Raw genomic sequence first — 57,100 nt, 5'->3', positions numbered from 1 at the left:
CAGGTTCGTGGTGGTGGGACCGCCGCCGGTGGCCCGGGCCGAGATGGGCGTGCCGTTCGGGGCGGTCACGCAGGAACCCTGCGCGGTATCCGAACCCGACGAGCACGCCGTGGCCAATCCGAGCAGGAGCAGCAGGGCAGCGGCAGCGCCGCCCCAGGTCCGCGGTCGCGAGCGCCTCATGATCGGACTCTAGCCCCGTCGCGACGCGCGGGCGGGAGTTTGTCACCCCCGAGCGGGGTGATGTCCGGATTCCGCCGGTCCGGAACCGGTACCGATGTCCGGGCTTCGAGACAGCTATCTCGCACCATGGAATTTCAAGCGTGCTTGATGTGCTTCTTCGTCGCGAATGTGGTTCTTACGGAGCGCCGATGTGATCCACAGCAAACGGCAAGGTAGTGTCGAATCGCCTCAAAACACGATTGCGGAGGAATAACCGGCGTATGACCGAGACCCGGACAACTGCCACCAGCCTCAATGCCGAGGATGCTGGCTACCACAAGGCCCTCAAGCCGCGGCAGCTCCAGATGATCGCCATCGGCGGCGCCATCGGCACCGGCCTTTTCCTGGGCGCGGGCGGCCGCCTCGCCAGCGCCGGACCGGCGTTGTTCCTGGTCTACCTGATCTGCGGCATCTTCGTCTTCTTCATCCTGCGCGCGCTCGGCGAACTGGTGCTGCACCGCCCGTCCTCGGGCTCCTTCGTCTCCTACGCGCGCGAATTCTTCGGTGAGAAGGCCGCATTCGTGGCCGGCTGGATGTACTTCCTGAACTGGTCCATGACCGGCATCGTCGACACCACCGCCGTCGCCACCTATCTGCACTACTGGGGCCCGTTCCAGCCGGTGGCGCAATGGATCCTGGCGCTGGGCGCGCTGGTCATCGTGCTCGGCATCAACCTGGCCTCGGTGAAATGGTTCGGCGAGATGGAGTTCTGGGCCGCCATGATCAAGGTCCTCGCCTTGCTCACCTTCCTGGTGGTCGGCACCGTGTTCTTCGCGGGCCGCTTCACCGTGGACGGCCAGGAGACCGGCTTCCGCATGGTCAGCGATGCGGGCGGCTGGTTCCCGACCGGCGTCCTGCCGCTCATCACCGTCACCTCGGGCGTCGTGTTCGCCTATGCCGCAGTCGAAATGGTCGGCATCGCGGCCGGCGAGACCGAGAACCCGGCCAAGATCATGCCGCGCGCCATCAACTCGGTCATCGTGCGGATCGCGGTCTTCTACTGCGGTTCGGTGATCCTGCTGGCGCTGCTGCTGCCCTACACCGCCTACAAGGCCGGGGAGAGCCCGTTCGTCACCTTCTTCTCCAAACTCGGTGTGGCGCACATGGGTTCGATCATGAACTTCGTGGTGCTGACCGCCGCGCTGTCCAGCTTGAACGCCGGCCTGTACTCCACCGGCCGCATCCTGCGCTCGATGGCCATGAACGGCAGCGCCCCCAAATTCACCGCGCGCATGTCCAGGGCCGGTGTGCCCTACGGCGGCATCCTGCTCACCAGCGGTATCGCCCTGTTCGGCATCTGGCTCAACTACATCGTGCCGGAGCAGGCGTTCGAGATCGTGCTGAACGTGGCGTCGCTGGGCATCCTGGCGTCCTGGGCGACCATCGTGCTGTGCCAGCTCAAGCTCTGGTACTGGTGGAAGCAGGGGCAGGCGCAGCGTCCGGCGTTCCGCATGTGGGGCGCGCCCTACACCGGAATCGCCACCCTGGTCTTCCTTTTCGCGGTGCTGATCCTGATGGCGTTCGACAAGCCGGTCGGCACCTGGACCGTGGGCAGTCTGGTGATCATCGTGCCCGCCTTGGCGATCGGCTGGCTGGTGGCCCGCAAGCGGGTGCTGGCCATAGCCAAGATGCGTGAGGGCTACACCGGAGAGTTCCCGGTGATCCCGCCGATCCCCATGGACGACAAGTAGATTTCTGCGGTCGCAGAGTGAGGGGTTTCACTGTTTGCGGCCCCGGCTATGGACTGTGGTCATGGCCATAACTTGGCCGCGGAGATTGTTCGCGCTCCATTCATCTGGTTAGCGTCAGGGCGATGCGTTCGCAGGGGGCGCATCGCATTTGACGCTCGATGAGGAGTGCTGTGAGTTCGCACGCGGCTGTGGTCGACGAGATCGATATCTCGCCGGCCGATGCGGGAAACGGTGTTCCTGCTTCGATTTCCGAGCGAATTTCCGGCCTGGTCCGGATGCTTCGCCGTGATAGTGCCGAGATGGGGCTGCCCGCGCAGGTGCGGGAAACTCGGTACGCGGCTTTGGCCGCAATGGGATTCGCGATACTGCACGGCCTGCTGGCCGTGACCGACGGCCTGGGCGAAATGGCGGGGAGCCTGGGACATTTCGCGGCCGCGCTGGTGACCGGCGGGGTGGCACTGCTTTTCGGGGTGCGCTCGCGCTGGGTGTGGGTGGCGGCGCTGGGATTGGCCAGCCTGCAAGCGTTTCTGGGGGTGTTCACGCTGGTATCGGCCGAAATGCCCTCGGGGGTCGGACCTTTCACGGTGCTGATCGGCGTGATGGCCTCGGGCACCGTGCTGGCGTTGCTGCTGCGCAAGGACTGCTACCGCTGGTTCGTGGCGGCGTGACACGGTTGCCGCCCAGGCTCTGAAAAGCCTGGGCGGCAACCGTTTCCGTCACTTCAGGCTGCGGCCCAGCGCTTTACCGGCGGCGCGGCCGGAGAAGATGCAGCCGCCCAGGAAGGTGCCCTCCAGGGCGTTGTAGCCGTGTACGCCGCCACCGCCGAAACCGGCCACCTCGCCGGCGGCGTACAGGCCGGGGAACGGGGTGCCGTCGGGGCGCATGACCTGCGAATCCAGGTTGGTCTGCAAGCCGCCCAGGGTCTTGCGGGTCAGGATGTTCAACCGCACCGCGATCAGCGGGCCGTGCGCGGGATCGAGAATCCGGTGCGGGGTGGCGACCCGGCCCAGTTTGTCGCCCAGGTAGCGGCGCGCGTTGCCGATCGCCATCAGCTGCGCGTCCTTGCTGAACTTGTGCTCGGCATCGCGATCGCGCGCCACGATCTGGCGTTCGATCTCGGCCGGATCCAGATGCGGCCCGCGCGCGATCTTGTTCATGCCCGCTACCAGTTCGGCGAGATTGTCGGCGACCACGAAATCCACGCCGTGCTTCTTGAACGCCTCCACCGGGCCGGGCGCGCCCTTGGCCACGCGGCTGCGCAGGGTGAGTTTCAGGTCCTTGCCGGTGATATCGGGATTCTGCTCCGAACCCGAGAGCGCGAATTCCTTCTCGATGATCGACTGGGTGAGAATGAACCACGAGTAGTCGTAGCCGGTCGACAGGATCGCCTTCATGGTCGAATTGGTGTCGAAGCCGGGGAAATTCGGCGCTTGCAGCCGTTTGCCATTGGCGTCGAACCACAGCGACGACGGACCCGGAATGATGCGGATGGCATGGTCGGGCCAGACCGGATCCCAGTTGTGGATGCCTTCGGTGTAGTGCCACATGCGATCCCGGTTCACGATGCGCCCGCCGGCCGCCTCGGTGATGCCCAGCATGCGCCCGTCCACGTGCGCGGGCACGCCGGAGATCATGTGCTCGGGGCAGGGGCCGAGCCGGTCCACCGGCCAGTTGCGGCGAATCAGTTCGTGATTGTGGCCGATGCCGCCGGAGGTCACGATGACGGCCTGGGCGCCGAACTCGAACTCGCCCACCACTTCCCGTGACGAGGCCACCCCACGCTCGGCGTCGCTGGCTTCCAGGATGCTGCCGCGCACGCCGGTGACGGCGTCATCGGTGACGACCAGTTCGTCCACCCGATGCCGGAACGTGAATCCGACCTGACCGCGCCGCTCGGCCTCGAGCACCGGCTCCAGGAAGACTCGCACCACCTCCGGCCCGGTGCCCCAGGTCAGGTGGAAGCGCGGCACCGAATTGCCGTGCCCGTCCGCGCTCGCCCCGCCGCGTTCGGCCCAGCCCACCAGCGGCGTCACCCGCAGGCCGAGATCGTGGAGGTACTGCCGCTTCTCGGTGGCCGCGAATTCGACGTAGGCGCGCGCCCACTGCCGGGCCCAGTGGTCCTCGTCCTCGCGGTCGAAGCCGGCCGAGCCGTACCAATCCTGCAGAGCCAGCTCGAGGGAGTCCTTCACACCGAGCCGCCGCTGTTCCGGACTGTCCACGAAGAACAGCCCGCCCAGCGACCAGAACGCCTGGCCGCCCAGGTTCGCGCGGTTCTCCTGATCCAGCACCAGTACCCGGCGACCCGCCTTGACCAGCTCGTGAGTGGCGACGAGACCGGCCAGACCGGCGCCGACGACGATGACATCCGGATTCTCGATCATGCCCATTTCCTAGGTGTGTAGTGGTTCGATACACGACTGTATCGAACTTTTCTGTCGGTGGGACATGGCATGGTGCCAGTGTGTCGATTTCTCGCACCGCGACCATGACGGTCGCCGCGGCGCGCCGCACCGCGCTCGCCGCCCAGGGGTTCGCCGCCGCCCGCCCCAGCGCGCCGCCGAACCGGCGCACCGTGCTCAAGGTCCTCGACAGCACCCGGCTGCTCCAGCTGGATTCGGTGTCGGCGGTGGTGCGCGCGCACTACGCGCCGGTCTTCAGCCGCATCGGGGCCTACGATCGGGCGCTGCTGGACGAGGCGGCCTGGAGCGACAGCGCGCGCCGCCCGCGCAAGCTCATCGAGTACTGGGCGCACGAGGCCGCGCTGCTGCCGGTCGAGGACTGGCCGCTCATGCGCTGGCGGATGGCGGAGTACCGGCACGGGCGCTGGAACGGGATGCGGCAAGTGCTGGAACGCAATCCGAGCCTGAGCGACGAGGTGAAGGGCGTGCTGGCCGAGTTCGGGCCCAGCACCGCCGGCGAGGTGGAGAAACACCTGGAGCTGGATCGGCCGCGCGCCAAGGACCATTGGGGCTGGAACTACAGCGACACCAAGGTGGTGTGCGAGGCCCTGTTCGCCGCCGGTGAGGTGACCGTGCCCAAACGGGTTGGCTTCCAACGGCATTACGCCCTGACCGAGCATGTCATCCCCGCCGAGGTGCGCGCCCGCGAGCTGGACGAGGCGGACGCGATCCGCGAGCTGGTGCGCCGCGCCGCCGCCGCGCACGGCATCGGCACTGAAACCGACCTGCGCGACTACTACCGCCTCAAGGGCAAGCAGACCGAACCCGCCATCGCCGAGCTGCTGGATTCCGGTGAGCTGGAACAGGTCCGGGTGGACGGCTGGGACAAACCCGCCTACCTGCACGCCACCGCCCGCACCCCGCGCCGGGTGCGCGGCGCCGCCCTGCTGTGCCCCTTCGACCCGCTCATCTTCTTCCGCGCCCGCACCGAGCGGCTGTTCGACTTCCACTACCGCATCGAGATCTACACGCCGGAACACAAACGGGTACACGGCTATTACGTCTTCCCGTTCCTGCTGGACGGTGAACTCGTCGCCCGCGTGGACCTGCGGGCCGAGCGGGCGACCGGGCGGCTGCTGGTGCCGGGCGCGTTCGCCGAGCCCGGCCGCGACACCACCCGCGTCGCGGCCGAACTCGCCCGAGCCCTGCGCGAGATGGCCGACTGGCTGGAACTCGACACCGTCGAGGTGGGCGAGCGCGGCGATCTCGCGGCGGCGCTGGGGCGCGAGCTGGACTCGCGCCTGAGCGCCTGAAGCGACTAGAACGGCCCTTCGGTCCAGGAATTGAACACGACGCCCTGTTTGCCGTCGCCGGTGCATTCGATGGTCATCGGCATCATCGGCCGCGGTGAGTCGCCCACGATGTAGAACGGCGTCTGCTGTCCGTTGCCGACCTTGCGGGTGCCCAGGCACTGCACCACCGCCGCGTACCAGTGCCCGTCGTCCGGGCAGGTGTAGGTGACGGTGTCCAGGGTGCGGTCCATCCGGCAGGCCGCGCCCGCCGCGGCCTGCGCGGACGGCGCCGCGACGGCGACCAGCGCGGCCGCGCCGATACCGAAGGCGGATCCGAGCGCGACCGATCGGCGGCGCAAATGAAGAGGGGTTATCAATGGTGCTCCGTTCGTATGCGGACGGGTGGTCCAAAGACAGTTCGTCCATATAGTGACCGCGCCCGGCGCCGTGACGCGGTAATTACGCGCCGATCGGTCCCGTGGCGTGGCGTGTCGCGACCGGCCACGCGCCCAACGACTCCCGAGCCTGGCGCGTCGTGCATGCTTGCGTGCAATGCAATTCCGCGCAGCGTGCGGAAATCGGCGTGTGCGCGGTCCGTCATCGTGGGTCACGCCCCCTCGGCATTCCGGCGTGCCCGTCGGCATTCCGGCGTGCTTTTGGCCGGGATCTCACGTGCCGCAGTGAGATTCCTGCCAACAGCACGCCGGAATGACGGATTGGGCTGCGCCGGAACAGGCATGCCGGAGTCGGTAATGCCAGGGTCGGGGAGGCCTGTGGGATGGCCGGGTGCCGCGCCGCCCGCGGCCGGTACTAGGCGCTCGCGACTCGGCGGTCAGGCCAGGACGGGTGCGCTCACAGCTTCGCGCGCGTGGCCGGCGCACACCACCGTGGTCGCGTCATGCACGAGGTAATCGCCGTACACGAAGAAGGTCCCGTTCTCCGCGGCGGCGGACGCGGGCATGGTCACCCCCACGAGCGCGGCGGCGGCCATCATCAAGGCGGACCAGATCGCGAGCGACCGGCGGCGGCGACGAAGGCGGATCATGGGGCTCCCATCTCTGTTCACTGATCTTGTGGATACGTTCGTCGCCGCAGGCCCCGCGGATGCGAAGTGACGGCGTGGCGCGTGCGCCCGGACGTGTCGCACCGACCGGCCGGGGTGGTCCGGCGGCCGAGTGCGAACCGGCCCGACGGTCCTGTCGGACCGGGTCGTTAACCTGTTCGAGTGGCAGATCCCGCGACGTACCGGCCCGCGCCGGGCACCATTCCCGTCGAACCCGGTGTGTACAAGTTCCGGGACAAGCACGGCCGGGTCATCTACGTCGGTAAGGCGAAAAGCCTGCGGAGCCGGTTGAACTCGTACTTCGCGGATGTGGCGGGGCTGCATCCGCGGACGCGGCAGATGGTGACCACCGCCGCGAGCGTGGAGTGGACCGTGGTGTCCACGGAAGTCGAAGCGCTGCAGCTGGAATACAACTGGATCAAGGAATTCGATCCGCGCTTCAATGTGCGCTACCGCGACGACAAGTCGTATCCGGTGCTGGCGGTGAGCCTCGACGAGGAATACCCGCGCGTCTTCGTCTACCGGGGCGCGCGCAAGAAGGGCGTCCGGTACTTCGGCCCCTATGCGCACGCCTGGGCGATTCGCGAGACCTTGGATCTGCTGCTGCGCGTGTTCCCGGTGCGCACCTGTTCGGCGGGAGTCTTCAAGCGGCACAACCAGATCGGGCGGCCGTGCCTGCTCGGCTACATCGACAAGTGCTCCGCGCCGTGCGTGGGCCGGGTGAACGCGGCCGAGCACCGGCAGATCGTGGACGACTTCTGCGACTTCCTCGCCGGTAAGACCGACCGGCTGGTCAAGCAGCTCGAGAAGCGCATGCTCGACGCCTCCGACGAACTCGACTTCGAACTGGCCGCTCGCCTGCGCGACGATGTGCAGGCGCTCAAGCGGGCGCTGGAGAAGCAGGCCGTGGTGCTGGGCACCGGGACCGACGCCGACGTCATCGCCTTCGCCCTCGACGACCTCGAGGTGGCGGTGCAGGTGTTCCACGTGCGCGACGGCCGGGTGCGCGGGCAGCGCGGCTGGGTGGTCGACAAATCCGGCGACGCCATCGACACCCTGGAGTCCGGCGGCGAACTGCCCGCGCTGGTCGAGCAGTTCCTCACCCAGTTCTACGGCGAGCAGACCACGGTCGCCGCCCAGTCCGGCGACGAACAGCCCGGCGCCGTGGTGCCGCGCGAGGTGCTGGTCCCGGCCCTGCCCGCGGCCGCCGAACAGGTCCAGGACTGGCTGTCGAACCTGCGCGGCTCGGCGGTTCAGCTGCGGGTGCCGCAGCGCGGCGACAAGAAGGCCCTGGCCGAAACCGTGCAGCGCAATGCCCTCGAAGCGCTTCAGCAGCACAAGCTCAAGCGCGCCGGCGACCTGACCGCCCGCTCGGCCGCGCTGCAGGAACTCCAGGACGCTCTCGACCTCGACAGCGCCCCGCTGCGCATCGAGTGCGTGGACATCAGCCATGTGCAGGGCACCGATGTGGTGGCCTCGCTGGTGGTGTTCGAGGACGGCCTGGCCCGCAAGTCCGAATACCGGCACTACGCCATCAAGGAGGCCGCGGGCGAGGGCCGCTCCGACGACGTCGCCAGCATCGCCGAGGTCACCCGCCGCCGCTTCGCCAAGCTACGCCGCGACCTGGACGCCGCCGAGGCCGCCGACCTCGAATCCGATTCGGCGGCAACAGAATCCGGCCTCCCCGGTATCGACCCCAAGACCGGCAAGCCGCGCCGTTTCGCCTACCCGCCCAACCTGTACGTGGTCGACGGCGGCGCCCCGCAGGTCAATGCCGCCGCCGAGGTCCTGGACGAACTCGGCATCACCGACGTCGCCGTCATCGGCCTGGCCAAGCGCCTGGAAGAGGTCTGGGTCCCCAATGAAGCCGATCCGGTGATCATGCCGCGCACCAGCGAGGCGCTGTACCTGTTGCAGCGCGTGCGTGACGAGGCGCACCGCTTCGCCATCACCTTCCATCGCAGCAAGCGCTCGCGGCGTATGACCGAATCGGCCCTCGATGCCGTCCCCGGTCTGGGCCAGGCCCGGAAAACCGCTCTGGTCACGCATTTCGGGTCCGTGGCCAAGCTCAAGCAGGCTACGGTGGAGCAGATCACCGAGGTCCCCGGCATCGGCGTGGCGACGGCCAACGCGGTGCTCGCGGCACTACGCGGCGAGTAGCCGGCGCTTCGAAACCGAGCAGTTCCGTCCACGCCCGGTAGAGTGCGACACGCCGAGCAAACATTTCGCGACACGCCGTGTGTGCAGGTGAAGCGCAACAATCACATCTGTATCACTGATAACTCGTGAGCCTGCCGGGTAAACCGGCATCGGTGCAGGATGATCGAGGAAAGCCCCAGACACGAACCCCCGGTAGGACATGACGCGCGTCGAAGCCAGCAGCAGTGCGGTCGAGAACTCCAATGCGACCGATATCGGTGATCCCCAGCAGGTCGTCATCGTGACCGGATTGTCCGGCGCCGGTCGCGGCACCGCCGCCAAGGTGCTCGAGGACCTCGGGTACTACGTGGCCGACAATCTGCCCCCCGAACTCATCGGCCGCATGGTCGAGCTGGGGGAGAGCGCCGACCCGCCCATTCGCAAACTGGCCCTGGTGATGGATGTGCGCAGCCGCTTCTTCACCGGCAATCTCTCCGCGGTCACCGCACAACTGCGCAACTCGGGTGTGAGCACCCGGATCCTGTTCCTGGAAGCCAGCGATGACGTCCTGATCCGCCGCTTCGGTTTCGCGCGGCGACGGCATCCGCTGCAGAGCGAGAGCGCCGACGGCACCCTCACCGCGGGCATCGCCGCGGAACGCGAGCGGCTGTCCTCGGTGAAGACGGCCGCCGATCTCGTGATCGACACGACGGCGCTGTCCATTCATCAGTTACACCGCAAGTTGGAGGAGGCATACGGGGGCGCCGCGCCGACCGCGCTCCAATTAACGATCCAGTCGTTCGGTTTCAAGTACGGAGTACCACTCGACGCCGACATGGTGTTGGATTTGCGTTTTCTGCCCAATCCGCATTGGGTGCCCGAACTCCGCGAACAGACCGGACAGGATGCCCCGGTGAGCGAGTACGTGCTGTCGCGGCCGGGTGCACAGGATTACCTGGGCACCGCGCGGCACCTCGTCGATCTCACCACCGAGGGCTACCGCCAAGAGGGGAAGCGATACATGACCGTGGCAGTGGGTTGCACGGGTGGCAAACACCGCAGCGTGGCCATAGCGGAAGCATTGGGTGAGGAACTAGGCACCGGCGCGGACAACGGTTCGCGCGATGTGGTGCGCGTGGTACACCGGGATCTGGGGCGAGAATGAGTGGGCGCGAAACCAACCCGGCGATCGTCGCGCTGGGCGGCGGGCACGGCCTGTACGCCACGCTGACCGCCATCCGGCGGCTGACCCGCAAGATCACGGCGGTGGTGACGGTCGCCGACGACGGCGGCTCCTCCGGACGGCTACGCGCCGAACTGGGCATCCTGCCGCCCGGTGACCTACGGATGGCCCTGGCCGCGCTGGCCGAGGAATCCGACGGCATCTGGGCGCGCACGCTGCAGCACCGTTTCGGCGGCACCGGCGCGCTCGCGGGCCATTCCGTCGGCAATCTGATCCTGGCCGGACTGACCGAGGAACTCGGTGATCCGGTGGCCGCGCTCGACGAGGCCGGCAAGATCCTGCGCATCACCGGACGGGTGCTGCCGATGTCGCCCATCGCCCTCACCATCGAGGCGGATGTGGCTGGGCTGGAAGGGGATCCGCGCGTCAGCCGCTGCATCCGCGGTCAGGTCGCGGTCGCCACCACGCCCGGAAAAGTACGTCGCGTGCGATTGATTCCCTCGGACCCGCCCGCGAGCCCGGAGGCCACCTCGGCCATCGAGCACGCGGACGTGGTGGTGCTGGGTCCGGGGAGCTGGTTCACCAGCGTCATCCCGCACGTGCTCGTGCCCGAATTGCACGAAGCTCTGCTTCACACTCGGGCGCGGAAAGTGCTGGTGCTCAACCTCGCTGCGGAACCGGGCGAAACGGCCGGATTCTCCGCCGAACGGCACCTGCATGTATTGTCCCAGCACGCACCGGATTTCACGGTGGATCATGTTTTGGTCGATTCCGGTTCCGTACCCGAGGGTAGGGAACGCGAACATGTGGCAAGAGCTGCCGAACAGCTGCGAGCACGAGTAACCTTCGCTGATGTCGCCGAGGCGGGGACGGACCGGCACCACCCCGGAAAGCTTGCCGCCGCACTGGATCAGGTGATCCGGCAACCTCGGCCGGAATTGGCAGGGCTTCGAGTCGAAGGACGGCATATGGGCCAGAGTGTGCGGTCCGGGTTGGGTGGAAAGGAGCGCGTCTCGTGGCGATGACAGCGGAAGTGAAGGACGAGCTGAGCCGGCTCACCGTGTCTCAGGTGAGCTCGCGCAAGGCCGAATTGTCCGCGCTACTGCGGTTCGCCGGTGGATTGCACATCGTCGGCGGTCGCGTGATCGTCGAGGCCGAGGTGGACATGGGTTCCATCGCGCGCCGGCTGCGCCGCGAGATATTCGAGCTGTACGGCTACGGCTCGGACGTGCATGTACTAGGCGCGGGCGGACTCCGGAAAACCTCCCGGTACGTAGTAAGGGTTTCCAAGGAAGGCGAGGCGCTGGCGCGCCAGACCGGGTTGCTCGATGTGCGCGGTCGTCCCGTGCGCGGTCTACCCGCGCAGGTGGTCGGCGGCAGCATCGGGGATGCGGAAGCGGCTTGGCGCGGAGCGTTTCTCGCGCACGGCTCGCTCACCGAACCCGGCCGCTCGTCGGCGCTCGAGGTGAGCTGCCCCGGTCCCGAGGCGGCGCTCGCGCTCGTCGGCGCGGCCCGGCGCATGGGCATCTCGGCCAAAGCGCGCGAAGTACGCGGCACCGACCGCGTCGTGGTGCGCGACGGTGAGGCCATCGGCGCCCTGCTCACCCGCATGGGTGCGCAGGACACCCGCCTGACGTGGGAGGAACGGCGCATGCGCCGCGAAGTCCGCGCCACGGCGAACCGCCTGGCCAACTTCGACGACGCGAACCTGCGCCGATCCGCCCGGGCCGCGGTCGCCGCCGCCGCCCGCGTGGAACGCGCGCTGGAGATCCTCGCCGACGATGTACCCGACCATTTGGCCGCGGCCGGCAAGCTGCGCGTCCTGCACCGGCAGGCGTCACTGGAGGAACTCGGCCAGCTGGCCGACCCGCCGATGACCAAAGACGCTGTGGCAGGGCGGATTCGACGCTTGTTGTCGATGGCCGACCGGCGGGCCAAGGAATTGGGCATCCCCGACACCGAATCCGCCGTGACAGCGGAGTTGCTGGAAGAAGCCTGAACCGCCGCGAACCCCCGCGCATTCGATGCCGGGGGTTCGCTGCTGTCAGTAATAAATCGGTCCGGTCGGTTTGTGCTGCGGGCGATTTCGACACGCCGGACGAACCCGGCCGATAACCGCCGAGACCATTTCGTGACATACCTAGCACACTGGTGACACCTGCGTGTCGGTGATGTTTCCAGGCAGCGCTAGGGTAGTTGGAGCAACGGAAACGATCCGCTTGAAAGCTGAGGAGCGATAACGTGACTGTCCGGGTAGGCATCAACGGCTTCGGTCGTATCGGACGTAACTTCTTCAGGGCGGTCGAAGCGCAGAAAGCGCTCGGCCAGACTGACATCGAAATCGTCGCGGTCAACGACCTCACCGACAACCAGACCCTCGCCACCCTGCTCAAGTACGACTCGATCCTCGGCCGCCTGCCGCAGGACGTCTCGCTCGACGGCGACGACACCATCGTGGTCGGCGACCAGCGGATCAAGGCGCTCTCCATCAAGGAGGGCCCGGCGGCCCTGCCGTGGGGCGACCTGGGCGTCGACGTCGTCGTCGAATCCACCGGCATCTTCACCGACTCGTCGAAGGCCAAGGGCCACCTGGCCGCGGGCGCCAAGAAGGTCATCATCTCCGCGCCGGCCTCCGGCGAGGACATCACCATCGTGATGGGCGTCAACGACGACAAGTACGACGGTTCGCAGAACATCATCTCGAACGCGTCCTGCACCACCAACTGTCTCGGCCCGATCGCCAAGGTGCTCAACGACTCCTTCGGCATCGAGCGTGGTCTGATGACCACCGTGCACGCGTACACCCAGGACCAGAACCTGCAGGACGCCCCGCACAAGGATCTGCGCCGCGCCCGCGCCGCCGCCCTGAACATCGTGCCCACCGGCACCGGCGCCGCCAAGGCCATCGGCCTGGTGCTGCCCGAGCTGCTCGGCAAGCTCAACGGCTACGCCCTGCGCGTGCCGGTTCCGACCGGTTCGCTCACCGACCTCACCGTGGATCTGGCCAAGGCCGCCACCGTGGACGAGATCAACGCCGCCATGAAGGCCGCCGCCGAGGGCCCGATGAAGGGCATCCTGAAGTACAACGTCGATCCGATCGTCTCCTCCGACATCGTGACCGACCCGCACTCCTCCATCTACGACGCGCCGCTGACCCAGGTCATCGACAACCAGGTGAAGGTCGCCTCGTGGTACGACAACGAGTGGGGCTACTCCAACCGCCTGGTCGACCTCACCGGTCTCGTCGGTAAGTCGCTGTAAACCTATGGCGATCAAGACTCTCCAGGATCTGCTGAACGAGGGCGTCGAGGGCCGGGGCGTGCTGGTGCGCTCCGACCTGAACGTGCCGCTCGACAACGGCGTCATCACCGACCCGGGCCGCATCATCGCGTCCGCGCCGACCATCAAGGCCCTCGCCGAGGCGGGCGCCAAGGTTGTCGTGACCGCGCACCTGGGCCGCCCCAAGGGTGAGCCGGACCCGAAGTTCTCCCTCGCCCCGGTCGCGCAGCGGCTGGCCGACGAACTGGGCCGCAATGTCCAGCTTGCCGGTGACGTGGTCGGCCAGGACGCGCTCGCGCGCTCCGAAGGTCTCACCGACGGCGATGTGCTGCTGCTCGAGAACATCCGCTTCGATCCGCGCGAAACCTCCAAGGACGAGGCCGACCGCAAGAAGCTGGCCGCCGCCCTGGTCGAGCTGGTCGGCGACGACGGCGCTTTCGTGTCCGACGGCTTCGGCGTCGTGCACCGCAAGCAGGCGTCGGTCTACGACGTGGCCAAGCTGCTGCCGCATTACGCGGGCGGCCTGGTCGCGGCCGAGACCGAGGTGCTCAAGAAGCTGACCGAGGACACCGACCGCCCGTACGCGGTCGTGCTCGGCGGCTCCAAGGTGTCGGACAAGCTGGCCGTCATCGAAGCACTCGCCCCCAAGGTCGACACCCTGGTGATCGGCGGCGGCATGTGCTTCACCTTCCTTGCCGCACAGGGCCTTTCGGTGGGTACCTCGCTGCTGCAGGAAGAGATGATCGACACCTGCAAGAAGCTCCTGGACACCTACGCCGACGTCATCCACCTGCCGCGCGATATCGTCGTCGCGGACAAGTTCGCGGCCGACGCGGACTCGAAGGTGGTGGACGCCAACGAGATTCCGGACGGCTGGATGGGCCTGGACATCGGCCCCGAGTCCACCGACCGGTTCGCGGCGCTGCTGACCGAGGCCAAGACGGTGTTCTGGAACGGCCCCATGGGCGTGTTCGAGTTCGAGAAGTTCTCCGCGGGCACCCGCGGCGTCGCCGAGGCCATCGCCACGGCTACTTCGAAGGGCGCGTTCACCGTGGTCGGCGGCGGCGATTCCGCTGCGGCCGTGCGCATTCTGGGTCTCCCGGACGAGGGTTTCTCGCATATCTCCACCGGCGGCGGCGCGTCGCTGGAATACCTGGAGGGCAAGGAACTCCCGGGCATCGCGGTGCTGGAGGACTGAACCATGGCGCGTAAACCCCTCATCGCCGGCAACTGGAAGATGAACCTCAATCACCTCGAGGCCATCGCCCTGGTGCAGAAGATCGCCTTCGCGCTGCCGGAGAAGTACTTCGACAAGGTCGACGTGACGGTCATCCCGCCGTTCACCGACCTGCGCAGCGTGCAGACGCTCGTCGAAGGTGACCGCCTGCTGATCACCTATGGCGCGCAGGATGTCTCGACTCACAAGGAAGGCGCGTACACCGGCGAGATCAGCGGTTCCATGCTGGCCAAGCTGGGCTGCTCGTTCGTCGTGGTCGGCCACTCCGAGCGGCGGCAGTACCACAACGAGACCGATTCCATCGTGCTGGAGAAGGCCAAGCGGGCGCTCGAGTACGGCATCACGCCGATCGTGTGCATCGGCGAGGGCCTGGGCATCCGCGAATCCAAGACCCACGTGGAATACAACCTGGAGCAGCTGCGCGGTTCGCTCAAGGGCCTGACGGCGGAGGAAATCTCCAAGATCGTCATCGCCTACGAGCCGGTCTGGGCCATCGGCACCGGTAAGGTCGCCACCCCGGCCGACGCGCAGGAAGTCTGCGGCGCCATCCGCAAGGAGCTCGCCGAACTGGCGAATCCCGAAGTGGCGGCGGGCGTCCGGGTGCTCTACGGCGGTTCGGTGAACGCCAAGAACGTCGGCGAGCTGGTCGGTCAGACCGATATCGACGGCGCTCTGGTCGGCGGCGCGTCGCTCAAGGGCGACGAATTCGCCACCCTGTCGGCGATCGCCGCGGGCGGTCCGCTGCCGTAAGGCAATACGGGTTTCGAGGGCCGGGCATCATCGGATGCCCGGCCCTCGTTCGTTTCCGGCGCTGCTTCCCATATGTTCGCGCTGATTGCAATCACGCTGATTTCCACGCTGCGGGAACGCGTTTGCCCCGGGGGCGCTCGCCTCCGCACAGTCACCGGATGACCACCCGCCGCCCCACGCCCGCCCCGGCCGCGCCGATCTCGCTTCGGCCGTTGCTGTTCACCGTCTACGTCCCGGCCACCGCCTACGGTGTCGGGATGGGGGCCGCCGCACCGGTCATGACCTTGACGGCCCTGGACCTGGGCGCCTCCCCGGCGGTCGCCGGATTCACCGTCGCACTGGTCGGTCTCGGGCAGGTGCTCGGCGATATTCCCGCCGGGCAGGTGGTGGCCCGCCTCGGCGAACGACTTTCGATCATCGCGGCCAGCACCGCGGGCGTGCTCGGCGTGCTGCTGTGCCTGCTCGCGCCGACGGTGCCGGTGCTGTGCGCGGGCCTGGTGATCGCCGGATTGTCCAATGCCATCTGGGGATTGGCGCGCATGAGCTACCTGGCGGAGGTGGTGCCGTTCGAACAGCGCGCACGAGCCATGGCACTGTTCGGCGGGGCCATGCGGCTGGGCTTCTTCCTCGGACCGTTCCTGGGGGCCGCCGCCATCCTCGGGGCCGGGCCGCGCGGCGGCTTCCTGGTGCAGGCGGTGGCCATCGCGCTCGCCGGGTACCTGATGGCGCGGCTGCCCGACCCGGAAACCGCTGCGAGCCAGGGCGATCGGACCCCGGCCGCCTCCCTGCTCGCCATCGGCCGCACCCATTACGGCCTGCTGTTCACCCTCGGCGCGGGTTCGCTGCTGATGGGCGCGGCCCGCTCGTCGCGGGAAGTGGTGCTGCCGCTGTGGGCCGATCACCTCGGTGCGAGCGCCGCCACCGCCAGCCTGGTCTACGGCATCGGCGCCGGCCTGGACGTGCTGTGCGCCTACCCCGCCGGCCTGCTGATGGACCGCTACGGCCGCCGCTTCATCGCGGTCCCCTCGCTGGCCATCCTGGCCGTCGGCTTCTGGCTGGTCCCGCTGACCCATTCGCCGCTCACCCTCACTTTCGCCGCCGTGATCCTGGGTATCGGCAACGGCATCGGCAACGGCGTCATCATGACCATCGGAGCCGACGTCGCCCCCGCCGCCACCCGGGCCGAGTTCCTCGCCGCCTGGCGCCTGACCCACGACGGCGGCTCCTTCGCGGGCCCCCTACTGATCAGCGGCCTGGCCCTGGCCGCTCCGCTGACACTGGCCGTTGCTGTCGTCGGCGGCCTCGCTGCCCTCGGCGCGACCGCGATGGCCCGCTACATCCCCGTCTACATTCCGTGGCCCGCCGCCACCGAGCCGAAAACCCCGGTGGCCGAAGCGGCCTGAACCACGGCCGGTACGCGCAACTGGAATCGGGCGGAATTTATCTCCGGACCACTGCGAAGGCGCAGGTGAGAACCCGTGGGGGAGTACGCGAGCCGAGCCGGGAACCCGTGGGCGGCGGATGCCGCTGCCGATAATCCGGAGGCACGCCGCCGTTCGACGATCGAAGAGGACCGACTGCCGTGAGTCTCGAATTCCTGTGGTACATACCCAATCAGGTCGAAGCGGGCCATCGGGGCGATACCGTCGCCACCGACCACAACAGCCTCGATACGCTGACGGCGCAGGCGCTGGCGCTCGAGGAGTACGGGTGGAAAGGCGCGCTGCTCGGCGCCGGCTGGGGGCGGCCGGACACGTTCACGGTCGCCACCGCGCTGGCCGCCCGCACCACCGGGTTCGAACCGCTCATCGCCATCCGGCCGGGCTACTGGCGGCCGGCGAACTTCGCGAGCGCGGCGGCCACCCTGGATCAGCTGTCGGGCGGGCGGGTGCGCATCAATATCGTGTCGGGGAAGGACGATCTCGCGGCGTACGGGGAGAGCGAGGAGGACCAGGCGCGGCGCTACGGCCGCACGAAGGAGTTCCTCCAGCTCGTGCGCCGGCTGTGGACGAGTGAGCGCGTCACCTATCGCGGCGAGCACTACCGGGTCACCGATTCCACTGTGGCGCCGCGTATTACGGCGCGGGCAGGACGCCCGCATCCGCCGCTGTACTTCGGCGGCGCGTCCGAGGCCGCCGAACGGGTCGCCGCGACCGAGGCCGATGTGCAGCTGTTCTGGGGCGAGCCCCTGGACGGCGTCCGGGAGCGGATCGAGCGGCTGCGCGCGCTCGGCGCGGAACTGGGCCGCGAGCACCCGCCGCTCGAATTCGGTTTGCGCGTCACTACTCTGGTGCGCGACACCACCGAGCAGGCGTGGGCCGATGCCGAGGCCAAAGTGGCGTCGATGGCGGAAAGCGCGGGGGCACGGCGGAATTCGCACGGCGCGTCGGGGGTCGGCCAGCAGCGGCTGCTGGATCTGGCCGCGCGCGGCGAAGTGCTCGACGACAACCTCTACACCACCCCGGGCCGGTTCGGCGGCGGCGGAGCGGGCACCACCTGGCTGGTCGGCTCGGCCGAGGACGTCGCCAAATCCCTGCGCAAGTACCGGGATCTGGGAATCACCCACTTCGTGCTCTCGGATACGCCGTACCTGCCGGAGATCCAGCGGCAGGGCTCCCAGCTCCTGCCGCTGCTCGTAGACTGACCGCCCGGATCAGCGGGCCGAGCCGGTGCCGTGCACCCCGTGCTCGTCGATGAGCGCCAGCTCGGCCGCGCTGAACTCCGGGAAATCCAGTGCCGCCAGATTGTGATCGAGCTGGGCGGTGGAACTCGCGCCGATCAGCGCCGAGGTGACCTCGGGCCGGCGCAGCACCCATTGCAATGCCAGCTGCGCCAGCGACTGACCACGCGCCTCCGCGATCTTGTTCAGGGCGGCGGTGCGTTCCCGATAGGTCGCGTCGATGACGTCGGGGGACAGGAACGCGCTGTTCTCGGCCCGGGCGCCCGCCGGGATGGTCTCGAGGTACTTGTCGGTCAGCAGTCCTTGTGCCAGCGGCGAGTACACGATGACCCCGAACCCGTCCGCGCGCGCCGTGTCCAGCAGGCCCTCGCGCTCGGGACCGCGGTCGTAGAGCGAATACCGGGTCTGGTGGATCAGCAGCGGCACGCCCGCCTCGCGCAGCAGTTCCGCGATGGCGTGGCTGCGGTCGGGCGCGTAGTTGGAGATGCCCACGTACAGCGCCTTACCTTGGCGCACCGCACTGATCAGCGCCCCCGCGGTCTCCTCGAGCGGGGTGTCGGCGTCCGGCCGATGGTGATAGAAGATGTCGACGTAATCGGTGCCCAGATCGCGCAGGCTCGATTCCAGTGAGCCGAGCAGCGCCTTGCGTGACCCGCCGCGCTGATACGGGCTGGGCCCGATCGCGTTGCCCGCCTTGGTCGACAGAATCAGCTCGTCGCGATGCGCGGCCAGATCCCTGGCCAGCACCCGGCCGAAGGTCTGCTGCGCGGCCCGGCGCGGCGGCCCGTACCGGTCGGCATTGTCGAAATGCGTGATGCCCAGATCGAACGCGTGCAGCAGGATCTCGCGTTGCGTCGCATAGGAATAGTCGGTGCCGAACTTCTGCCACAGGCCGAAGGAGAACGCGGGCAGGTCCAGACCGGAACGGCCGCTGCGCCGATAGGGCACGCGATCGTAGCGGCCGGGCGCGGCGGTGTAGGTCGGTTCGGCGGGGCTGGGGGTCATGGGTGTGATCGTTCCGTTCGGAGTCGGGGCGGCAGGGATACCGCTCCCCATGCTCGCGGGCCTGGGCGACCCAGTCAGTGGTTCGGCTCAGGCTGCGGGCAATACCTGACCTATCGCGGCCCGGCGGCGACGATACAGGGCAGAGCGCGCACGAATATCCGGCCGACCGAGCCGGGGAGATGGAGACACGCATGACAGTGACCGTCGTCGTCGGCAATCCCAAGCCGGCCTCCCGCACCCTCGCGGCCGCGCGACTGCTGGCCGCCGGGCTGCGGCCGGACGCCGAACCCGAGGTGATCGACCTGGTCGCCTTCGGCCCCGCCCTGCTGTCCTGGGGTGACGCGGCGGTGGCGGAAGCTGTTCGCACCGTGTCGGATTCGGAGCTCGTGGTCTTCGCCAGCCCCACCTTCAAGGCCACCTACACCGGTCTGCTGAAACTGTTCCTGGAGCAGTTCGACGGCGGCACCGGCCTGGCCGGCGTGCTCGCGGTGCCGCTCATGCTCGGCGCCGGACCCGCCCACGCCCTCGCCCCGGACCTGCTGCTCAAGCCGGTGCTGGTCGAACTCGGCGCGACCGCCGCCCTGCCCGGCCTCTACCTGTCGGACCGCACCTACGAGACCGACGGCGTCCTCGACGCGTATACCGCCCGCTGGCGTCCCGTGGCCGCCGCGCTCGCCGCCGCGCCGAATCCGGCGCACTGACCGACGACGGTGACTGCTCGTCCGCGGTGATTCGGCGCGTGCCGGTCCGGTCGGTCGCCGGACGCGACGGCGGGCCGGAGCGAGCGGGTGCGTCGGGGTGCGGTCACCGGATACGACGTGGGTCGCCGGCATGTGGCACGCACGTATAGGCCACGCGGAGAACGGTGTTTCGGGAAGGCGGGTGGAAATGACGGCGGCCGATACCAGCGCCGGTGCGGTGCTGCGAGCGGTGCTCGAACAGGGGACCGCGCCGCGCAGCGCCATCGCCAGGCAGGCCGGATTGTCTCCGGCCACGGTGACCGCGCAGGTGCGGGCGCTGGTCGCGGCCGGGCTGCTGGTCGAGCTCCCGGAGACGGCGGGACCGGCCGGGATGGGCCGCCCGCATTCGCCTTTGGTGCTCGACCTCGCGGGCAATGCCGTGATCGGCGTGCACATCGCCGCCGAGCATTGCACCGTCGCGGTGCTGGATATCGCCGGGGCGGTACGGCTTTCGCATCGGGTGCCGCACGCGAGCCTCGATCCGGAGGTGATCCTCGCCGAGGCGGCCGCGCAGGTGTGCCGGGTGCGCGACGAAATGACCGAACGGGTGCTCGGGCTCGGGGTGGCGATCGGCGGCTGGGTGGACAGCTCCGCCGGGTCGGTCATCGATCACACCACGCTGCGCTGGCGCAATGTGCCAGTGCGCCGGTATTTCTCGGAAGCCACCGGGCTGCCGGTGACCCTGGACGGCCACACCAGGGCGCTGGTGCACGCCGAGCGATTGTTCGGGCACGCGCGCGATACCGCCGCGACGGTGGTGTTGTTCGCGGGCAATGTGATCGACGTGGCGTTCGCCGTGCACGGGCGCGTGCACTACGGCCCGCGCTCGGCGGCCGGGGCGATCACCCGCCTGGTGGGCGGCGAGACCGCCGAATCCGCCTTGGCCGCCTGCGCCGATCGGGTGCTGGTCGCCCGCGCCCAGCGCGCGGGCCTGCCGGTGCGCGGTATTGCCGAGCTGATCAACCTCGCGGTCGGGAACGCTTCGGCGCGAGCGCTTTTCGTCGAACGCGCCGAGGTGCTGGGGCGGGTGCTGGCGGTGGTGATCGACCTGCTCGACCCGGACACCGCCGTGATCGTGGATCCGGCCCTGGTCCGGGTGCCGGGCGTGCGGGCCGCCTATCTCGAGATGGTGCGCAGGTATTCGGCCTGCGAACGGCCCGAGGAGATTGTCACCGGGTCCTCGTTCTTCGGCCGGGTGCTCGAGACCGCCGCCGGCGCCGCCGTGCTGCATCGGCTCTACACCCGGCCCCTGTCGGTGATCGCCGAAATTCCCGGACCGGTGTCGGCCGCCGCCCGGGCCGGACTTTGATTCGGAGTTATTTTAAGTCGAACGAATGTTGCCCCCGGACAGTGGTTTCCGCGAAAGTCTTGACATGAGAAATAGTGAAATCACTGTCCGCTCCGGCAATACCGGCTGTCCTCGCTCCCGCGATTCCGCTATGGCATTCCAGCCCATTCAGCTCAGGAGCGACCGATGCGATCCACCATTCACAAACTAGGCTTCGCGGTCGCCGCCGCGCTGCTGGCCGGAGGTTGTGCCACGAGCGGCGGCGGCGATACCGACCTGTCCGCGGCCCTGCCGACCGCCGTGCCGGCCGGCACCGAACTGTCCATTTCGGTGAACACCACCCGGGTCGCCCTGGAGGCGTCCGGGCAGTCGAACTCGCTGCCGTTCACCGTCTCCGAATGGCCTGTCGTACAGGCCGGTCCGGACGTGATCCAAGCCTTTCGCGGCGGCGCCCTGGATGTCGCCAGCAATGCCGGCATCCCGCCCATCCACGCGCACGCGACCGGCGTGGACGCCAAGATCGTCGGGGTGAAGGTGCGCTCCACGCCGCTGTATCAGCTGGCCACCGCACCCGGCTCCAGCATCGTTTCCCTGAACGACCTGCGCGGCAAGCGCATCGGCTTCTCGCCCGGCCAGGCGCAGGGCGTGGTGATCCTGCGCACCCTGCAGGCCGCCGGCATCCGGCTGGACGAGGTGCAGCTGGTCGAACTCAACAGCCCCCAGTTCCTGACCGCGTTGCAGGGCAAGCAGATCGATGTCGCCCCGCTGGCCGAACCGTCCACCACCAAATACCTGGCCCAGTACGGCGCGCAGGGCGCGCGGGCGGTGCCCACGCCCGCGGTGGACGCGCTGACCATCCTGTGGGCGCCGACCGCCGTGCTGCGCGATTCCGCGAAACTCGCCGCCGTCACCGAATTCGTGAAGGTGTGGGCGCGCGCCGACATCTGGGCCTGGGAACACCCGGACCAATGGCTCGACGCCTATTACGTGAAGGATCAGAAGGTTTCGGCCGAGGACGGCCGCCGTATTCTGGCCGCCACCGAGAAACCGTATTACCCGGTGAAATGGGACGACGCCATCAAGTGGGAACAGGAGACCATCGATCTGGTCACCAGCTCCGGCTATTTCGGCAAGAAATTCGACGCCGCCGAATTGTTCGACAAGCGGTTCGAATCCATCGCCGCCGCGGCCGTGCCCGAGCGGTACCGGACCAAGGAGGCGCAGTGACCATCGCGCTGCCGCGTCCCGCGGTCACCGTTCCCCGCCTCGATGACGGCGACGGCTTCGTCGACCGGCGTCGCCTGCGCCGCTTGGGTTTACGCAAACCGGTGCCCTTCGCCCGCCTGCTCGGCGTGCTGGTGGTGCTGGCCGGCTGGGCGGCCGGCATCCACTTCGGCCTGCTCGACGAACGCAAACTGTCCGCGCCGTGGACCGTGGCCGGCACCGGCTGGGACCTGTTCCGGGACGGCACCCTGGGCGAGAACGTGGTGGCCTCGCTGCGGCGCGCCTCGATCGGTCTGGGCGTGGGCATCGTCGCCGGCACCGGGCTGGCGCTGCTGTCGGGCCTGTCGCGGCTGGGCGAATCGCTCATCGACGGACCGCTCCAGGTCAAACGCGCCATTCCGAGCCTGGGCCTGATCCCGCTGCTGATCCTGTGGCTGGGTATCGGCGAAACGTTCAAGATCGTGCTCATCACCCTGGGCGTGCTCATAGCCATGTATCTGCAGACCCACGCCTCGCTCACCACCATCGACAAGCGGTTCGTGGAACTGTCGGAGGTGCAAGGGGTTTCGCGCTGGGAGTTCATCCGGCGGGTGGTCGTCCCGGGCTCGCTGCCGGGATTCTTCCTCGGGCTGCGGCTCTCGGTCACCGGCGCCTGGCTGTCGTTGATCGTCGTCGAATCGGTCAATGCCACCGACGGTCTGGGCAAGCTCATGAGCAGCGCCCAGAACTACGGGCAGGCCGATGTGATCCTGGTCTGCCTGGTCCTCTACGGCATCTTCGGACTGGCGTCCGATGCCCTCATCCGGCTGCTCGAACGCAAGGTGCTGTCATGGCGTCGCACGATCGCGACCTAGGCGTGCGCACCCGGGAGTTGGTGCGCTCCTTCGGGAATCGCACCATCCTGGACGACATCACGCTGACCATCCCACCCGGCCAGTTCGTGGCGCTGCTGGGCCGCAGCGGTTCCGGCAAGAGCACCCTGCTGCGCGCTCTCGCCGGGCTCGACCACGATGTCGACGGCTCGGGACAGCTGCGGGTGCCCGCGAAAACCGCCGTGGTATTCCAGGATTCGCGCCTGCTGCCCTGGCAGCGGGTGCTGCCCAATGTGCTCTACGGGCAGCCGCGCTCCCGCCGCGCGGCGGGCCGGGAAATCCTCGCCGAGGTCGGGCTGGCGGGGCGGGAACGGGCTTGGCCGTCGGAGCTGTCCGGCGGCGAGCAGCAGCGCGTCGCACTGGCCCGCGCCCTGGTCGGCGCGCCGGACCTGCTGCTGGCCGACGAACCCTTCGGCGCGCTGGATGCCTTGACCCGCATCAAGATGCACGAACTGCTGCGCGATCTGATCGCCCGGCACACCCCGACCGTCCTGCTCGTCACCCACGACGTGGACGAAGCCATCACCCTGGCCCAGCGCGTGCTGGTGCTGGACGCGGGCCGGCTCACCGTCGACCTGCCCATCGAACTGCCGGGCGAGCGCGATCCCGGCGATCCGGAATTCCGGCGCCTGCGCCACACCCTGCTGACCGCGCTGGGCGTCGTCCCGGCCGCGGCCGTCTGAAGGAACCCTCATGTCACGTAAGCAGTTGCACCTCAACGCCTTTCTGATGTCCACCGGGCACCACGAGGCCTCCTGGCGGCTCCCGGAATCGGATCCGCACGCCAACACCAAGATCGAGCACTATGTGCGGCTGGCGCAGATCGCCGAACGCGGCAAACTCGATTCCATCTTCTTCGCCGACAGCCCGGTGCTGTTCGGCGACACCGGCCGCCGCCCCGCCGGGAAGCTGGAACCCACCGTGCTGCTGACCGCCATCGCGGTGCAGACCGAGCGCATCGGCCTCATCGCCACCGCCTCCACCAGCTACAACTCGCCGTTCAATCTGGCGCGCCGGTTCGCCTCGGTGGACTGGGTGTCCGGCGGGCGGGTCGGCTGGAACATCGTCACCACCGCCGGGGCCGACGCCGCCCGCAACTTCGGGCTCGACGATGTCCCCGACCACAAGCTGCGCTACGAGAAGGCCGCCGAATTCGTCGATGTGACAACGAAACTGTGGGACAGCTGGGAAGACGACGCCGTGCTGGCGGACAAGGAATCCGGCATCCACACCGATCCGGACAAGGTCCGCAAGATCGACCACGAGGGCCGGTTCTTCAAGGTCGCGGGTCCGCTGAACGTGCCCCGCGCCCCGCAGGGTTATCCGGTGCTGGTGCAGGCCGGATCATCGGAGGACGGCAAGGAATTCGCCGCGCGCTACGCGGAGGCGGTGTTCACCGCGCAGCAGACCATCGAGGACGGGCTCGAGTTCTACACCGATCTCAAGCGCCGCGCCGTCGCCATCGGCCGCGATCCGGAGACCATCAAGATTCTGCCCGGCATCGTGCCCGTCATCGGCGACACCCCCGAACACGCTCGGGAGCTGGATGCCGAACTGGAACGGCTCATCTCGCCCGAATACGCCAAACAGCAGCTGGCCCGCACCTGGGGCATCCCGGTCGAGGATCTGGATCTGGACAGCGAACTGCCCGCCGATCTGCCCACCGAGGACGAGATCCAGGGCGCCAAGAGCCGGTTCACCCTCATCGTGAATCTGGCTCGGCGCGAACGGCTCACGCTGCGCCAGCTGATCGGGCGGCTCGGCGGCGGCCGCGGTCACCACACCTTCGCGGGCACCGCCGAACAGGTCGCCGACACCATCGAGGAATGGTTCACCCGCGGCGCGGCCGACGGCTTCAACATCATGCCCGCCGTGCTGCCGTCCGGACTGGACCGTTTCGTCGACGAGGTGGTGCCGATCCTGCAGCGGCGCGGCCTGTTCCGCACCGACTACACCGAGACCACCCTGCGCGGCCACTATGGGCTGGAGCGGCCGGTCAACCAGTTCACCGCCGCGGAATCGCTCGTGGTCGCCGGATGAGTCCGGGCTCCGACTGTTCCGGCGCGGCGGGCCCGGACCCGGTGGGCGAGGGCTGGATTCGCTATCTGCTGCGGCGCTGCGCCGGCCACCGCCGGACCGTGCTGGTCGCGGTCACGGGGGCGGTGGTGTCGGCGGTGCTCACCGCGGTGCTGCCGCTGCTGGTGCGGCATGTGGTCGACCGCCTCACCGTCACCGCCGCGTCGGTGCTGCCGTGGGTGGCGCTGCTGCTGGTGATCGGCGTCGTCCGGTTCGTGGCCGCCTACGCGCGGCGCACCGGATCCTCGCGGCTGTCGCTGGACGTACAGCACGATCTGCGGCGGGACCTGTTCGCCGCGCTGCTGCGCCTGGACGGGCGGCAGCGCGCGAGCCTCTACACCGGGCAGGTGGTCAGCCGGGCCATCACCGATGTGACGCTGATTCAGATGTTCCTGCAACTGGTTCCGCTGGTCGGCGGGAGCGTGGTGCTGGTGGGAGCGTCGCTGGTGTTGATGGCCACCCTGTCGCCGCCGCTGTGCCTGATCGCCCTGCTGGTGGTGCCGGCGCTGTGGTTCGTCACCCGGCGCAGTCAGCGGGAACTGTTCCCCGCCAACTGGGATGCGCAGGCCCGCGCCGCCGAGGTCGCCATGCGGGTGGAGGCGGCGATCACCGGGGTGCGGGTGGTGAAGGGGTTCGGGCAGGAATCGCGGGAACTGGAACAGCTGGAGTCCACGGCGCGTGACCTGTATCGGTCGCGGCTGCGCATCACCCGGATCACCAGCCGGTTCACCCCGGTCATGCAGGCGATTCCGGCGGCCGGGCAAGCGTTGATCCTGGTGGTCGGCGGACTGCTGGCCCTGCGGCAATCCATCACGCTCGGAACGTTTTTGGCGTTCATGACCTATCTGGGGTCGTTCGTGACGCCGGTGCGGATGTTCACCATGCTGCTGACGGTGAGCCAGCAGGGCAAGGCCGCCCTGGAACGGGTGCGCGAGGTGATCGAGGCCGCGCCCGCGCCGGCGGTGGCACCGGCCGGCGCCGGTGTGACGACGGCCGTCGGGGACGCGCCGCGGATCGAATTCCGGGGCGTGGGTTTCGCTTTCGAGGGACGGCCGCCGGTGCTGGACGGTCTCGACCTGGTGATCGAGCCGGGGGAGACGGTCGCGGTGGCGGGTGCGGCGGGCTCGGGCAAATCCGTGCTGGTGCAGCTGCTGCCCCGGCTGTTCGATCCCGACGCCGGGCGAATCCTGGTGGACGGCACCGATATTCGCGAGTTGCCCGGTCTGCGCGCCGGCATCGCCATGGTGTTCGAGGACACCGCGCTCATGGCGGACACGGTGCGCGCCAATGTGGCGTACGGGCGTCCTGACGCCACCGACGAACAGGTCCGGCACGCCCTGTATCTGGCCGCGGCCGACGAGTTCGTGCTCGCGCTGCCCGACGGGCTCGACACCGTGATCGGCGAGCGCGGGCAGCGGCTGTCCGGCGGGCAACGCCAGCGGCTCGCCCTGGCCCGCGCCCTCGTCACCGACGCGCCGATCCTGGTGCTCGACGACGCCACCTCCGCCATCGACGCGCAGGTGGAGGCGGAGATCTTCGCCCGGATCGGCGCGCAGGTGCGCCGCCGCACCACTCTCGTGGTGGCACACCGCATCTCGACGCTCGCCCTGGCCGACCGGGTGGCGGTGCTCGACGGCGGCCGCATCGCCGAACTGGGCACCCTGCCCGAGCTGCGGGCCACGGGGGAGCTGTTCCACACCCTGTTCACCCCGCCCGATCCGGCGAGCATCGCCGGCGACCTGAGCGCCGATCGCGCCGCCGGGCCCACCGCCGCGCTGTGGGCGCACGCCGACACCGACGGCGACGAATCCCGGACCCTGGAACAGATGGCCAAGGCGTTCTCCCAGCGCGCCGCCGGAGCGCCCGGCGCCATGGGCGGGCAGCTGGGCGGCGGCATGATGTCCAGCGCGCCGCCCAGCGGTGACGTGCGGGCGCTCATCGACCGGCTGCCCGCCGCGACCGGCGAACCCGAAGTGCCCGAACGGTTCTCGCGCACCCCCGATCCGGCGTTCGATCTGCGGCGGCTGCTGCGCCCGTTCGCGGTCCCGCTGCTGGCGGGACTGGCGCTGGTGGGATTGGACGCGCTCGCGCAGATCCTGATCCCGTTCCTGGTCCGCTTCGGCATCGATCACGGGGTGCTGGCCGGGGCGCGCGAGGTGCTGCTGCTGGCCGCGGCCGCCGCGCTGGCGGTGGTCGCCGTGGACTGGGCCATCACCGTCGCGCAGGTGCGGGTCACCGGCAAGGCGGGGGAGCGGCTGCTCTACGGGCTGCGGGTGAAGGTCTTCGCCCAGCTGCAACGCCTCGGATTGCGTTTCTACGAACGCGAATCGGCCGGGCGCATCATGACCCGCATGATCACCGACGTGGACGGGCTGTCCACGTTCCTGCAGACCGGGCTGGCGGTCGCGCTCACCAGCACGCTCACCATCGCGGGGGTGGTGGTGGCGCTCATCGTGATCGACGCCGGACTCGCGTCGGTGGTGCTGGCGCTGCTGCCGATCCTGGCGCTGGCCACCGTCGCCTTCCGGCGCGCTTCGGTGCCCGCCTACAACCTGGCGCGCGAACAGGTCAGCGCCGCCAACGCCTACCTGCAGGAGAACGTCGACACCATCGCGGTGACCCAGGCGTATCGCCGCGAAGCGCGCAACCAGCGCGAATTCGAGCGCCGCTCCTGGGCTTACCGGGATGCGCGGCTGCGCAGCCAGACCCTGATGGCGTTGTTCTTCCCGTTCGTGGAGATCATGTCCCTGATCGCCACCGCCGCCGTGCTGGCCACCGGCGTGCACCAGGTGCGCGAGGACGCGCTCACCGCGGGCACGCTGATCGCTTTCCTGCTCTACATCGATCTGCTGTTCGCGCCCATCCAGCAGCTGTCGCAGGTCTTCGACAGCTATCAGCAGGCGGTGGTCGGCGTGGAACGGCTCGGCGTGCTGATGCGCGAACCGGCGGGCACCCCCGATGCCCCCGATGCCCGGCCGGTGGCCCGGCTGGCGGGCGAAATCGAGTTCCGCGGTGTGGGTTTCGCCTACGACGCGGCGGGGGCGCGGGTGCTCTCGGACATCGATCTGCGTATCGCGCCCGGCCGGCAGGTGGCCGTGGTCGGCGAAACCGGCGCGGGCAAATCCACGCTGGTGAAACTCCTTGCCCGCCTGTACGACACCTCGGACGGGGCGGTGCTGGTCGACGGGGTGGACGTGCGCGAGTTCCGGCTGCGCGACTATCGCCGCCGCCTGGGCGTGGTGCCGCAGGAGCCGTTCCTGTTCGGCGACACCGTGCACGAGGCCATCGCCTACGGCCGTCCCGCCGCCACTCCCGCCGAGATCGAATGGGCGGCCCGCGCGGTGGGCGCGCACGAGATGATCGCCGCGCTCGAACACGGCTACCGGCAGCCGATCGGCGCGCACGGCGCGGCGCTGTCGGCGGGCCAGCGCCAATTGCTGGCCCTGGCCCGCGCTCAACTGGTGGATCCGGACATTCTTATTCTCGACGAGGCCACCGCCTCACTGGATCTGGCCACCGACGCACGTGTCCGCGCGGCCATCGAAGTGCTCACCTCCGGCCGCACCACGATCGTGGTCGCACACCGCCTGGCCACCGCCGCCGCGGCCGATCTCATCGTGGTGGTCGGCGACGGCCGCCTGCTGCAAACCGGCGGACACGACGAACTGCTCGCCGTGGACGGTCCCTACCGGCGTCTCTGGTCGGCCTATGTCGGCGATGCGGTCCGTCTCCCGAATCCGATCCGCTGACCCGGTTCTGACCGTCTGCCCACGCGGCGCGCGGGGCGCGTGGCAGTATGTCGGGCGTTATCGTCCCGGATCATCGATGAAGGAGACAGTATGGCGCGGCGCGACTCGCAGCACGAGGGTGACCACACGGAGCAGCGAAGCGAATTGCGTAACAGCAAGCTTCGATGGGCCGGACTGGTGGTGGCCGGCGTGGCGATCGCGGTCCTGGTGAGCGGCCGCGCCGTCGCGGCCCCGGGTCTGGCGCCGCAGCGCGCGGCCGGCTGCTCGGCCGCGGGGGAGGTGCAGCCCAACGGCAAGCAGTGGCTGCTCGAGCCCGGTATGACGATCGACACCAATGCGAATTACCGTGCGGCGCTGGAGTCCAACTGCGGCACCATCTCCATCGACCTCGACGCGGCGCGGGCGCCCCGCACCGTGAACTCGTTCGTAATGCTGGCGGGCGAGCGGTATTTCGATCACACCCGCTGCCACCGCCTCACCACCGAGGGCATCTACGTCCTGCAGTGCGGCGACCCGACCGGCACCGGCACCGGCGGCCCCGGGTACAAGTTCGCCGACGAGAACCTGACCGGCGCAACGTATCCCGCCGGCACCGTCGCCATGGCCAACGCCGGCCCGAACACCAACGGCAGCCAGTTCTTCCTGGTGTACAAGGACTCCCAGCTCCCGCCCAACTACACCCCGTTCGGCAAGATCAGCGGCGGCCTGGACGTCGTGCGCAATATCGCCTCCGCGGGCGTCAAGGGCGGTGGCGGCGACGGCTCCCCGGCCGACGACATCGTTCTCGACGCGGTGACCACCGCCCAGAACTGACCGGGGCTGCGCCCGCGCGTGCGATCACGGCACGCGCGGGCGGACCTGTTCGGCGACGAACCGGACGAAACCCGCCGGGTCGGGTTCGTCGGCGGTGGGTTGCAGGATGACGCTGGTGGCCCCGGCTTCGCTCCAGCGGGCCACCACCTCGGCGATGGCTCCCGCATCGCCTGCCGCGCCGATGATTCCGGTGGTGTCGCGTTCGTTGGCGTTCAGTTCGGCGGTGACCCGCGCGGCGGCATCCGGGCCGGTGGCGGCCAGCAGATAGACCACGACCGGAATCGGCTGGGCCGCAGCTGTTTCCGCGCGCGCCGCCTGTACGATCCCGACCGCGTCGCGGACGCCCGCGAGCGTGGTCGAGCTGGTGAGGATCACCCCGTCGGCGGCGGCTCCGGCCAGTTCGAGGGTGCGCGGCCTGGTAGCGGCGGCGTAGACAGCCGGCGCGGCGGCGGGCGGCCAATCCAAGGCGACATCGTCGAGCTGGACGTAGCGGCCCTTCACGGTCAGCCGCTCACCGGCGAGCAATCCGCGCAGCGCGTCGAGGTATTCGCGCAGCAGGGTCAATGGCGACCCGGCGCGAGCGCCGACCTGCCCCATCCAATCCTGCACCCCGTGCCCCACACCCCAGACGCCCCGGCCCGGGAACATGCGCTCCAGTGTCGCGATCTCCATGGCGGTGATGGCCACGTTCCGCAACGGCACCGGCAGCACGCCGACGCCGATCCGCACCCGCTCGCTCCACGCGAGTGCGGCTGCGGCGGTGGAGATTCCGCCTTCGAGGAAACAGTCCTCCCACAACCAGAGTTCTTCGAGCCCGGCCGCGTCGGCCACGCGCACGGTCTCGCGCAGGCGTTCGGGCGGATTCTGCGGACGGAATACGGCACCCAGCGTCGTCATGGGTTCATGTCTACCGGAATTCGTTCGTAGCAGTCGTAATTGCGCTGAGCCAGGATCAATCCGTCCCGGAATTCCAGGAACGCCGCGATGTGCGCGCGCAGGGTGGCGCCGGCCGGAATGCCGCCGAGCGCGACGGCGGTGACGCCGGTCCACACCACTTCCAGGGCGACCTGATCACCCATGGCGACCGCGTTGCGCACCTGGAAACTCTGCTCGCGCAGCGTGCGGCGGCCCGCCTCGGCGGCCGCGCAGATCTCCTTCACGTTCCGGATATTGCCGTCGGGGAACAGGGCATTCGGATACTCGTGATGGGTGGCGTCGGGATGGAAGAAGGCGGCCAGCTCGTCGCCGGCGGCGAAGGCGGCAACCGCCTGGTGATAGCGGATCGCGGTCTCGATATCGGGATGCCGGGCTGCGGTCATGCCTCCACGGTAGTGGCGTTCGCACAGCCCGGCGGCCCGCCGGTTCAGGCCGCGCCCGCCGTGCGCCGTTCGGTCTCGGCCGCGGGTAGCCGGGCGGCCTGCACCGCTTGATACGCCAGCGCCACCATCAAGGTCATGTCGACGGCGCTCCAGCCCAGCGACATTCGATTGTGCACGAACCCGATCGACACCCCCGAATGCGGATCAGCCCAGCCCATCGACCCGAAAGCGCCCATGTGCCCGTACCCGCGCGGGGCCCTGGGGGAGGGGAAGCTGTGGTAGCCCAGGTGCCAGAACGGCACCACCAGACTGCGATCGAGCTGATAGGTGCGAATGCGCTCGAGCTCCCGCACCGTCCTTGCCGACAGATACAGCTTGCCGTCCACGATGCCGTCGCAGGCCAGCGCGCCGTACATCTTGGCCAGCGCGGGCGCGGTGCACACCGCATTGCCCGCGGGCAGCGCCGTATTCAGGATGGACGGCTGATCGCCCCGGAAGATGCCCTCCAGGCCCGGCAGATAGATCGAGGCCAGCGGTGTGCGCACCGCGCGCGGCAACCGCGGCACCAGGCCCGCCACCGGCGCCGGAATGCTGCGCTCCGCAAGGGTTTTCACCGATCCGACCAGATCCGCGGCCTGGGTGCGCGCCCCGGCCGGCGGCCGCCCCAGATGAATCCCGTCGATCCCCAGCGGCTCGGCCACCTCGGTCCGATACAGCTCCGCCATATCCTTACCGGTGATCGCCCGCGCCAGCCCCGCCATCAGCCATCCGATGGTGAGCGCGTGATAGATCGGCTTCCCCAGCAGGTGATCGGGTTTCGCCGCCGCCAGCCGCTCCTCCATCAGCCGATGATCGAGAATCTCGTCCGGCGTCGTACCGGGCAGCGCCGACAGCCCGGCCCGGTGACTGAGCAGCTGCGTCACCGTGATGCCCTGTTTCCCATTGGCCCCGAACTCCGGCCAGTACTCCGCCACCGGCGCGGCGTAGTCGAGCAGCCCGCGATCCGCGAGCCGATGCAGCACGGTGGCCGAGACACCCTTCGACGCCGAGTAGATCATCGCCCCCGTATCGGCGGTCCACGGCGTCCCGACCGCGTCGGCCGACCCGGCCCACACGTCCACCACAGGCTCCCCGTGCACGTACACCGCGAGGGCCCCGCCGTTTCCGCTCCGCCCGGCGAACAGGCGCGCGAAAGTCCGCACGGTGGAATCGAATCGAGGGTCGGCGTTGCCGCTCACCCCGGCGGGAAGCTCGCCCACGCTGGCGGCTGCGAATGCGTTCATCGATCCACGGTAACCGTGACGGTACGCCCCGGACAATAGGTGTCTGAGACAGATTTCCCGGCCGCTTCCTGGTTCGATGTACCACGAAGTGCTTATTGACTAGACCACCAATAACGGGCAGACTGTCAGCAATCGGCCAGCAACTTGACTCGCGGGGATGGTCGGAAGGAGGGCGCTACAGCCAGATCGGGTCGCCGTAGACGGTGGTCGAACTGTCGGCCGTCTCCGTCGACAGGGTCGCCGTCGCATAGGAGCGCAGGCTGACCTGCCCCATGCAGCCGTCGACCTTGATCTGCACCTGGTCCGCCGTGATGGACCCTTGCCGGCCGTTGAGCGCCTTGCCCGCGAACTTCACCGTATTGATGGTGCCGGGTTTGAGTGTCGTGGACACGTTCGGGTTCACCGATGCCGCGCCGCCGATCTCGGGCCCGGAGACGGTGAGCCCGGCATAGGGCCCGATGGACAGCCCGAGGCCGAGGGTGAGCCCGTTCGACACATCGACCTGACAGCCGATCTGATAGCCGATATCCAGTGCGCCCCAGTCGATCCGATCCGAACCCTCACCCGTGACCGCGGCGTCGGCGCGCAGCGAGACGAAACCCTCGCGGGTGAACGGGGTGGCGGCCAGATTGGGATAGCGGTCCAGGGTCTCGCCGACCTTGCTGACCGACAGCGACCAGCCGCTCGCGGTGGGGAGGGTCCGGGATTTGTCCGCGATGACATCCGCGGCGGCGGGACCGGCCGGAACGGTCAGCGCGACCAGGCCGGCGGCCCCCGCGACGGCGATCGGCAACCGGAAACGGGCCGCTGCTTTTCTTGGATTCGGCATTCTCTGCGATCTCTTCTCTCTGTCTTAATTGCGCGACTGAGTCAATTAGAAGTGCTCTTTGTTCGCATGGCAACTCCGTGAGAGTTTCGTGCCGGTGTCGCGCGTTCGCCGAATTCTCAATGCAGTGTCGCCGATCACAAGTGGCACTTTTCGGGACATGAACGCACAGTTAACAATCATGCCTTTGACGTGCAGATTAGGTCACGAAATGGTTGCTCGATCTCCCACTGAAATCTCTTATTGAATTAGGAACCAATAAGGTATGTGCGCCCCTTTGGTTTATTAGTTGCACAAGAGATGACAGGGTTACCGAAATCGGCTGAAGAATGTCGGTTCGGCCACAGGAGAGCGCTGCTGTGACGGTCACTGAATGTCGTTGTGAACCTTTATGGACATGTGTTCAATTACCTGGCGAATCATTTCTAGAATCCGAATTCGGAGGTTTTACATGCGGGTTCTCGTCACCGGCGGGGCCGGATTCCTGGGGTCGCATCTCGCCGACGCGCTGCTGACCCGCGGGGACACCGTGGTCGTCCTGGACGACATGTCGACCGGGCAGCCGGCCAATCTCGCCCCCGCCCGGCCGGGCCTCGAGGTGGTGCGCGCGGATGTGCGCCGCCCATTGCACCTGCCCGGCCCGTTCGACGCCGTCGCCCATCTCGCCAGTCCCGCTTCGCCGCCCGACTACCTCGGCCGGCCGGTGTTCACGCTCACCACCGGCGCGCTGGGCACCCAGCAGGTGCTGGAGTTCGCCGCCCGCAAGCACGCGCGCGTCGTATTGGCTTCCACCAGTGAGGTTTACGGCGATCCGGCCGTGCATCCGCAGCGCGAGGACTATTGGGGCAATGTGAATCCGATCGGCCCGCGCGCGGTGTACGACGAGGCCAAACGCTATGCCGAGGCACTCACCACCGCGTTCGGCGACAGCCGGGGCGTGGACACCGGCATCGTGCGGATCTTCAATACCTACGGTCCGCGCCTGCGCCCCAGCGACGGCCGGGTGGTGTCGACGTTCATCGCGCAGGCGCTGCACGGTCATCCGCTCACCGTCTACGGTGACGGCAACCAGACCCGAAGCCTCTGTTACGTGGACGATCTCGTGCGCGGCCTGCTCGCCATGCTCGACGCACGCGGCGAACGCGGTCCGGTCAATCTCGGCAATCCGGCCGAGATGACGGTGCTCGAACTCGCGGAACTGGTACTGGCGCTGACGGATTCGCGCTCGGAGCTGGTGTGGCGGCCGCTGCCCGCCGATGACCCGGTGCGCCGCCGCCCCGACATCTCCCGCGCCGCGGCCCGCCTGGGCTGGCGGCCGCGAGTTCCGGTGCGGGTGGGGCTCGAACGAACCATCGACTGGCAGCGCGGAACTCACCCGATTCCCGACCTCGCGGCGGCTGCCGTGCCGACGGGTGGCCGGGGGCCGCTGTGACGGACCGGATGCCCGCCGACGATCCCGCGCTGCGGGCCCACTTGCAACGGATCTCCGCCGGCCTCGTCGCCGAAATCGCCCCCTCCGGACCGGTTTTCGCGCAGACGCCGGGACGCCGGGTGCCGGACGGCAACCTCCTGGTGCCCGCGCTCGATCCCCGGTCCCGGTGGGCGGTCGCCGTCGGCACCGCGTGCTGGGCCGTCGCGGCGGCGGCGTTCCTGGCCTGGTGGTGGCAACCGCGGCATCGGCTGGGGCTGCCCGGTTTCGCGCTCACCACGGCACTGGTCACCTATGTGACGCTGCTGCCGGTCTATTTCCTGATCACCGCCAATCGGGTGCGCCGGGTGTCTCCGCACGTCGAAGTACCGCCGCTGCGGGTGGCGATGGTCGTCACCAAAGCCCCCTCGGAACCGTGGCCGGTGGTGCGGAAGACCCTGCGGGCCATGCTCGCCCAGCGCTATCCGCATCCCTTCGACGTCTGGCTGGCCGACGAGGACCCGCAGCCGGAGACCGTGGCCTGGGCGCGGCGGCACGGGGTGCGGATATCGACCCGGCGGGGGATCGCGGCCTATCAGCGGGCGGAGTGGCCGCGGCGGCGGCGCTGCAAGGAAGGCAATCTGGCCCGGTTCTACGACGATCCGGGCTATCGCGACTACGACGTGGTGAGCCAGCTCGACGCCGACCACGTGCCCGCGCCGGACTATCTACGGGAAATGGTGCGCCCCTTCGCCGACCCGGCGATCGGTTACGTCGCCGCGCCCAGCGTCTGCGATGCCAATGCGCCGGCCTCGTGGGCGGTGCGCGGCCGGCTCTTCCACGAGGCGACCTTCCACGGCTCCCATCAGCTCGGCCACAACGGCGGCCTGTCACCGGTCTGTATCGGCTCGCACTATGCGGTGCGCACCGCCGCGCTGCGCGAGATCGGCGGCGTGGGACCGGAACTGGCGGAGGACTTCTCGACCACCTACCTGCTCAACATCGCCGGCTGGTCCGGTGCGTTCGCGATCGACGCCGCCGCGAGCGGGGACGGCCCGCCCACCTTCGCCGCCATGCTGACCCAGGAATTCCAATGGTCGCGCAGCCTGACCATCGAACTGCTGGAGCTGGTGCCGCGCACCATCGGCGCCCTGCCCTGGCGATTGCGGCTGCGCTTCGGCTTCGCCCTGGCCTACTATCCGCTGCTGGTGCTCACCGCGATCGCCGGTGTGCTCATGGCCCCGCTGGCGGCCGTGACCGGGCTGCCGTGGGTGAATGTGAACTACGCGGTCTTCCTCGGTTTCGCTGCGGCACAGGGCATCTGCCTGCTGGGCGTCGTCGCGGTGCTGCGTCGCGCCCGGCTGCTCCGCCCGGTGGACGCGCCCCTGCTCAGCTGGGAACAGGCGCTCTACATCTTCACCAAATGGCCGTTCAACGCCTGGGGCGTGCTCACCGCGATCGTGCAGCGCGTCAGCCCCCGGGTCATCGACTTCAAGGTCACGCCGAAAGACGGTGCGGTGGAGGCGATGCCGCTGCGCCTGGCCGCGCCGTACCTGTCGTTCGCGATCGTGCTCGCCGGATCGGCCTATATCGGTATGCGGGTCCACGGCCCGCTCGGCTACATCGGCCTGTCGCTGTTCGGCGCGCTCACCTATCTCGCCGTCGGCACGAGCGTGGTGTTCCTGCACGCGGTCGAAGCGGCACGGCTCGCGGGTGCACGGCGCGCGGACTGCGCGCTGGTGCGGCGGCCGCTGCTGGTGATCGCGGCGACCGTGCCGCCGGTCGCGTTCGCGCTCGGCGCTTTCCCCGTCTTCGTCCTGAAGGAGCTCGCGCTATGACCCAGCGAACCGTCCTCGTCACTGGCGGCGGGGGTTTCATCGGCAGCCACACCGTCGTGGCCCTGCAGGAGCACGGTCATCGGGTGATCGTCGTCGACGACCATTCGACCAGCTCACCACTGGCGCTCGGCCGGATCGCGGTGGTGAGCGGTGTCGCACCGCTGCGGTATTCGATCGACCTCAACGATCACCCCGCCCTGGACCGCGTCTTCACCGCGCACCGCATCGACGCAGTCATCCATTTCGCGGCGCGCAAGGCCGTGGGGGAGTCGACCCGGATTCCCCTGGAGTACTTCCACGTCAACCTCGGCGGCACCACCACGCTGCTGCGCACCATGAACGCACACGGCGTCACCCGGCTGGTGTTCTCCTCCTCCTGCTCCATCTACGGCGACGGCGCGCCCGACGGCGCTGCCCTGGACGAATCCGCGCCGCCGGACCCGACCAACCCGTACGCGTGGAGCAAGTACGCGGGCGAGCAGATGATCGACCAATACTGCGGGCTGAGCCCGGATTTCCGGGCGATCAGCCTGCGCTATTTCAATCCGGTGGGCGCGCACCCCAGCGGTCTGCTCGGCGAGGATCCGCTGGGTGAGCCGCGCAACCTGATGCCGTACCTGATGCAGGTCGCCGCGGGCCGCCGACCCGAACTCACCGTGTACGGGCAGGACTATCCAACCGCCGACGGCACGGCCGTGCGCGACTACCTGCACGTCTGCGATGTGGCCGACGGGCATCTGGCCGCACTCGACCGGCTCGGCGACGCGCCCGGGCATCGGATCGTGAATCTCGGTACGGGCGTGGGCACTTCGGTGCTGGCGCTGCGCGGGGCCGCCGCCCGCATCACCGGTCACCCGATCCCGTACCGCGTGCGCCCGCGCCGCCCCGGCGATGTGGCCGCCCTGGTCGCCGACGCCGGCCGCGCCCATCGCGAACTGGGCTGGCGGCCCCGCCGCGACCTGGCCGACATGTGCCGTGACGCATGGAAATTCACCCGCATGAACCCGCACGGGTATGTGCGCTGAACCGCTAGTGAAGGAACACCGATGACCAGACTGACAGTGCTCGGCACCGGATACCTCGGCGCCACCCACGCCGCGTGCATGGCCGAACTCGGCCACGACGTCCTGGGCGTCGACATCGATGCCGGCAAGATCGCCAAACTCCAGGCGGGGCAGGCGCCGTTCTTCGAACCCGGACTCGATGAGGTGCTGCGCCGCAATATCGACGCCGGGCGGCTGCGCTTCTCCACCTCGTATCAGGAAGCGGCCGAATGGGGTCCGGCGCACTTCCTGTGCGTCGGCACCCCGCAGCGGCGCGGCGAGCACGCCGCCGACCTGCGCTACGTCGAAGCCGTCGTGGACGAACTGGCCCCGCACCTCACGGCGCCGGCGGTGATCTTCGGCAAATCCACGGTCCCGGTCGGCACCGCGGCCCGCCTCGGCGCCCGCGCCCGCGCGGTGTCCCCGGCCGGCGAGCGCGTCGAGGTCGCCTGGAATCCGGAATTCCTGCGCGAGGGTTTCGCCGTCGGCGACACGCTGCGCCCGGACCGGCTGGTGCTCGGGATCGACGACCGCCGTAGCGAACTCGCTGAGGGGCTCGCCCGGGAGATCTACGCCGCCGCGCTCGACGCGCAGACCCCGCTCATCGTCACCGGCCTGGCCACCGCGGAATTGGTGAAGGTGGCCGCCAATGCCTTTCTGGCGACCAAGATCTCCTTCATCAATGCGATGGCCGAGCTGTGCGAGGCGACCGGCGGCGATGTGACAGTGCTGGCCGACGCCATCGGCCACGACGCGCGAATCGGCCGCCGCTTCCTCGACGCCGGGCTCGGCTTCGGCGGCGGCTGCCTGCCCAAGGACATTCGCGCCTTCATGGCCCGCGCCGGTGAGCTGAACGCCCAGCAGGCGCTGACCTTCCTGCGCGAAGTCGACAATGTGAACATGCGGCGGCGCTCGCGCATGGTCGAACTGACCCGGCAGGAGTTCGACGACTCGCTCATCGGCGCCCGGCTGGCGGTGCTCGGCGCGGCCTTCAAACCCGACTCCGACGATGTCCGTGACTCGCCCGCGCTGAATGTCGCCGGTCAGCTGCAATTGCAGGGCGCCACGGTCACCGTCTACGACCCGCAGGCCATGGACAATGCGCGGGCGCTGTTCCCGACCCTCGACTACGCGACCGGGCTGACCGAGGCCTGCGCCGGGGCGGACGCGGTGCTGGTGCTCACCGAATGGCAGCAGTTCCGCGATCTCGATCCGGCGGAGCTGGCCGCGCACGTGCGCGGCACGCGAATCCTGGACGGCCGCAACTGTCTCGACGCCGATCGGTGGCGCGCCGCCGGCTGGACCTATCGCGGACTGGGCCGGTACTGACCCGGGTCAGCTCTGGCCGGTCGCCGAAAGCCATTGCGCCGCGGTGGTGAAACGGCGACCGGACCAATCGAAGATCGGACGCTGAGAATGGAAGGTGTTCCCCCACAGGCTTATACCGTCCGGCGTGAAGTTCTCCGCCAGCACCAAGGGCGCGCCGTCCCGTGCGGTGAACACATTGTCGTGCACCACCACCCCGCCCAGGGTGCCCGCGATCCGCAAGGCCGGCGGGATGCGCGCCACGGACCCGCCCACGGTCACCGTATTGCCGTGCAGTTCGGCATCGAACACCCCGGTCGCCGACGCCGGCCCGGACAGGCCGCCCAGCACCGTGATGCCGCCGTAGAAGTCGCCGCGATGGCCGTCGTCGACCGAGGCGTTGAACCGCACCACATTGCCGAAATTGGCCCGGTTCGCGGCATTGCTGAACAGCAGATAACCCGGGCCGTCGTTGCTGTAGGAAAGATTGTGCTGCAGTACGCAATACGAGGTGTTCTGATCCAGGTCGAATCCGCCGCCGTCGACGCCGCCGGTGCGATTGTGGTGGGAGACATTGTGTTCGATCACCACCCGGGTCGAATCGTAGGTCCAGATGCCGTACGGACCCTCCACCGCGCGTGACCCGGCCCCGTTGCCGTACGCCACCGAGCCGCTGACCCGGCCGCTGGACACGCTGCCCAGCACGATGCCGCTGCCGGTGTTCACCGTCGCCGCCGGATCCCCGGTATTGCCGAACGCGGCCACCTGCGAGACGGTGACGTCGGTATTGGCGTAGACCGGTGTGGCCGCGTCGAATTCGGGCCCGTAGGTAATCACGCCGGCGGCCGTATTGCCGCGCGCCGTCACCCGCCGCACCGTCACCGCGTGATACCCCGCGTCGTGACGGGTGGTGCCGATCGACACCCCGTTGCGGAAGCCGCTGACCTCGAGTTCCTCGATCACGATGCCGGACGGGCGGGTTCCGGGCCGGTCGGTGTACACCGTCACCCCGTCGGCCGCGCCGCCCGCGCCGACGATGGTCAGATCGCCGATGCGCACCCCGCCGGTGTCCTGCACCAGCACACCGGCCGCGGTGCCGCCGTCGATGGTGGCGCGTCCCGAACCGTACGAGCCGATCCACACCGGCCGCCGCTCGTCTCCGGCATCGGCCGCGCCGAGCCGCAGCGTCCCGGTGAACACGTCACCGCCGCGCAGCAGCACCCGCTCGCCCGGCGCGAGCGGCCGCCGGGCCGGTGCGTCCAGGGTCCGCCACGCGGTCGCGGGCGTCCGGCCATCGGCGGCGTCGTCACCGTCGGCGCTGAGGTAATAGGTGAGCCGAGGATCGACGCTCTGGTCCGGCGGGTCGAATCCCTGCAGTGTCACGATCGCCAGCACAGCAGCGGCGACAATCAACAGGCGCCGCAACTCGATCACTGTCCCATTACAGACTGGCTAATTTTCGGCAATGGGAGACACCGTAACCGCCGGTGCCGCCGCGCGGTAATCGCCGCCGTCGGCGCGGGTGCGCGAACCGATCCGCGCCTCGGTTGCTGATAGTGTGCTGACTGGCAAGCAGTCCCATAGGAGTTCGATGCCGAACGAATCCCGAGCCGGTGCGCAGCCCGCACGTCGCCGCCGCAAGCCGCCGCAGGAGCGGCGCACGGAGATCGTCGACACGGCCTGCCGCCTGATCGTCGCCAACGGCGTCCGCAACCTGACCCTGCGCGCGGTGGCCGACGAACTCGCCGTCACCCCCGGACTGATCAGCCACTATTTCCCGTCGGTGGACGATCTGGTCGTGGAAGCCTTCGCTGGCATCGTCGATCAGCAGGGCGAAGCCTCCTTCATCGACCGCGACGTCACCGACACCCCCACCGGGCAGCTGCGCCGCATGTTCGACTATCGCCGGCACGTGAAAGAGGTTCCGGCCCCGGTCTTCTGGATCGACGCCTGGTACGCCGCGCACACCTGGCCGCGCCTGCGCGACGAGGTCGTGCGCCAGATGGAGAAGACGCAGCTCATCATTACCGGCATCATCGAAGCCGGGATCGAGACCGGCGAGTTCACCGCCCCCGACCCGAAAGCGTCGGCCCTGCGCATTCTCGCGGCCATCGACGAGACCATCATCATCGCCGCGCTCGGCATCGAGGACCGCTTCCTGATCGCCGCCGACTTCGTCCTCGACACCACCGAACGCGAACTCGGCCTCGCCCCCGGAACGCTGCGGGTCACGCCCGAATAGCCGGGCCGCCATCGGGCGCGGCCGGAGCGGAAACGACCCCCACGGCACTGTTACCGTTGCTCATGACCAGCGACAGCCTGTCCCGCCGCCGGGAGGAGCTCAAGGATTTCCTGCGCACGCGCCGGGCGCGAATCACGCCGGAAGCGGCCGGAATTCCGGTGTCGGGGCGGCGCCGCACGCCCGGGCTGCGGCGCGAGGAAGTGGCGGTGCTGGCCGGGGTGGGCGTGTCCTGGTACACCTGGCTGGAGCAGGGGCGGGATATCACGGTCTCGGCGGAGGTGCTCGACGCGGTGGCGCGGGCGCTGCGGCTGACGGAGGCGGAGCGGGCGCACCTGTATGTGCTGGCGGGTATGAATCCGCCGGTGGTGGAGGGGCCGGCGCGCGCGGAGGTGACGCCGGAGATCCGGTCGCTCATCGACGGCTGGGGGCAGCGGCCCGCGGTGCTGCGGGATCGGTATTGGAATGTGCTGGCCTACAACGACATCGCGCGGTCGGTGTTCGGGTACGACAATTCGCCGCAGAACTGCCTGATCAACTTCTTCACCAATCCGCGCTATCGCGCCATGGACGCGGTGTGGTCGGCGGCCGCGCCCGCGGTGGTCGCCGCGTATCGCGCGGATTCCGGGCGGGTGCCCGATGACGCCGAATTCGGCAGGGTGACAGCGGATCTCGCGGCCGAATGCGCCGATTTCGCCGCGTTGTGGGCGCGGCACGAAGTCGGGGTGCCGGTCAGTGACGTGAACGCGCTGCGGCATCCGGAGGTGGGTGAATTGACCTTCGTGGCAACGACTCTCACCCTCGCCGATCATCCGGCCTGGCATCTGGTGCTGTATGCGCCGAAACCGGGGACTGGCACGGAGGCGCGACTGGAAGGGTTACGGCGCCTCCGTCTAGCCCCGCCGGCCTGACGGTGCTCAGGGTGGTGGTGCCACACCCACCATAAACACGCACTGTTTGCCGCCTCGGCGTCTCGGCAAGCTGAAGCCATGACGCACAACAGCACTCGATTCGACGGCAAGATCGCACTCGTCACCGGCGGCACCAGCGGGATGGGCCTGGCCACCGCGCACCGGTTGCGGGCGGAAGGCGCGACGGTGATCATCACCGGTCGTGACAAGACCCGCCTGGACGCGGCGGTGGATCAGCTGGGGGAGGGGACCGTCGGAATCGCCGGCGACGCTGCCGATCTCGACGACCTCGACAATCTGGTGAACGCGATCCGCGAGCGTTTCGGCCGCCTCGATGTCGTCTTCGCCAATGCCGGCATCGGCGCCTTCCAGCGCTTCGACACCGTGACCGCCGCCGAATTCGATCGGGTCGTGGACAGCAATTTCAAATCGGTGTTCTTCACCATCCAGCAGACCCTCCCGCTGCTGCCCGATGCGGCCGCCATCGTCATCAACGCCTCGTTCGCCCTGCACCGCGGCGTCCCGGCCGCCGCGCTCTACTCGGCCACCAAAGCCGCCGTGCACAACCTGACCCGCACGCTCGCGGCGGAATTGGCTCCCCGGCGGATTCGGGTGAACTCGGTCAGCCCCGGCTACACCGACACCCCGGCCTTCCGCGCCGAAACCACCGCGGCGGCCCAGGCCGCGATCGCCAACATCGTGCCCGCGGCCCGCATCGGCCGATCCGAGGACGTCGCCGCGGCGGTCGCGTTCCTCGCCTCCGCCGAAGCGTCCTATATCAACGGCTCGGACCTGCTCGTCGACGGCGGCCTGATCGCCGCGATCCCGGACGACATGCTCTGATCCGGTAGCGTCGCGATCGCGAGACGGGAGAGCGGTATGTCGATGCATCTGATCGAGGATCTGGTGGAGGGATCGATCCGGGTCCTGCACGCGGCCGCGCCCGCCCGCGACCGGGGCGTACGGGACCGGATCGCCGAGCTGTACCGCTTCCAGGGCGAATTCGATTGCTCGCTCACGTATTTCCGGGTGATGGACATCCTGGTGGAGCGCGGATTCAGCCACCGCCTGCCCCTGGACGCGCATCCGGAGTACGGGCACCGCCGCGATTTCTTCGATGGGCTGCGCGAATTCACCGCCCTCTCCGAGTTCGGCAACGCGGCCGGTGAGACGTCCGGCGAACACCCCGACGAAGCGTACGACGAAGACTCCGACGACGAGTACGACGAACAGTACGACGAATCGCGCTGGCTGGATGCGGGCTACGTCGAGCCACCCCACCTGTACTGCGATACCGGCACCGGCCTGTGGAAACAGCTCGTCGCGACCGGGAAACTGGTGGGCGAGCGCGCCGAACCCCTGCGGTCGGTCCCGCTGCCGGAGGTGGTGCTCGAGGTGGCGCGCGCCGCGGAGCGAGCCGGGGATATCGAGTTGATCGCCCTCTGGCATGCGCTGGGCTGGCACGCGCTGCTGCACCCGGCGACCTTCGACGACCCGCGCGATATTCCGGCCCTCAGCGAGATCCGGGACATCGCCCTGCGCTCGGGTGCGGCATCCTTCGACCTGCCGCCCGGGCTTCGCCCGACACCCGGCTTCTTCGCCGAGGACGAACTGGAACTCTGGTGGCTCGGCGAATCGTGAACGACCTTACGGTTCAGGATGTTTCGAGCGCCGCGAGCGCCTTGGCGAGCCGATTCGAGCGTGTTTTGTCAGTACGCGCGCGCAGCAACTCCAGCACGATCGCGTACTGCCCGGTGCGGTCCAGCGCCTCGAACGCCGCTCGCGCCCGCGGCTGCCCCGATAGCGCTGCTTCCAGGTCCGGCGGCACCGTGAACGTCCGCTGCGACGGATAGGCCGCCGCCCATCGCCCATCGGCTCGGGCCGCCGCCACTTCCGCCAGTCCCGGCGCGCGCATCCGCCCGGCCGCCGTCAATTCGGCGACCTTGTCCACATTCACCTGCGACCAGTGGCTGCGCGGGCGTCGCGGCACGTACTTCTGTAGATAGAACTGTTCGTCGAAGCCCTTGCGCTGGCCCGAGATCCAGCCCCAGCACAGACCGACATCGACGGCCTCGTCCTCGGTGAGCGACGGAATCCCCGAGCCTTTCTTGGCCATCAGAATCCAGACGCCTTCGGCCAGGCCATGATTGGACGCCAACCAGCTGTCGAAGGCCGCCGCATCGGCGAAAGGCACCGGATCCATGCCTAGAGCATCGCAGACCCCACCGACAAGCCGGCGGATCAAGCCAGCCGGTGTTCCTCCACCGCCGCGCTCACTCCGGTCCCGTTGACATCGAGGAACAGCTGCCGTTCGGTGATCGACAAGGTGACCGTATTACGGCGGTCGATGGCCGCCACCGCGGTGTCGATGAACTCGCGGTCGAAGCTGTACACCGGAATCGACTCCGCGCGATGGATCTTCTTCCCGGTCAAGGCCGCCACCACCTTCACCGGATCCCGATGCGTGTACACCGCCACCCGATCCGCCAGCTTGCTGCCCCGATGCACCCGATCCGAATCCGGCGCGCCCACCTCGATCCAGCCCGTGACCCGGCCGGTGAGATCCCGCACCAGCACGGCGGGTTCATCGGTCGAGGACACCCCGCCGTCGCTGAAGGTGATCCCTTCCTCGTATTCGAGGCAGTACGCCAGCAGCCGGGTGAGCATGAACTCGGCCGTCTCGGAGGGATGCCGCGCGACCCGCAGTTCCAGCTCCTCGTACACGCCGCGATCGACATCGGCGAGGTGGACGGTGAAGTGGTGCAGGGTTGCGGAGAGGGCCATAAGAGCAGGAGCCTAGAGCAACCGTTCGGGCCGCTCGCACCCGGAACATCCACAAGATCCTCACGATTCCGGCGTGAATTCGCCCCGATGGCCCCGCTACCGTGAGGCCGATGCGATGGAAGACGATGCGGTGGAAGCCGATTGCGGCCTGGCTGGCGGTCGTGCCCGGCACGGTCTGGGCCATGATCAGGATCGCCGGCCTGGACTCCTGGTACCCGATGGTCCAGCTGATCGCCTTCACCCCGTACGTGACCGTCCTCGCCCTGCTGCCGCTCGCGCTGACCCTGGTCCTGCGGCAGCGAATCGCCGCGGTGGCCGGTCTCGCCGCCGTGATCGCCCTGGCCGCGTGCGTGCTCCCGCGCTGGTTCGCCGACAGCGACCCGATCAATGGCGCGAAAGGCGCGGACCTGCGCGTCCTGTCCGCGAACGTCCTCGAGGGCACCGCCGATCCCGAGCAGCTGGCCGCCCTGGCCGCCGACGTGGATATCGTTGCGGTGCAAGAGCTCACCCCCGCCTTCGCGACCGCCTTCGCCAGGCATTTCCCGTACGCGGTGAGCTATCCGGCGGCGGGCGTCGGCGGTTCCGGCATCTTCTCCCGCCTCCCGATCCGCGACGCCGGCCTGCGCCACAACCCGTGGGGCTTCACCCAGGCCATCGCCGAACTACCCTCCGGCGTCCTGATCGAATCGGTCCACCCCGCCGCCCCGTGGGGCCGCGAAGCCGTCGAACCCTGGCGCGAAAGCTACCGCCGCCAGCCCGCCGCCACCCCGGACGGCGCCCCGCGCATCCTCCTCGGCGACTTCAACGCCACCCTCGACCACTCCACCCTCCGCACCCTGCTCGACTCCGGTTACCGCGACGCCGCCAGCGTGCTCGGCAAGGGTTTCACCGGCACCTGGGGCCCCTACGACGGCGACCCGATCCCGGCGGTCACCCTCGATCACGTTCTGGCCGACCGCCGCATCGGCATCCGCGACCTCCGCGTCCTGGACCTGCCCACCTCCGACCATCGCCCGGTCCTGGCCACCCTCGTCCTCCCCTAACACCTACCCCGCACTGCGGCGCATGGCCGCCTGAGCCTGCGCGCGATCCGCCAGAATCCGTTGCCGCCGTTCGGCCATCGCGGCGGCGGGGGAGGAGCCGGTGGTCACCGCCTGGAAGACGGCATGGGCGTCCTCCAGCGCATCCCGCGCGCCCACCCCTGCCGCAGGCGTGATCGCATGATCGGCATCCCCGATCAGCAGCACCGAATCATTCGGCGCGGCAGCATCTTCCAGGGGCACATTGCGCGCATTGCTGACGTGAACCGCATCGGTCGCCCCCAGGAACGTCTCCAGCAGTGCCCGATTCGTCGGCGTAGCCGCGAGAATGTCCTCGGCCCATTCGTCGATCGGCCGCAACCCGAGATCATCACCCCCGGTGAGCGCCGGCCGGGGCAGCCGCACGAACCACAGCGCGGCCGGATCGCCGGGCCGCCAGATATGCCCCAAGGTGCTCACCGGCGGTCCGGGCGCAGGCATTTCGGCGAAGAAGTGCAGCGTGGCGGGCGCGGTCGGCAGCTCCACCGGCACCGTTGTCATGCCGTACAGCACGACGTCGCCCGCGTATTCGGTGACGCGCTCGGGTTCGATCCGAGCCCGCACGGTCGAATCGATGCCGTCCGCCCCGACGAGCAGATCGTCACCGAATCCGTCGACGTCAGCAATGCCTGTCCCATACTCTGCCTTCACGCCGGAGTCCGCGACGAAATCGCCCAGCATGCCGATGAGATTGCGCCGCAGCCAGAATCGATGCCCTCGCCCGGTGGTGGTACCGCGCCGCCCGAGCCCGTTCGCATACGCCAGCCCGCCCGTGACCGGATACGACGCCGCGTCGATCGCCTCCTGCGCCACCCCGAGCTCGGTCAGCGCACGATGCCCGCGATCGTCGATGAACAGAAACGCCCCGCCGCCGGAACCATTCGATTGCCGCTCGTACAACGTCACCGGAAGACCGCGCCGCGCCAGCCCTCCCGCGAGCGCCGATCCGGCAATGCCTCCGCCGATCACAGTCACCATGCCTCGAACCTCCTGGCTCCACACCGAGTACGGGTCAGCGAGCCGCCCGGGCACCCGGGCGAAATCGCGGCTCCCTTCAATAATGCGGAGCAGAAACGGAATTCGGGGCCAGGTCGGGATTTGTGGCCGACACCTACATCACCTTTTGCGGATATTGCGATCTATGCATGGAAATCGCAGGTGTCGTCGTCCACCTCGAAGATGAAGGACGGCCCGGACGAGGCCGGGCGAAAAGCGTGTCGATCAGCGCGGGGCGGCAGCGCCGAATCGGGATTCGAAGGCCGCGCGATTGGCTGAGATGGGGGAACGATCCCACACTGCGAAGGTGACGTGGTCGAACGGCGCCCCGTTGGTGCACAATGCCTGGTCGAATGCCGCGGCGACTTCGGTGGGGTCATTGCGGAACACGCCGCATCCCCAAGCGCCGAGCACGAGCGTCCGGACCTCATGGCGCGCGGCCACCGCGAGCACCCTGGTGGCGCGTTCGATCAGGATGTCGGCTACGGGTACCGGTGCGCCGTCGTTGCGCAACGCCAGCTGTCCGGCGTTCGGGGCCGGCGAGGTGAGGAACGACAGTGGGAACGGGTGGGCGGCAAGCTCGCTCCGGTCGTCCCGGATTACCGGCACGCCGGGGGAGTAGATCACGCGATGGCTGTAGCGCAGATCGGTCGAGGCGCGATGCGCGGCATAGTAATCGGGCGCTTCGAGCAGTGATCGATACAGTAGCGCGCTGCGGCACAGGTCCTCTTCCTGGGCGCGCGCGCCGCCGAGGTATCCGCCGCCGGGATTGCGCGCGGAAGCGAAATTGAGCACCGCGATGGCGGTCCGTCCCTCGCGGTGCAGTCGCCGTGCCGCTTCGATGCTGCCCTCGGCGGTCACTTCCATGGTCCCGGTGAAAGCTCCAGTGCGGCCGCCGCTTACGTCGTCTTCGGGCGTGTAGGACACGGTTCCGGCGCGGGCCGCGGCCAGCTGCGCGCCGATCTCGACGAGCAGTCCTTCCGGGGTCCGATAGCTGCCCGCGTCGGCGATCCGCTCGTTCTCACTGGCGATTTGTTTTGGGCTCGTAGTCATTCCGCAGACCCTACGGCGGTCGTGCTCGACCGTCACGCGAATTTTAGTCGCTAGAACCAATTCCCGGCCGCCGGGCCGGATCCCCGCCTCCGCCTACGATGACCGCATGGGCACCAGTCAGCGTTTGCGCATCGTCCCGTCGCAGTTCGCGGTCGAGCATCTGCCGAACTCCACCTTCCCCGAAGACGACGAATGGATCGCGCTGGTGCGAGCGCCCGAGGGCCTCACCGTGATTCGCGAGGCCCCGGCCTGGGCCGAGGGTGAGATCTGGAAGGGCTTCTACGGCGACGGCTCGCACGGCCTGGATCAGCCGGGCATGCTGGCCGCGCTGATCGGCCCGCTGGCGGAGTCCGGCATCCCGGTCTTCGTCGCCTCGACCTATCACGCGGATCTGGTGCTGGTGCCCGGCCATCGGCTGCCCGAGGCGTCGGACGCGCTGCGCGAGGCGGGCCATCGAATCGCGGATTGACCCGGATCGGCCCGGGGTGCGCCCCGATTCGCCGCTCCGGTTGCGGCCGCCGCGCCTCCGGGGCACGATAGTACTGTCTACGTACGTAGAGCGTATATGAGGGAACGTTCCGTGTCGTAGACGGCGGCTTGAGCCTGTCCAGACGTCCCCCTACGATCGGGTACCACTACGCACCGGAACGTGGCCCGGGAGCGGATGACGGCCGGGCCGTGAGGTGAGGAGACGTGGAACATGGCTGCTGCACGAGGCTTCGGTGACCTGGAAACGGTCGTCATCGAGCGCATCTGGGACCGAGCCGAGAAAACGACCGTGCGCGAGGTCTTCGACGAACTCGCCGCCGAACGCGATATCGCCTATACGACGGTGATGTCGACGATGGACAATCTGCATCGCAAGGGCTGGCTCGAGCGCGAGCGGGTCGGGAAGGCGTACGCCTACTGGCCGACGCTGACGCGCGAGGAGTACAGCGCCCGCCTGATGCGTGAGGCGCTGGGCAGCGGCGGCCGTTCCGAGTTGGTCCTCGCGCACTTCCTGGAGCAGATGAGCGCCGAGGAATCCGAGGGCCTGCGCGCCGCCCTGCGCCGCATCTCCCGCTCCAAGCGCGGCTAGCGCTCGCTCCCCGACTACCCGCACCGGCACGACGGTGCGGGTAGCCGCCGTCCGGCTTCCGGTGTGCGACACGCGGACGAGATGTGGTCTGCGACACCCGCTCCGAACCCCCGCAAGTACGTACCCGGATAGTAGATTGTGTCGGGACGGTGTCGGTGGCATGGCAACGCTGTGTACTCCGCCCGCGAAAATGACGCACGGTCGGGCGGATTCGAGGCGGGGAGGTGCGAGATGGCGGCAGGCCGGGGCGCGCTGCGCCGGCACACCGTCCTGGTCTCGGGCCTGCTGATCGCCCTGCTGGTGGTGGCGGCGATCGCGGACTGTGTGCTGTTGCGCGGGGAAGGCCATCCGCACACCGCGATTCGTGTCGCGCCCAGCCTGCCGGCGGCGAGCCCGAACCCGGACGCGGTCGTGCACGGCCACCCCGCGACCGTGCACGCGATCACCGTGGTGAAAGGTCTCTCCGGCACTGCCGAGGACTGCGGTCCGCACCTGTGGCACTGCCTGAAGTCCGCCCTGCCCACCGAGTCGACGGCCCAGATCGCCGTGCTCTCGCCGTTGCTGCTGCTCGCCTTCCTGCTCCCGGTCCTCGCCGCGGCCGCCGCGGCGGCCACCGAACGCGGCCCGCCCGGACCGTGGTCTGCCGTCGTCAGCGGCCGAATGCTGCTGACGCGCTTGTGTATCGCCCGACGCTGATCGGTCAGCGCCAGGCCGCCGCGGTATGCGCCGGCCGGTGTCCACTGCCCGCGCACGTCCGGCCGCCCGCGTGGCGGTTTCGATACAGGAAGCGATAGTCATGGACAAAGTTGTGCTCGACGAACTCACCGCGCTGCCCGGCGGCCCGGTGGTCGCCGCCCCCGGCGCGGCTCGCCGCCTCGGCGCGCTGGTCGGCAATACCCCGGTGCTGTGGGTCGGGGAACCCCTGGCCCCGGCCGGTCGCGGTTTCTGGGCCAAGCTCGAGGGCTTCAATCCCGGCGGTATGAAGGACCGGCCCGCCCTGCACATGGTGCGCCGCGCCGAGGAACGCGGTGAGCTGGCGCCCGGCGCGCGCATCGTGGAATCCACCAGCGGCACTCTGGGTTTGGGGTTGGCGCTGGCCGGACTGGTGCACCACCATCCGGTGACGGTGGTGACCGATCCCGGTCTGGAACCCATTGTGGCCCGTATGCTCGCCGCGTACGGCGCGCGGGTCGATCTGGTCGCCGAACCGCATCCCGACGGCGGCTGGCAGCAGGCGCGCCGCGACCGGGTGGCCGAACTGCTGGCCGCCGAACCCGATGCCTGGTGCCCCGACCAGTACAGCAATCCCGACAATGTGGACGGCTACGAATCCCTTGCGCTGGAACTGATCTCGCAGCTCGGCGGCGTGGACGTGCTGGTGTGCGCGGTCGGCACGGGTGGGCATTCGGCGGGTGTGGCGCGGGTGCTGCGTGAGTTCGAGCCGGGCTTGCGGCTGATCGGCGTGGACACCGTGGCCTCCACGATTTTCGGTCAGCAGGCGGGTACGCGGCTGATGCGCGGCCTGGGCTCGAGCATCTATCCGCGCAATGTGGACTATGGCGCGTTCGCCGAGGTGCATTGGGTGGCGCCGGCCGAAGCGGTGTGGGCGTGCCGGGCGCTGGCCGCCAACTATCACGCCAGCGGCGGCTGGAGCGTCGGCGCGGTGGCGTTGGTGGCGGGCTGGGCGGCGCGCAGGTTCGCGCCCGGCACCCGGATCGCGGCCGTGTTTCCCGATGGGCCGCACCGCTATTTCGACACCGTGTACAACGACGCGTACTGCGCCGAGCACGGTCTGCTCGCCACCGCCGCACCGGATGCGCCGGACACCATCGATCATCCGGGCGAGCGTCAGGTGACCCGGTGGACCCGTTGCGCCACGGTGCTCGATCCGAGCGGAGCGGCCGCGGAGCGCGCCTCGTGAGCGTGTGGGCGCGGTTCCGGGGCTTCGACACCGCCGCGCGGCTGCTCATGATCAACCAGTTCGGCATCAATCTGGGCTTCTACATGTTGATGCCGTATCTGGCCGGATATCTGGCGGGTCCGCTGGGTTTGGCGGCGTGGGCGGTCGGGCTGGTGCTGGGGGTGCGGAATTTCTCGCAGCAGGGCATGTTCCTGCTCGGCGGCACGCTCGCGGACCGGCTCGGCTACAAGCCGCTGATCGTGGCCGGATGTCTGTTGCGCACCGGCGGTTTCGCGCTGCTGATCTTCGCCGAATCCCTGCCCGGGTTGCTGATCGCTTCGGCGGCAACGGGTTTCGCCGGAGCGCTGTTCAATCCGGCGGTCCGCGCCTATCTCGCGGCGGAAGCGGGTGAGCGCCGGGTGGAGGCGTTCGCGGTGTTCAATGTCTTCTATCAGGCGGGCATTCTCGCCGGTCCGCTGGTCGGGCTCGCCTTGCTGGCGGTGGATTTCCGGATCGCGGCGGGCGCGGCGGCGCTGGTGTTCGCGGTGCTCACGGTGGCGCAGCTGGGTGCGCTGCCCGCACGCCGCGCCGCCGCGCCGGACCGTCCGGCCTCGGTGCTCGAGGATTGGCGCACGGTGGTGACCAATCGGCGGTTCATGGCGTTCGCGCTGGCCATGATCGGCTCGTATGTGTTGTCGTTCCAGGTGTATCTGGCGCTGCCCCTGCAGGCGGAGTACATCGCGGGTGCCCGCGCGCAGACGCTCACCTCGGCCATTTTCGTCATCTCGGGCGTGGTCGCGGTGGCCGGGCAGTTGCGGATCACCGGGTGGCTGCGCGAGCGCTGGGGGACCGGGCGCAGTCTGGTCGCGGGTATGAGCGTGCTGGCCGCCGCGTTCGTGCCGCTCGCGATCGTGCCGGGCCCGGCGGTTTTCGGGCCGCCGGTGGCGATCGGCGCGCTGTTGCTCGCGGCGGCGCTGCTGGCGGTGGGGACGGCGGCGGTGTTCCCGTTCGAGATGGACACCGTGGTGTCGCTGTCGGGAAATCGGCTGGTGGCAACGCATTACGGCTTCTACAACACGGTGGTCGGGGTCGGGATCCTGGTCGGCAACCTCGCCACCGGGGCCGTGGTCGGCGCGGCTCGCTCGGCCGGTGTGGAGTGGGCGGTGTGGGCCGGACTCACCGCCATCGGCGTGCTCGCGGCCATCGCGCTGTACCGGCTGGACAAGCGGGGCCTGCCCGTCACTGCCGTTCCCGAGGGCTTCGATCCGGTGACGGACCGGCTTCCCGTGGTGGTGGCCGCCGGACCCGGGCGGCATCGCCGGATCGACCCGGATCCGCCGACATTGCCGCTGGGTCGGCTGGTCGACTATCCGACCCGCCCGAGGCGTTGAGCGGCGGGAATTGGCGGTGAGCCGCGGGAGATGAGGAACCGGGTCCGGCTACAGCCGGACCCGGTCTCGTTCCGAACTCGTTGTCCGCGTTCCGGATTCCTCAGTCGCCCGGCAGTGGTTCGCAGATGGCCAGCCCGACCGCGATCGACAGGATCGACGCCAGGGGAATGAGCGTGGCCGCGGCCAGGGCGGCGGCCAGCGTGACCCGGGCACGCGTTCGATGCAGCACCGCCGGCGGCGCGACAAGTCGTTCCAGGCGCGAGGCCAGCGCCGACGGGGTGGTCCCGAACGCGGCGGTGGTATCGCCGCGGTCGGCGCTGTCCGCGTCCACGTCGGGATTGGCCGCGTCGGAGAAGGTCACGAGCGCGGCGACGACGGTGGGCCGGCCGTGGATGCGGGCCGCGGCATCATCGGCGATCATCTCCAGCAGTCGCGCCACCTCGGTCGCGCCGGTGGTGAACAATCGCAAACGGGGCGCGACCCCGGCCAGTCCGCGGGTGAGCGCCAGGATCAAATGGTGACGCCCGGTCAGATGCGCGCGTTCGTGCGCCAGCACCGCGTCGAGATGATCGTCGTCGAGGGCGGTGAGCGCGCCCCGGCTCACCACCACCGTGTGTGGTTTCCCCGCAACGTAATACGCGGCCGGCTCGTCGACTTCGAGCACGACCGCGTCGAGTTCGGGATGATGCCGTCCCGCCATCCGCGCCAGGCGGGCGTGCGCGTGCGTGGATCGCCGCGCGCGCACCAGCGCGTGCGCCAGCCGCATCGCCGTGACCACGGCGGCGATGGCGGCCGCGGTGGACAACAGCAGCAGGCTCCACTGGATGGGCCAGCCGTAGCCGCCGACCGCGGCATCGTGCAGATGCATCAGGCAGCTGTCCATGAACCGTTGCGGCACCGAGGAGAGCTGATGGGTGAACAGGTCGATGAGCAGGATCGCGAACGCCCCCACCCACGCCAGCACCGTCGATCCGATCGCGCTCAGCCAGGCCGCGACGGCGAATCGGGGGGCCGCCCCGCTCTGCCCGACCTTGAGCAGCAACCAGGGCGCGAGCACCGCGACCACGAATCCGTACAGGGCCAGGCAGGCTGCCACGCTCACCGGCCCACCCCCCGTTCCCGGAGTTCACCAGCGCAGTCGTTTCCCACGATCGCCGGTACGTCCGGTCGCATCGATGCTCCTCCCGTTGGCAGTGCCCGGAGTTTACGGACCTTTCCTGAGTGGACCCTTACCGACTTGGCAAACCCGCTCGAAGCAGCCGTTCGCCCAGCTCGCGGGCGCGGGTGCGGAATTGGGGCGGTTCGTCGATGTGGAAGTCGGCGTCCAGGAACGCGATATTGAGCACCAGCCATTCGAAGGAATCGACGTGGGTGAGGATCCGGCAGCGACCGCCTTCGAGGGGTTCGATCTCGCAGTCCTGGAACTTGAGGCGGTCGGCGACGAGCGCGGCGGGCGCGGCCACGGTGAGCACGGCGCGATGGCGGGGCGCGGTGAGTTCGGCGCGCAGATAGTCGGCGGCGGATCGGTCCGGGAGCGGCCGGGGCGTGAAAGAGGCTGCCGTGGATTGGATTCCGCTGATCCGATCCAGCCGGAAGGTGCGCCAGTCGGCGCGTTCGACATCCCAGGCCAGCAGATACCAGCGCAGGTGCAGATGCACCTGGCGATAGGGCTCGACGCGGCGGCGGGCGGTGCTGCCCGCGGCGCCGGTGTAGTCGAAGGTGACCAGTTCACGATGCGCGGCGGCCAGGGCGAGGGTGGCGAGGGCCTCGGGGTCGACCAGCGGTGTGGGTTCGGGGGCGGCCTCGAGGGTCTCGCGCAGCGCGGAAACCCTGGGGCGCAAGCGTTTCGGCAGGAACTGGTCCAGTTTGCCGAAGGCCCGGTCGGCCGCGACGCCGATATCGGTGCGCTGGTCGCCGGTGGTGGCGCCGAGCACGGTGAGCGCGACGAGGGTGGCGACGGCTTCGTCGTCGTCGAGCACCAGCGGCGGCAGCGTGCGTCCGGCCACGAGCTGATAGAAGCCGCTGGGTCCGGGACGGGTGGTGACCGGGTACCCGTAGTCGCGCAGCCGCTCCACATCGCGCCGGATCGTGCGCGGGCTGACCGCCAGCCGGGCCGCCAGTTCCTCGCCGGTCCAGCGGCGGCCGGTCTGCAACTGGGTGAGCAGGTCGAGCATGCGTCGGGTGACGTCGGGCATGCCTCCAGGATGACCGAAATCGCGGTCAAAATGTGGCCGCAATCGGCTCTAGCGTCGAAGTATGAGCACTGCACGCAAGCCATCCGCCCCGCCTGAGCGGGCCATACGCATTCGAGCGGCGCGCACCAACAATCTGCGCGGGATCGATATCGAGGTGCCGCGCAATCGCCTCGTCGTATTCGTCGGGGTGTCCGGGTCGGGGAAATCGTCGCTGGTTTTCGACACCATCGCCGCCGAAGCCGGGTATCAGGTGAACGAGACCTATCCGCCGTTCGTGCGCAATCGGCTGCCGCGCTGGCACCGGCCGGAAGTGGACACCATCGAGGGACTGTCGCCGGTGGTGGTGATCGATCAGAAGCGCCTCGGCGGCAACGCGCGCTCGACGGTCGGGACCATCACCGACACCTACAGTTATCTGCGATTGCTGTTCTCCCGGGTGAGCGAGCCGTATGTCGGTGAGTCCAGCCACTTCTCGTTCAACGATCCGGCGGGCATGTGCCCGACGTGTGCGGGGCTGGGGGAGACCGTGGCCACCGATGTGGATCGGATCCTGGATCTGGACCGCTCGCTCGCGGACGGCGGAATCCTGTTGCCGGGCTTCGGGAACGGGCAGTACTGGTATCGCCAATACGCCGATATCGGCAGCTTCGACGCCCACACACCGCTGCGCGAGTGGAGTGCGGACGAGCGGCGGGCGCTGCTGTTCGGCGGGGAGGCCGCGGCCCGGCTGGGTACGCGCCCGCCGCAGGATTACGAGGGCGTGGTGGAGCGCTTCGAACGCATCTACCTGCACACCTCCGATCAGATGTCGGAGCGCAAACAGGCTGTGCTGCACCGATTCACCCGCGCACAGCCGTGCCCGGACTGCGGCGGGGAACGGTTGAACGCGGCCGCTCGCACCGCCCGGGTGGCCGGTCACACCATCACCGAACTGACCCGGATGGAGATCGACGACCTCGCGGAGATCATCGAGCAGGTGCGCGAGCCGGCGGTCGCGCCCGTGGTTTCGGCGCTGCGGGAACGGCTTTCGGCATTGACCGGGATCGGGCTGGGGTATCTGTCGCTGGCCCGGCCCACCGCGACGCTGTCCGGTGGCGAATCGCAGCGGATCAAAACGGTGCGGCATCTGGGCAGCAGCCTCACCGAAATGCTGTACGTGTTCGACGAACCCACCGTCGGGCTGCATCCGCACGACGTGCGCGCGATGACGGCGTTGCTGCATCGGTTGCGGGACAAAGGCAATACTGTGCTGGTGGTCGAACACGACCCGGATGTCATGCGCATCGCCGACCGGATCGTGGAACTGGGGCCCGGCGCGGGTGCGGCCGGTGGAGAGGTGGTGTTCGAGGGCGGATTCGAGGACCTGGTCCGCGCGGACACCTTGACCGGGCGCGCCTTGCGGCGGCGGCGTCGCGAACACAGCCCGCGCCCGGCGCGCGGCAAGATCCGGGTCGCCAATGCCACGCGCAACAATCTCGGTGGTATCGGCGTCGATATCCCCGCCGGGGTGCTCACCGCGGTCACCGGGGTGGCCGGTGCGGGCAAATCCAGCCTGATGGCCGAACTCGTCGCCCAGCATCCGGCGACCATCGTCGATCAGCGGCCCGTCACCACCAACCGCCGCTCCACTCCGCTCACCTACACCGGCATCGCCCCGGCCGTGCGCAAACTGTTCGCCAGACGAAACGGCGTGCGCGCCACCTTGTTCAGCGCCAACTCCGAGGGCGGCTGCCCGGCCTGTAACGGGCTGGGCGTCATCTACACCGATCTGGCGTTCATGGAGGGCCAGGAACTGGTGTGCGAGACCTGCGGCGGCAGCCGGTTCACCGATGAGGCGTTGAGCTGCACCGTCGACGGGCTGACCATCGCCGATATCGACGATCTCACCATCGACGAAGCGGCCCAGCGGCTTGCGGATCCCGCGATCGCGCGCGCCCTGCGGCATGTCGCGCAGGTCGGTCTCGGCTATCTGCGCCTGGGGCAGTCGCTCACCACCCTCTCCGGCGGCGAATGCCAGCGGCTCAAGATCGCCCGCGAGCTCACCGAGACCACCGCGCCGACGCTCTACATTCTCGACGAACCGACCACGGGCCTGCACCTTTCGGATATCGACACACTGCTCGAGGTGCTGGGCACGCTGGTGGCGCACGAGCACACGGTGATCGTGGTCGAGCACAATCCCGATGTCATCCGCCGCGCCGACTGGATCATCGACCTGGGTCCCGGGCCGGGGCGGCACGGCGGACGCATCCTGTTCGAAGGCACGCCGCAGGAACTCGCGACCCGGACCGAATCGAAAACCGGTCGCGCCCTGCGTGATTAGCCGCGACTGCCCAGGGCGCTGAGGCGGCGGATCGGCGCGATCAGCGCCCGGTAGACCGGCCGCACCACGCGTCCGGGCAGCAGGCGGTGGCGTTCCTCCCGCCACACCCGCGCCCGCCGGTGCCCCGCGATCGGCGACCATCGATCCGGATCCGGCGGCGCGGCGGTGAGAAATTCGATGCGGCACAGATGCTTGGTGCTGATGAACCCGTACTGGCTCGGGCTCACCAGCCGCAGCGGCGCCCCGTGATCGCTGTCGAGGGGCGCCCCGTCGAGCCGATCGGCGATCAGCACATCCGCGCCCAGCGCATCCTCGAGCAGGACGATCGAGCGATATCCGTCGAGCCCTTCGAACACCACATGAGTGATCGGCGCCCCCGGCGCCACCAGCGGCTCGACCCGGGCACGATACAGCTCCCCGAACCCGTGCC

General features: G+C 69.1%; 52 protein-coding genes (2 of these 52 running past the window's edge). 35 read left to right on the top strand and 17 right to left on the bottom strand.

Translation table 11 applies throughout. From position 1 onward, the window contains the following. Window positions 1–180 carry the 5' portion of a gamma-glutamyltransferase family protein gene (locus NY1_RS16220; protein ID WP_067713290.1) on the bottom strand. Its footprint begins 1,788 nt before the window's first position, so the window shows 180 of its 1,968 coding nt (coding positions 1–180); it begins with the start codon at window positions 178–180; its stop codon lies beyond the left edge, outside the window. A 260-nt stretch (window positions 181–440) separates the two neighbouring features. On the opposite strand from NY1_RS16220, the gene NY1_RS16215 reads away from it, so the two are divergent. Further along, window positions 441–1,910 carry an amino acid permease gene (locus NY1_RS16215; RefSeq protein WP_067713287.1) on the top strand — a complete coding sequence of 490 codons (1,470 nt, stop codon included), beginning with the start codon at window positions 441–443 and terminating at the stop codon, window positions 1,908–1,910. Window positions 1,911–2,080: 170 nt separating this feature from the next. Beyond that, a complete protein-coding gene (locus NY1_RS16210; RefSeq protein WP_067713284.1) occupies window positions 2,081–2,578 on the top strand; it encodes a hypothetical protein in 498 nt (165 codons plus the stop codon). Between the two features lie 48 nt (window positions 2,579–2,626). Here the strand turns inward: NY1_RS16210 and NY1_RS16205 are convergent, their stop codons facing one another. Next, window positions 2,627–4,291 (bottom strand): FAD-binding dehydrogenase, encoded by a 1,665-nt coding sequence (locus tag NY1_RS16205; protein WP_067713650.1) that lies wholly within the window; start codon window positions 4,289–4,291, stop codon window positions 2,627–2,629. A 104-nt stretch (window positions 4,292–4,395) separates the two neighbouring features. Between NY1_RS16205 and NY1_RS16200 the strand changes: the two genes are divergently transcribed. Continuing rightward, the gene (locus NY1_RS16200) at window positions 4,396–5,622 is read left to right on the top strand and encodes a winged helix-turn-helix domain-containing protein (protein WP_067713281.1); all 1,227 of its coding nucleotides are present in this window, start codon (window positions 4,396–4,398) and stop codon (window positions 5,620–5,622) included. Window positions 5,623–5,627: 5 nt separating this feature from the next. Here NY1_RS16200 and NY1_RS16195 read toward each other — a convergent pair whose 3' ends face one another. Both NY1_RS16195 and NY1_RS16190 read right to left on the bottom strand, forming a co-directional pair. Further along, the gene (locus NY1_RS16195; RefSeq protein WP_157762268.1) at window positions 5,628–5,978 is read right to left on the bottom strand and encodes a hypothetical protein; all 351 of its coding nucleotides are present in this window, start codon (window positions 5,976–5,978) and stop codon (window positions 5,628–5,630) included. Between the two features lie 455 nt (window positions 5,979–6,433). Beyond that, window positions 6,434–6,646, bottom strand: a complete 213-nt coding sequence (locus NY1_RS16190; RefSeq protein WP_067713273.1) for a hypothetical protein — start codon at window positions 6,644–6,646, stop codon at window positions 6,434–6,436. Window positions 6,647–6,826: 180 nt separating this feature from the next. Here NY1_RS16190 and uvrC point away from each other — a divergent pair, with 180 nt between their 5' ends. The 9 genes from uvrC to NY1_RS16145 all read left to right on the top strand — a co-directional run bounded on the left by uvrC (window position 6,827) and on the right by NY1_RS16145 (window position 17,896). Then, window positions 6,827–8,824: an excinuclease ABC subunit UvrC gene (gene uvrC, locus NY1_RS16185; protein WP_067713270.1), complete on the top strand. Its 1,998-nt coding sequence runs from the start codon at window positions 6,827–6,829 to the stop codon at window positions 8,822–8,824. 199 nt (window positions 8,825–9,023) lie between these two features. Further along, on the top strand, window positions 9,024–9,968 hold the full coding sequence (rapZ, locus tag NY1_RS16180; RefSeq protein ID WP_084535014.1) for an RNase adapter RapZ: 945 nt from the start codon (window positions 9,024–9,026) through the stop codon (window positions 9,966–9,968). Beyond that, window positions 9,965–11,011, top strand: a complete 1,047-nt coding sequence (locus NY1_RS16175) for a gluconeogenesis factor YvcK family protein (protein ID WP_067713268.1) — start codon at window positions 9,965–9,967, stop codon at window positions 11,009–11,011. The genes rapZ and NY1_RS16175 overlap by 4 nt, the downstream gene beginning before the upstream one ends. Continuing rightward, a complete protein-coding gene (gene whiA, locus NY1_RS16170; protein ID WP_067713266.1) occupies window positions 11,002–11,985 on the top strand; it encodes a DNA-binding protein WhiA in 984 nt (327 codons plus the stop codon). Before NY1_RS16175 ends, whiA begins: the two co-directional genes overlap by 10 nt. Window positions 11,986–12,227: 242 nt before the next feature. Next, on the top strand, window positions 12,228–13,247 hold the full coding sequence (gene gap / locus NY1_RS16165; RefSeq protein WP_067713264.1) for a type I glyceraldehyde-3-phosphate dehydrogenase: 1,020 nt from the start codon (window positions 12,228–12,230) through the stop codon (window positions 13,245–13,247). Window positions 13,248–13,251: 4 nt separating this feature from the next. Next, window positions 13,252–14,463 (top strand): phosphoglycerate kinase, encoded by a 1,212-nt coding sequence (locus tag NY1_RS16160; RefSeq protein ID WP_067713262.1) that lies wholly within the window; start codon window positions 13,252–13,254, stop codon window positions 14,461–14,463. Window positions 14,464–14,466: 3 nt separating this feature from the next. Continuing rightward, window positions 14,467–15,252 (top strand): triose-phosphate isomerase, encoded by a 786-nt coding sequence (gene tpiA, locus NY1_RS16155; protein WP_067713261.1) that lies wholly within the window; start codon window positions 14,467–14,469, stop codon window positions 15,250–15,252. Between the two features lie 158 nt (window positions 15,253–15,410). Then, window positions 15,411–16,655, top strand: coding sequence for an MFS transporter (locus NY1_RS16150; protein ID WP_067713259.1), 1,245 nt, complete (start codon window positions 15,411–15,413; stop codon window positions 16,653–16,655). A gap of 179 nt (window positions 16,656–16,834) precedes the next feature. Continuing rightward, a complete protein-coding gene (locus tag NY1_RS16145) occupies window positions 16,835–17,896 on the top strand; it encodes an LLM class flavin-dependent oxidoreductase (protein WP_067713256.1) in 1,062 nt (353 codons plus the stop codon). Window positions 17,897–17,905: 9 nt separating this feature from the next. Here the strand turns inward: NY1_RS16145 and NY1_RS16140 are convergent, their stop codons facing one another. Then, window positions 17,906–18,937: an aldo/keto reductase gene (locus NY1_RS16140; protein ID WP_067713254.1), complete on the bottom strand. Its 1,032-nt coding sequence runs from the start codon at window positions 18,935–18,937 to the stop codon at window positions 17,906–17,908. A 191-nt stretch (window positions 18,938–19,128) separates the two neighbouring features. Between NY1_RS16140 and NY1_RS16135 the strand changes: the two genes are divergently transcribed. The 8 genes from NY1_RS16135 (at window position 19,129) to NY1_RS16100 (ending at window position 29,699) form a co-directional block, all read left to right on the top strand. After that, complete coding sequence (locus tag NY1_RS16135) at window positions 19,129–19,638, top strand: NADPH-dependent FMN reductase (RefSeq protein WP_067713644.1); 510 nt, start codon at window positions 19,129–19,131, stop codon at window positions 19,636–19,638. Between the two features lie 187 nt (window positions 19,639–19,825). Then, complete coding sequence (locus NY1_RS16130) at window positions 19,826–20,986, top strand: ROK family transcriptional regulator (RefSeq protein WP_067713251.1); 1,161 nt, start codon at window positions 19,826–19,828, stop codon at window positions 20,984–20,986. Window positions 20,987–21,151: 165 nt separating this feature from the next. Continuing rightward, window positions 21,152–22,192 (top strand): ABC transporter substrate-binding protein, encoded by a 1,041-nt coding sequence (locus NY1_RS16125; RefSeq protein WP_067713248.1) that lies wholly within the window; start codon window positions 21,152–21,154, stop codon window positions 22,190–22,192. Beyond that, a complete protein-coding gene (locus NY1_RS16120; RefSeq protein ID WP_067713245.1) occupies window positions 22,189–23,043 on the top strand; it encodes an ABC transporter permease in 855 nt (284 codons plus the stop codon). The genes NY1_RS16125 and NY1_RS16120 overlap by 4 nt, the downstream gene beginning before the upstream one ends. Further along, the gene (locus NY1_RS16115; protein ID WP_067713242.1) at window positions 23,019–23,744 is read left to right on the top strand and encodes an ABC transporter ATP-binding protein; all 726 of its coding nucleotides are present in this window, start codon (window positions 23,019–23,021) and stop codon (window positions 23,742–23,744) included. The genes NY1_RS16120 and NY1_RS16115 overlap by 25 nt, the downstream gene beginning before the upstream one ends. Window positions 23,745–23,754: 10 nt before the next feature. Beyond that, entirely contained in the window at window positions 23,755–25,101 is a 1,347-nt protein-coding gene (locus tag NY1_RS16110) for an LLM class flavin-dependent oxidoreductase (protein WP_067713239.1), read from the top strand. After that, window positions 25,098–28,886 carry an ABC transporter ATP-binding protein gene (locus NY1_RS16105; RefSeq protein WP_067713238.1) on the top strand — a complete coding sequence of 1,263 codons (3,789 nt, stop codon included), beginning with the start codon at window positions 25,098–25,100 and terminating at the stop codon, window positions 28,884–28,886. Before NY1_RS16110 ends, NY1_RS16105 begins: the two co-directional genes overlap by 4 nt. 90 nt (window positions 28,887–28,976) lie before the next feature. Further along, entirely contained in the window at window positions 28,977–29,699 is a 723-nt protein-coding gene (locus tag NY1_RS16100) for a peptidylprolyl isomerase (RefSeq protein WP_067713234.1), read from the top strand. Between the two features lie 24 nt (window positions 29,700–29,723). Here the strand turns inward: NY1_RS16100 and NY1_RS16095 are convergent, their stop codons facing one another. From NY1_RS16095 to NY1_RS16080, 4 genes are all read right to left on the bottom strand, one after another. Then, window positions 29,724–30,596, bottom strand: coding sequence for an LLM class flavin-dependent oxidoreductase (locus tag NY1_RS16095; protein ID WP_067713231.1), 873 nt, complete (start codon window positions 30,594–30,596; stop codon window positions 29,724–29,726). Next, on the bottom strand, window positions 30,593–31,018 hold the full coding sequence (locus NY1_RS16090) for a nuclear transport factor 2 family protein (protein ID WP_067713229.1): 426 nt from the start codon (window positions 31,016–31,018) through the stop codon (window positions 30,593–30,595). Before NY1_RS16090 ends, NY1_RS16095 begins: the two co-directional genes overlap by 4 nt. A gap of 44 nt (window positions 31,019–31,062) precedes the next feature. Continuing rightward, window positions 31,063–32,301: a serine hydrolase domain-containing protein gene (locus NY1_RS16085; protein ID WP_067713226.1), complete on the bottom strand. Its 1,239-nt coding sequence runs from the start codon at window positions 32,299–32,301 to the stop codon at window positions 31,063–31,065. 175 nt (window positions 32,302–32,476) lie between these two features. Further along, window positions 32,477–33,130, bottom strand: a complete 654-nt coding sequence (locus NY1_RS16080; protein WP_067713223.1) for an MspA family porin — start codon at window positions 33,128–33,130, stop codon at window positions 32,477–32,479. Window positions 33,131–33,578: 448 nt separating this feature from the next. On the opposite strand from NY1_RS16080, the gene NY1_RS16075 reads away from it, so the two are divergent. Genes NY1_RS16075 through NY1_RS16060 form a run of 4 tightly spaced genes read left to right on the top strand, consistent with a single transcriptional unit; the run spans window position 33,579 to window position 38,745 of the window. Next, entirely contained in the window at window positions 33,579–34,559 is a 981-nt protein-coding gene (locus NY1_RS16075) for an NAD-dependent epimerase/dehydratase family protein (RefSeq protein WP_067713220.1), read from the top strand. Continuing rightward, window positions 34,556–36,373 carry a glycosyltransferase family 2 protein gene (locus NY1_RS16070; protein ID WP_218028363.1) on the top strand — a complete coding sequence of 606 codons (1,818 nt, stop codon included), beginning with the start codon at window positions 34,556–34,558 and terminating at the stop codon, window positions 36,371–36,373. Before NY1_RS16075 ends, NY1_RS16070 begins: the two co-directional genes overlap by 4 nt. Next, window positions 36,370–37,398 (top strand): UDP-glucose 4-epimerase GalE, encoded by a 1,029-nt coding sequence (gene galE, locus NY1_RS16065; RefSeq protein WP_067713218.1) that lies wholly within the window; start codon window positions 36,370–36,372, stop codon window positions 37,396–37,398. The genes NY1_RS16070 and galE overlap by 4 nt, the downstream gene beginning before the upstream one ends. Before the next feature lie 21 nt (window positions 37,399–37,419). After that, window positions 37,420–38,745: a UDP-glucose dehydrogenase family protein gene (locus tag NY1_RS16060; protein WP_067713216.1), complete on the top strand. Its 1,326-nt coding sequence runs from the start codon at window positions 37,420–37,422 to the stop codon at window positions 38,743–38,745. 6 nt (window positions 38,746–38,751) lie between these two features. On the opposite strand, the gene NY1_RS16055 is transcribed toward NY1_RS16060, so the two are convergent. After that, window positions 38,752–40,155 (bottom strand): right-handed parallel beta-helix repeat-containing protein, encoded by a 1,404-nt coding sequence (locus NY1_RS16055; RefSeq protein WP_067713214.1) that lies wholly within the window; start codon window positions 40,153–40,155, stop codon window positions 38,752–38,754. 157 nt (window positions 40,156–40,312) lie between these two features. Between NY1_RS16055 and NY1_RS16050 the strand changes: the two genes are divergently transcribed. From NY1_RS16050 to NY1_RS16035, 4 genes are all read left to right on the top strand, one after another. Beyond that, window positions 40,313–40,963 carry a TetR/AcrR family transcriptional regulator gene (locus NY1_RS16050; protein ID WP_067713213.1) on the top strand — a complete coding sequence of 217 codons (651 nt, stop codon included), beginning with the start codon at window positions 40,313–40,315 and terminating at the stop codon, window positions 40,961–40,963. 62 nt (window positions 40,964–41,025) lie between these two features. Beyond that, complete coding sequence (locus NY1_RS16045; RefSeq protein ID WP_067713211.1) at window positions 41,026–41,871, top strand: helix-turn-helix transcriptional regulator; 846 nt, start codon at window positions 41,026–41,028, stop codon at window positions 41,869–41,871. A gap of 78 nt (window positions 41,872–41,949) precedes the next feature. Then, window positions 41,950–42,714 (top strand): glucose 1-dehydrogenase, encoded by a 765-nt coding sequence (locus NY1_RS16040; RefSeq protein WP_067713208.1) that lies wholly within the window; start codon window positions 41,950–41,952, stop codon window positions 42,712–42,714. A gap of 36 nt (window positions 42,715–42,750) precedes the next feature. Further along, a complete protein-coding gene (locus NY1_RS16035) occupies window positions 42,751–43,512 on the top strand; it encodes a hypothetical protein (protein ID WP_157762267.1) in 762 nt (253 codons plus the stop codon). Window positions 43,513–43,525: 13 nt separating this feature from the next. Here the strand turns inward: NY1_RS16035 and NY1_RS16030 are convergent, their stop codons facing one another. Then, window positions 43,526–44,074 (bottom strand): YdeI/OmpD-associated family protein, encoded by a 549-nt coding sequence (locus tag NY1_RS16030; protein WP_067713207.1) that lies wholly within the window; start codon window positions 44,072–44,074, stop codon window positions 43,526–43,528. Window positions 44,075–44,112: 38 nt separating this feature from the next. Beyond that, window positions 44,113–44,655: a YaeQ family protein gene (locus NY1_RS16025; RefSeq protein WP_067713205.1), complete on the bottom strand. Its 543-nt coding sequence runs from the start codon at window positions 44,653–44,655 to the stop codon at window positions 44,113–44,115. Between the two features lie 110 nt (window positions 44,656–44,765). Here NY1_RS16025 and NY1_RS16020 point away from each other — a divergent pair, with 110 nt between their 5' ends. Continuing rightward, on the top strand, window positions 44,766–45,698 hold the full coding sequence (locus NY1_RS16020; RefSeq protein ID WP_169815359.1) for an endonuclease/exonuclease/phosphatase family protein: 933 nt from the start codon (window positions 44,766–44,768) through the stop codon (window positions 45,696–45,698). A 3-nt stretch (window positions 45,699–45,701) separates the two neighbouring features. Here the strand turns inward: NY1_RS16020 and NY1_RS16015 are convergent, their stop codons facing one another. Then, complete coding sequence (locus NY1_RS16015) at window positions 45,702–46,712, bottom strand: FAD-dependent oxidoreductase (RefSeq protein WP_067713203.1); 1,011 nt, start codon at window positions 46,710–46,712, stop codon at window positions 45,702–45,704. Window positions 46,713–46,955: 243 nt separating this feature from the next. Continuing rightward, complete coding sequence (locus NY1_RS16010; RefSeq protein WP_067713201.1) at window positions 46,956–47,783, bottom strand: TIGR02452 family protein; 828 nt, start codon at window positions 47,781–47,783, stop codon at window positions 46,956–46,958. Window positions 47,784–47,889: 106 nt separating this feature from the next. Between NY1_RS16010 and NY1_RS16005 the strand changes: the two genes are divergently transcribed. The 5 genes from NY1_RS16005 (at window position 47,890) to NY1_RS15985 (ending at window position 52,152) form a co-directional block, all read left to right on the top strand. Further along, complete coding sequence (locus NY1_RS16005) at window positions 47,890–48,252, top strand: ACT domain-containing protein (RefSeq protein ID WP_067713200.1); 363 nt, start codon at window positions 47,890–47,892, stop codon at window positions 48,250–48,252. A gap of 231 nt (window positions 48,253–48,483) precedes the next feature. Next, a complete protein-coding gene (locus NY1_RS16000) occupies window positions 48,484–48,861 on the top strand; it encodes a BlaI/MecI/CopY family transcriptional regulator (protein ID WP_067713198.1) in 378 nt (125 codons plus the stop codon). A 231-nt stretch (window positions 48,862–49,092) separates the two neighbouring features. Then, the gene (gene lpqS, locus NY1_RS15995; RefSeq protein WP_067713197.1) at window positions 49,093–49,557 is read left to right on the top strand and encodes a putative copper homeostasis (lipo)protein LpqS; all 465 of its coding nucleotides are present in this window, start codon (window positions 49,093–49,095) and stop codon (window positions 49,555–49,557) included. Between the two features lie 100 nt (window positions 49,558–49,657). Further along, window positions 49,658–50,782, top strand: a complete 1,125-nt coding sequence (locus NY1_RS15990; protein ID WP_084535011.1) for a PLP-dependent cysteine synthase family protein — start codon at window positions 49,658–49,660, stop codon at window positions 50,780–50,782. Then, window positions 50,779–52,152, top strand: coding sequence for an MFS transporter (locus tag NY1_RS15985; protein ID WP_233434352.1), 1,374 nt, complete (start codon window positions 50,779–50,781; stop codon window positions 52,150–52,152). Before NY1_RS15990 ends, NY1_RS15985 begins: the two co-directional genes overlap by 4 nt. A gap of 100 nt (window positions 52,153–52,252) precedes the next feature. Here NY1_RS15985 and NY1_RS15980 read toward each other — a convergent pair whose 3' ends face one another. Both NY1_RS15980 and NY1_RS15975 read right to left on the bottom strand, forming a co-directional pair. Beyond that, window positions 52,253–53,254 carry a M56 family metallopeptidase gene (locus tag NY1_RS15980; protein WP_067713195.1) on the bottom strand — a complete coding sequence of 334 codons (1,002 nt, stop codon included), beginning with the start codon at window positions 53,252–53,254 and terminating at the stop codon, window positions 52,253–52,255. A 127-nt stretch (window positions 53,255–53,381) separates the two neighbouring features. After that, the gene (locus NY1_RS15975) at window positions 53,382–54,347 is read right to left on the bottom strand and encodes a helix-turn-helix transcriptional regulator (protein ID WP_067713193.1); all 966 of its coding nucleotides are present in this window, start codon (window positions 54,345–54,347) and stop codon (window positions 53,382–53,384) included. A gap of 61 nt (window positions 54,348–54,408) precedes the next feature. Here NY1_RS15975 and NY1_RS15970 point away from each other — a divergent pair, with 61 nt between their 5' ends. Then, window positions 54,409–56,670, top strand: coding sequence for an ATP-binding cassette domain-containing protein (locus tag NY1_RS15970; protein ID WP_067713191.1), 2,262 nt, complete (start codon window positions 54,409–54,411; stop codon window positions 56,668–56,670). Here NY1_RS15970 and NY1_RS15965 read toward each other — a convergent pair. Continuing rightward, window positions 56,667–57,100, bottom strand: partial view of a molybdopterin-dependent oxidoreductase gene (locus NY1_RS15965; RefSeq protein WP_067713189.1) — the 3' portion only. The gene runs 229 nt beyond the window's last position; 434 of the gene's 663 nt are visible here — the last part of the coding sequence; the start codon falls outside the window, past its right edge — the gene reads right to left on this strand; it ends in the stop codon at window positions 56,667–56,669. The genes NY1_RS15970 and NY1_RS15965 overlap by 4 nt on opposite strands.

Source organism: Nocardia yamanashiensis NBRC 100130 (assembly GCF_001613325.1).
Classification (GTDB): Bacteria; Actinomycetota; Actinomycetes; order Mycobacteriales; family Mycobacteriaceae; genus Nocardia; species Nocardia yamanashiensis.
The sequence above is the reverse complement of the archived record's forward strand: the minus strand, read 5'-3'. Positions and strand labels throughout refer to the sequence as shown.

Excerpts from the sequence above, each read along its gene's own strand:
- NY1_RS16215 (WP_067713287.1), top strand. The coding sequence starts at position 441 with ATGACCGAGACCCGGACAACTGCCACCAGCCTCAATGCCGAGGATGCT.
- NY1_RS16205 (WP_067713650.1), bottom strand. The coding sequence starts at position 4,291 with ATGATCGAGAATCCGGATGTCATCGTCGTCGGCGCCGGTCTGGCCGGT.
- NY1_RS16200 (WP_067713281.1), top strand. The coding sequence starts at position 4,396 with ATGACGGTCGCCGCGGCGCGCCGCACCGCGCTCGCCGCCCAGGGGTTC.
- NY1_RS16190 (WP_067713273.1), bottom strand. The coding sequence starts at position 6,646 with ATGATCCGCCTTCGTCGCCGCCGCCGGTCGCTCGCGATCTGGTCCGCC.
- rapZ (WP_084535014.1), top strand. The coding sequence starts at position 9,024 with ATGACGCGCGTCGAAGCCAGCAGCAGTGCGGTCGAGAACTCCAATGCG.
- NY1_RS16175 (WP_067713268.1), top strand. The coding sequence starts at position 9,965 with ATGAGTGGGCGCGAAACCAACCCGGCGATCGTCGCGCTGGGCGGCGGG.
- NY1_RS16160 (WP_067713262.1), top strand. The coding sequence starts at position 13,252 with ATGGCGATCAAGACTCTCCAGGATCTGCTGAACGAGGGCGTCGAGGGC.
- tpiA (WP_067713261.1), top strand. The coding sequence starts at position 14,467 with ATGGCGCGTAAACCCCTCATCGCCGGCAACTGGAAGATGAACCTCAAT.
- NY1_RS16150 (WP_067713259.1), top strand. The coding sequence starts at position 15,411 with ATGACCACCCGCCGCCCCACGCCCGCCCCGGCCGCGCCGATCTCGCTT.
- NY1_RS16140 (WP_067713254.1), bottom strand. The coding sequence starts at position 18,937 with ATGACCCCCAGCCCCGCCGAACCGACCTACACCGCCGCGCCCGGCCGC.
- NY1_RS16135 (WP_067713644.1), top strand. The coding sequence starts at position 19,129 with ATGACAGTGACCGTCGTCGTCGGCAATCCCAAGCCGGCCTCCCGCACC.
- NY1_RS16130 (WP_067713251.1), top strand. The coding sequence starts at position 19,826 with ATGACGGCGGCCGATACCAGCGCCGGTGCGGTGCTGCGAGCGGTGCTC.
- NY1_RS16125 (WP_067713248.1), top strand. The coding sequence starts at position 21,152 with ATGCGATCCACCATTCACAAACTAGGCTTCGCGGTCGCCGCCGCGCTG.
- NY1_RS16115 (WP_067713242.1), top strand. The coding sequence starts at position 23,019 with ATGGCGTCGCACGATCGCGACCTAGGCGTGCGCACCCGGGAGTTGGTG.
- NY1_RS16110 (WP_067713239.1), top strand. The coding sequence starts at position 23,755 with ATGTCACGTAAGCAGTTGCACCTCAACGCCTTTCTGATGTCCACCGGG.
- NY1_RS16105 (WP_067713238.1), top strand. The coding sequence starts at position 25,098 with ATGAGTCCGGGCTCCGACTGTTCCGGCGCGGCGGGCCCGGACCCGGTG.
- NY1_RS16100 (WP_067713234.1), top strand. The coding sequence starts at position 28,977 with ATGGCGCGGCGCGACTCGCAGCACGAGGGTGACCACACGGAGCAGCGA.
- NY1_RS16095 (WP_067713231.1), bottom strand. The coding sequence starts at position 30,596 with ATGACGACGCTGGGTGCCGTATTCCGTCCGCAGAATCCGCCCGAACGC.
- NY1_RS16090 (WP_067713229.1), bottom strand. The coding sequence starts at position 31,018 with ATGACCGCAGCCCGGCATCCCGATATCGAGACCGCGATCCGCTATCAC.
- NY1_RS16085 (WP_067713226.1), bottom strand. The coding sequence starts at position 32,301 with ATGAACGCATTCGCAGCCGCCAGCGTGGGCGAGCTTCCCGCCGGGGTG.
- NY1_RS16080 (WP_067713223.1), bottom strand. The coding sequence starts at position 33,130 with ATGCCGAATCCAAGAAAAGCAGCGGCCCGTTTCCGGTTGCCGATCGCC.
- NY1_RS16075 (WP_067713220.1), top strand. The coding sequence starts at position 33,579 with ATGCGGGTTCTCGTCACCGGCGGGGCCGGATTCCTGGGGTCGCATCTC.
- galE (WP_067713218.1), top strand. The coding sequence starts at position 36,370 with ATGACCCAGCGAACCGTCCTCGTCACTGGCGGCGGGGGTTTCATCGGC.
- NY1_RS16060 (WP_067713216.1), top strand. The coding sequence starts at position 37,420 with ATGACCAGACTGACAGTGCTCGGCACCGGATACCTCGGCGCCACCCAC.
- NY1_RS16050 (WP_067713213.1), top strand. The coding sequence starts at position 40,313 with ATGCCGAACGAATCCCGAGCCGGTGCGCAGCCCGCACGTCGCCGCCGC.
- NY1_RS16045 (WP_067713211.1), top strand. The coding sequence starts at position 41,026 with ATGACCAGCGACAGCCTGTCCCGCCGCCGGGAGGAGCTCAAGGATTTC.
- NY1_RS16040 (WP_067713208.1), top strand. The coding sequence starts at position 41,950 with ATGACGCACAACAGCACTCGATTCGACGGCAAGATCGCACTCGTCACC.
- NY1_RS16035 (WP_157762267.1), top strand. The coding sequence starts at position 42,751 with ATGTCGATGCATCTGATCGAGGATCTGGTGGAGGGATCGATCCGGGTC.
- NY1_RS16030 (WP_067713207.1), bottom strand. The coding sequence starts at position 44,074 with ATGGATCCGGTGCCTTTCGCCGATGCGGCGGCCTTCGACAGCTGGTTG.
- NY1_RS16025 (WP_067713205.1), bottom strand. The coding sequence starts at position 44,655 with ATGGCCCTCTCCGCAACCCTGCACCACTTCACCGTCCACCTCGCCGAT.
- NY1_RS16020 (WP_169815359.1), top strand. The coding sequence starts at position 44,766 with ATGCGATGGAAGACGATGCGGTGGAAGCCGATTGCGGCCTGGCTGGCG.
- NY1_RS16015 (WP_067713203.1), bottom strand. The coding sequence starts at position 46,712 with ATGGTGACTGTGATCGGCGGAGGCATTGCCGGATCGGCGCTCGCGGGA.
- NY1_RS16010 (WP_067713201.1), bottom strand. The coding sequence starts at position 47,783 with ATGACTACGAGCCCAAAACAAATCGCCAGTGAGAACGAGCGGATCGCC.
- NY1_RS16005 (WP_067713200.1), top strand. The coding sequence starts at position 47,890 with ATGGGCACCAGTCAGCGTTTGCGCATCGTCCCGTCGCAGTTCGCGGTC.
- NY1_RS16000 (WP_067713198.1), top strand. The coding sequence starts at position 48,484 with ATGGCTGCTGCACGAGGCTTCGGTGACCTGGAAACGGTCGTCATCGAG.
- lpqS (WP_067713197.1), top strand. The coding sequence starts at position 49,093 with ATGGCGGCAGGCCGGGGCGCGCTGCGCCGGCACACCGTCCTGGTCTCG.
- NY1_RS15990 (WP_084535011.1), top strand. The coding sequence starts at position 49,658 with ATGGACAAAGTTGTGCTCGACGAACTCACCGCGCTGCCCGGCGGCCCG.
- NY1_RS15975 (WP_067713193.1), bottom strand. The coding sequence starts at position 54,347 with ATGCCCGACGTCACCCGACGCATGCTCGACCTGCTCACCCAGTTGCAG.
- NY1_RS15970 (WP_067713191.1), top strand. The coding sequence starts at position 54,409 with ATGAGCACTGCACGCAAGCCATCCGCCCCGCCTGAGCGGGCCATACGC.